This is a genomic window from Flavobacteriales bacterium, from assembly GCA_030584065.1.
GTDB lineage: Bacteria > Bacteroidota > Bacteroidia > Flavobacteriales_F > PHOS-HE28 > PHOS-HE28.
On sequence record CP129489.1, the window covers coordinates 3,675,985 to 3,733,655 of the forward strand.

Sequence of the window (57,671 nt, forward strand, 5' to 3'; positions counted from 1 at the left end):
TGGCCTGGCCCGGCTGCCCCGCCTGTCGCATGGGCTCAATGTGGCGTGGACCATCCTGCTCGTGCTCGTGGGCTGGGTCTTCTTCCGCGCCGCGGACATCGGCGATGCGATGCACATCGTGCAGGCGTCCTTCACCGGGCATGCGGCCTGGCTCGATCCCGCGCAGGCCAAGGCCATGGTGCAGGCGCTCGGGCTCGGTGCCACGGAGCTCGGCATCGCGTTCGCGGCCATCGTGTTCATGGAGGCCGTCCACCTGGTGCAGGCGCGCTGGGGCGCCGCGGCCTTCCTGGCCCGCATGCCGGCCCCTGCGCGGTGGGCGGTGTACGTGGGGCTCGTGGGGGCCATCATCTACTACGGCGCCTACCACGGCGGCGGCCAGTTCATCTACTTCCAGTTCTGAGCCATGCACCGCCTCCTCCGCTGGATCCTGCTTGTGGCGCTGCCCTTCGTGCTGCTGATGGGCGGCGTGGCGTGGATCGACCCGTTCAACTACTTCGACGGCCCGGGCCCCGTGCCGCTGGAGACGCGCCGCGCCAACCTGCGGCACAGCGGTGCCACCATGCCGCACTACACGCTCACGTGGAAGCTCATCGAGTACCGCCGCGCGCCGGTGGCCGACATCATCATCGGCGATTCGCGCCTCACGCGGTTCGATGCCGGGCTGGTATCGTCCATCACCGGCCGGCCGCTCTACAACTTCGGCGTGCCCGGCGGCAACACCCCCAGCATGCTCCGGACCTTCTGGTACGCGGACAGCCTGGCGAAGCTGGAGACGGTGTACCTGCAGACCGGCTTCCGCAACTGGAGCGCCGCGCAGGACTATGACATCTGGGAGGGCCCGGCATGGGCCGCGTCGAGCGCCGTGCGCTACCTCACGGACCGGGACGTGCTGGGGAAGGCCTGGCTGGACGCGCGGGCGCATTGGGGCGGCGTGCAGGCCGAGGGGATCGCCGATGACCAATGGGCCAAGGTGATCAGTAACGAACGGGCCGTGCTGGAGCAGTATGCCCCGGCGCCGCATTTCGCAACGGAGCTGCGCCGCGTGGCCGAACGGTGCAGGGAGCGCGGCATACGCCTGGTGATCATCGACCTGCCGGTGCACGACGAGGTGCATCGGATGGAGGAGGCGTTGGGCCTCGGCGCTGGGATAGCCGCGTACAAGGAGCTCATGCGCTCCACCGCGGCCTATTGCGACTTCGCCGGGCCAAGCGCGATCACCGCCGACCGCGCCCAGTACATCGATGCGCTGCACACCAGCAAGGCGCTGCTCGATGGCGTGATCCGCGAGATCTGGCAGGGGCCGGCGGTGAACGGCACGGTGAGCGATGGGCCCGTGGCCGGCCGCTGATCACACCAGCATGCCCACGATCGTGGCGCTCAGCAGCGAGGCGAGCGTCCCGCCCAGCAGCGCGCGCAGCCCGAACTCGCTGAGCCATTGCCGGCGGCTGGGAGCCAATGAGCCGATGCCGCCGATCTGGATGCCGATGCTGGCGAAGTTGGCGAAGCCGCACAGCATGTAGGTGGCCATGACGATGCTGCGCTGATGGGCGAAGGCGCCGCTCGCTTTCAGTGAGGCCAGGCTCTCGTAGCCCACGAATTCGCTGGCGATGATCTTCTCGCCCACGAGCCGGCCGGTGAGGGTGATGTCCTCCCCCGCCACGCCGATCAGCCACATGATGGGCGCGAAGAGGTAGCCCAGGATGAACTCCAGCGAGAGCTGGGAGAAATTGCCGCCGGAGACCTGCGCCACCCATGGGTTCAGCCCCGTCACCTGGCCGAGCTTCTGGAAGCCGTAGTTGGCCATGGCGATGAAGGCGAAGAAGACCAGGAGCATGGCGCCCACGTTGGCGGCGAGCTTCAGCCCTTCGGTGGTGCCGTTGCTCATGGCATCGAGCAGGTTGGTGCCCACGCGCTCCATGCTCACCTCCATGCGGCTCTCGATGGGCTCGGTCTGCGGGAAGAGCACCTTGGCCACCACCACCGCGCCCGGCGCGGCCATCACGCTGGCGGTGAGCAGGTGCTTGGCGAAGAAGAGCCGCTGCACGGGGTCATCGCCGCCCAGGAATCCCACATAGGCCGCCAGCACGCCGCCCGCCACGGTGGCCATGCCGGCCGTCATCACCAGGAAGATCTCCGAGCGGTTCATCTTGTCCAGGTAGGCTTTCACCATCAGCGGGGCCTCCGTCTGGCCCAGGAAGATGTTGCCGGCGGTGCTCAGGCTCTCGGCGCCGCTCAGGCGCATGGTGCGGTTCAGGGCCCAGGCCAGGGCATACACCACCTTCTGGATGATGCCGAGGTAGAAGAGCACGCTGGTGAGCGCGCTGAAGAAGATGATGGTGGGGAGGATCTGAAGGGCGAAGATGAAGCCGAAGCTCTTCACATCGAGGAGGCTGCGGAACAGGAACTCGCTGCCCGACTTGGTGAAGTCGAGCACCTTCACGAACATCTTGCCCACCACCTCGAACAGCCACTGCGCCGGCGGCACATAGAGGATGAGCAGTGCCATGGCCAGTTGGAAAGCGAGGCCGATGCCCACCACCCTCCAATCGACCTGCCTGCGCTTGGCGCTGAACAGCCAGGCGATGGCGGTGATCACCGCCATGCCCAGCAGCCCCCGCACGATGGAGAGCCCCGACGGACCGGTGAGCGGCGCCGGAGCGCCCTGCGCCATGGCCGGTGCGGCGATGTGGATGAGCGCGAGGAGCGCGAGCAAGCGGAGCGGCTTGGCCATGCGGTGGGGGTGTGGGTAGCGAAGATGCGGTTTCTCGCCGTTGCGGCGCGGCCCGCCGCCGCAGGCACCGTCGGCGCTAATTCGTCTGCTCGCGCCGCTTGATCTCGTCGCGCAGCTTGCTGGCGCGCTCATAATCCTCGTTCTCGAGGGCCTCCTCCAGCATGCCGCGGAGCTCATCGATGCTCGCGCTGGTCACCGTCTTCTTCTCGCGGCCCTTGCGCTCCTGGCCGCCCTCGCCCTCCTTCTCTTCCTCGCCTTCCTCCACCTTCAGGCCGGCAGCGCTGAGGATGGGCTCGAAGGTGTAGATGGGGCAGTCGAAGCGCAGGGCCAGAGCGATGGCATCGCTGCTGCGCGCGTCGATCTCCACCTCGCGCGCGTCCTGCTCCACCACCAGCTTGGCGTGGAAGATGCCCTCCACCAGGTCGCTGATGATCACCTCCTTCAGGTTGAAGCCGAGGGTGTCGGCCACGTTCTTGAACAGGTCGTGCGTGAGCGGCCGGGCCGGCTTGATGTTCTCCACCTGGATGGCGATGGCCTGGGCTTCCACGCCCCCGATGATGATGGGAAGGCGGCGCTCGCCGAGCACCTCGGAGAGGATGAGGGCATAGGCCCCCGCGTGCGTGTGGCTGTACGTGATGCGGAGGAACCGCAGCTCGACCTTGTCCATCCTCTTCCGTGCGGGCCGTGAAGGTAGCTGTTCGCGCCGTTGGTAGGGCCGGTCGGTCGCCGGTTGCCCGTCGCCGGCCGATCGCCCGGGGCGGCCTATCGTCAGCGTTCCGCGTTGAGCTTCTTCGCTGCCGCGATGAGCTTGGGCAGCACCTCGAAGGCATCGCCGACGATGCCGTAGTCCGCGGCCTTGAAGAAGGGGGCCTCGGGATCCTTGTTGACCACGCAGATCACCTTGCTCTGGTTCACGCCTGCCAGGTGCTGGATGGCGCCACTGATGCCGATGGCGATGTAGAGGTTGGGGCGGATGGCCACGCCGGTCTGCCCCACGTGCTCGTGGTGCGGGCGCCAGTGCATGTCGGCTACCGGGCGGCTGCACGCCGTGGCGGCGCCGAGCTCCCGGGCCAGCTCCTCCACGGGGGCCCAGTGCTCAGGGCCCTTCATGCCGCGGCCGGCGCTCACCACCAGCTCCGCTTCGGGCAGGGGGATGCCACTGCCGGCCTTGCGCAATTCCTTCACGGTGATGCGCGCCGGACCGAGGTCGCCGCTGTACTCCTCCACACTGGCGCTGCCGCCGTTGTTGGCGATGGCGATGCTGTTGGGCGACAGGCTCACCACCTTCATCGGGGTGCTCACCTCCACCTCGGCGCGGGCCTTGCCGCTGAACACGTTGCGCTTGAAGCGGCCGCCCTCGGGAAGCCCGGTGGCGCCGGCCACATGGCCAGCCTTCAGCCGCGCGGCCAGGCGCGGCGCCACCGCCTTGCCGGTGGCATCGTGCACGCATACGATGGTGGTGGCGCCTTCCTTGGCGGCCGCATCGGCCACCAGGCGGGTCAGCTGCTGGCTGTCCAGCGCGGTGATGCTCCGGGCCACGATCACCTTGCTCGCGCCGTTGGCGCCCAAGGCCTCCAGGCCGGTAGCGCCGCCGAAGGTGACGGCGGTGACGGGGCCCTCGGCGAGCCGGCTCGCATAGGTCACGGCCTCTTGGGCCGCCTTGGGCAGCTTGTCGCCGCGGGTATCGATGAATACGATGGTGCTCATGGAAAGGGAATTGGGGGGCGGGAAATCTCCCGCCCGTACGATGGGTTCGGTTCAGATCACCTTCGCTTCGGTGTGCAGCAGCTCGATCAGCTTCCCGGCCTCCTCGGCAGGGATCATCTTCACCGAGCCCTTGGCGGGGGGCAGCTCGAACCGCACGGTGCGGGCCGTCTCGCCCTCGGCCGCAGCAGGTACCACGGTGAGCGGCTTGGTGCGGGCGGCCATGATGCCGCGCATGTTGGGGATGCGCTGCTCGGCCATGCCTTTGGCGGCGCTCAGGGCCAGGGGCAGCTTCACCTCCAGCACCTCCACGCCCCCGGGGACATCGCGCTCCACTGTGGCCGTGTCGCCGTTCACCTCCAGCTTGCTGGCAAGCGGCACATAGGGCAGGTCAAGGAGCTCGGCCACCATGGCGCCTACCTGGCCGCCGTTATGGTCGATCGTCTCCTTGCCGGCAAGCACCAGGTCGAAGCCCTTGTCCTTGGCATAGCCCGCGATGAGCCCGGCCACCTGCAGGGCCTCGGTGGGCTGCGCATCGATGCGCACGGCCTCATCGGCCCCGATGGCGAGCCCCTTCCGGATCGTGGCCTCGGTATCGGCGCCGCCCACCGTCACGGTGGTGACGGTACCGCTGCCCTTGGCCTCCTTGATCTCGAGAGCGCGGACCAGGGCGTACCACTCGTCATAGGGATTCATGATGAAGGTGACGCCATTGGCATCGTATTGCGTGTCGCCGTTGGTGAAGGCGATGCGGGCGGTGGTGTCGGGGACGTGGCTGACGAGGACAAGGATCTTCATCGGCGGATGGCGTTGGACGGTTCGCTGTTGGGCTCAGCGCTCTTGAGCAGAGGGTGCTTGCGAGCGGGCCGCGAAGGTAACCACCGTAGGCCAGCCGGTGTTCTGCCGGCCGCCCCTTCCCATGCCCCGATGCCCGCTGGCCGAAACCGGCTCATCTTCGCGTCGTGCTTGACCGGTTGGCGGCCAAGGGCCGGAGAGGGTGGCGGTTCACGCGCATGCTCGTGAAGGCCTACATGGAGGACGACACCCTCGACCTGGGGGCGGCCCTGGCCTTCTACACCATCTTCTCCATCATGCCCATGCTGGTGGTGGTGATCGCCGTGGCGGGCCTGCTGGCGGGCCCGGCAGCGGCGGAGGGCCAGCTGTTCACGCACCTCACGCAGTTCGTCGGCGCTGATACCGCTATGGCGTTGCAAGGCCTGCTGGGCAACGCCTACGAAAGCGGCAGCGGGATCGTGGCCACGGTGGTGGGGCTGGGCACCCTCATCGTGGGCGCCACGGGCGTGTTCAATGCCCTCAAGGCCTCGCTCAACCGCATCTGGGAGATCCAGCCCAGGCCGCGGAACACGGTGCTCGGCCTGCTCATCAGCCGGCTGCTGTCGTTCTCCTTCGTGCTGGGCATGGGTTTCCTCATGGTGGTGAGCTTCCTCCTCAGCGCGCTGGTCACGGCCTTTGCCGCAAGGATCGCCGAACTCTTGCCAGGGGGTGCCGGAGTGGTGGTGATCGCCCTGTCCAATGGCGTCTCACTGGCTATGACGGTGGCCGTTTTCGCCGCCCTGTTCAAGTACCTCCCTGATGCCCGCGTGGCCTGGCGCGATGTGGTGCCCGGAGCGGTCCTCACCACGGCGCTCTTCATCGTGGGCAAGTATGCCCTCACCTTCTACTTCCAGTTCTCCAACCCCGCCTCGGCCTTCGGTGCCGCAGCCAGCCTCATGTCGCTGCTGCTCTGGGTCTACTACAGCTCGCAGATCTTCTTCCTGGGCGCTGAGTTCATCTACGTCTGGGCCCGGGAGCACGGCCGGCCCATCCGCCCCGGTACCGATGCCGTGCGGGTGGTGAAGCAGGAGGTGGTGATGGATGCGGGCCGGGTGGTGTCTACGCATACCAAGCACGATCGGCTGGACGAGGCCTGAGCCCGGTGCTACCGGACGTCGGCCCTACATTTGGCGCCCCGAACAGCAGCACCATGCGCACCGTCCAGTTCCGCGAGGCCCTCAACGAGGCGATGTCCGAAGAGATGCGCCGCGATCCCAGCGTATTCCTCATGGGCGAGGAGGTGGCCGAGTACGACGGCGCCTACAAGGTGAGCAAGGGCATGCTGGCGGAGTTCGGGCCGCAGCGCGTGATCGACACGCCCATCGCCGAGCTGGGCTTCACCGCCATCGGGGTGGGCGCAGCCATGAACGGCCTGCGCCCCATCGTGGAGTTCATGACCTGGAACTTCGCCATCCTGGCGGCCGATCAGATCATCAACCATGCGGCCAAGATGCTGCAGATGAGCGGCGGGCAGTTCCACGTGCCCATCGTGTTCCGCGGCGGCAACGGCAGTGCCGGCCAATTGGCCGCCACGCACAGCCAGAGCTTCGAGGCCATGTACGCCAACATCCCGGGCCTCAAGGTCATCAGCCCCAGCAACCCCTACGACGCCAAGGGCCTGCTGAAGGCCGCCATCCGCGACAACGACCCCGTGCTCTTCATGGAGAGCGAACGCATGTACGGCGACAAGGGCGAGATTCCCGAGGGCGAGTACCTGCTGCCCATCGGCGTGGCCGATGTGAAGCGCACGGGCAAGGACGTCACCATCGTCTCCTTCAACAAGATGATGAAGGTGGCCTTGGGCGCGGCCGAGGAACTCGCCAGTGAGGGCATCGAGGCCGAGGTGATCGACCTGCGCACGATCCGCCCGCTCGACCATGCCACGATCATCCGCAGCGTGCAGAAGACCAATCGCCTTGTGGTGGTCGATGAGAACTGGCCCTTCGCCAGCATCGCCAGTGAAGTGGCCTACCGCGTGCAGAAGGACGCCTTCGACCACCTGGATGCCCCGGTGCTGCGCGTGAACCAGGCGGACACGCCGCTGCCTTTCGCACCCAACCTTATCGATGCCTCCCTCCCCAGCGTGCCGAAGGTGGTGCGCGCTGTGAAGGAGGCGATGTACCTGGTGAAGTAAGGGGCGTTCTGCGCCCCGTTCAGCCCCGGTCGATCATACGGCCAGCTAGTTCCCAGCAACCTGAGGTGCTTGGGTTGAGCCTTATCGGTCAGTGCTTTACCAAGGAAAGCCTCCGCGCCCCCCGCTCATCCTCCATGTGAGCGATGTAGGCCCCCGGACGGAGCTCCCCGAGATCGATGGCCATCGGAAGGGAGCCTTGCCGTTCCGCCACCAAGCGACCGGATGCATCCAAGATGCGTCCATGTCCGACACCGGTTCCGGTGAATGTGATGCGGTCCATGAAGGGGTTCGGGTAGGCTGACATGGACGTACCTGTACGGATCGTAACAGCCGTATTGATGTCCGACCAGGAAAAGCGGGCCACGAAGCCGTCCGAACTGCCCGCGTTGCTCAGGTTCACCGCACTGCTGCTGGGGTTCACGTTGAAGGTGGTGGAGCGGTATTCACCACCGAGGAGGAACTGCCCCGCTCCGTTGGCGGCGATGGAGCGGCAGTTGTCGCTGCCGGTGGTTCCGCCGACGCGCACCGCACCCGCAAGGGCAAGGTCATCCCAGGCGTAACGTGCCAGACCGATGTCGAACACGCCCGAATTGGGCTGCAGGTTGGTCACGCCCGGTCCGATCTGCATGTCCAGGACACCGAAGGCGAGTTCCACTGCGATCACGAAGTGGCCATCGCCGGTGAGCGCCATGGAGCGCCGGTGGGTGTTGGCCGCTGCACCGCCCGCCGGTTGGATGAGCTGGTCGAACTGAGCGGCCGATGCGAGCTCCCCGCTGCTGGCCGAGAGCTTCACGAAGTAGGTGCCGGCCTGGTTGCTGATGGGGTTGAGCGTCTGCGTGTCCGGACCAGGGTCCGCATCCACGGACGTTTCATAGGCGCCCATCAGGAGCACCTGCCCATCGGCCACTTCCAGGCCGAACACACCATCGCTTGATCCCGGTGACAGCATGCGGGCGTGCCAGAGGTAGCTGCCATCGGCGCCGTACTTGGCCACGCAGGCATCGCGGCCACTGCTGGCCGGCGGAATGACGGCCTGGCCCGCTCCCGGGTCGAAGTCGGTGCCGCTGTTGAAGAATCCGCCCGCATACAATGCCCCGTCCGCATCGAAGCGGATATCGCTCGTCTGGTCGGTGAAGTTGCCGTTGCCTCCAAGGCCCAGGCCCCATGCGAAGCTCATGTCGGCGGCGTACCGCGCAATGAATGCATCGGCGCCGCCATTGGAGTTCACCACGGCCGTGCCGGTGCCGGGGTCCAGGTCGAGGTTGTCCCCGAACGAGCCGTGGATGGCGAAGCCGCCGTCAGGGGCGGCCTCCAGGCCCAGCGTGGAATGCACCGAGGAGAAGAACTGGCCCACCGGGCTTGTGATCACCAAGTGGCTGATGAGCGCGCCACTTGCCGCATCGAGCCGCTGCACGGCCGTGTGGTTCCCCTGGTTCGGGGTCAGCTGCTGACCCGGTCCGGGATCGACGTCGGCCGCACCATTGAACGACCACGCTACAAGCGCATCGCCGGCCGTATCGAATGCCACGCCTGCCGGAATGCCGGACTTGGCCAGGGCGAAGCCCCATGCAAAGCTGCCATCCGCCCCGAGCTTCACGGCGAAACAGTTGGCGGTTCCGGCCGGCGTCGCCGTGACGTTGACCTGGCCGGGTCCGGGGTCAAGGTCGATCGTGCCGTTGAAGGTGCCGCTCACCAGCATGGCGCCGTCCGGAGCCAGGGCGACGGCGGCCCCTTGGTCGATGCCGCTGCCACCCCAGCGGGCAGAGCGCTCGTGGATGAGCTGGCCTTGGGCGGTGCTGGCCAACAGCGCGAGGAGCGGCAGGAAGGGAACCAGGACGTGCTTCATGACAGGCGGCAGGTTTGTGCCGGGCCAAAAGTCACGGCCGGCGCGGGAAGGGTCAATAGAACCTTTGTTACCCCCCTTACCGGCAAGAAGCACCGGGCTGCTGCGCATAGAGCGCTCCTGACGAGCGGATGTTCGGCATGCGCCGGTGCCCGGGGCGGGACTCGAACCCGCACGGCCCTTGCGGACCAAGGGATTTTAAGTCCCTCGTGGCTGCCATTTCACCACCCGGGCGCGGATGGCCAGGCCGCAAAGCAACGATGCCTCCCGTGAAGGAGGCATCGGCTTGAGCGAGAAACGGGACTCGAACCCGCGACCCCGACCTTGGCAAGGTCGTGCTCTACCAACTGAGCTACTCTCGCGTAGGGGCCGCAAATATAGGCGACGGAACAATCACTGCAAATCCATGGTCCGCCGATCGAATCAGGCTTTCCGGAGCCTGGTGGTGCCGGCCCCGGCCATCCGCTTGATCTCGTTGAGCTTCAACAGCGCCTCCACCGGGGTGAGGGTGTTGATGTCCAGCTCGGTGAGCTGTTCCCGGATGCCCTCGAGCGCGGGGTCGTCGAGCTGGAAGAAGCTCAGCTGGGGCTCGGGGGCCATGCCCTTGAGGCTGGGGCTCGGCCGCCGTGCGGGTTCCGGTCCGCTTTCGCCCAGGTCGCCCGCATGGGTGCGCTCCAGATGGGCCAGCACTTTCCTGGCGCGCTCCACCACCGCCTTGGGCATGCCGGCCATCTGCGCCACATGGATGCCGAAGCTGCGGTCGCTCCCGCCCGGCACCAGCTTCCTCAGGAACAGCACGCGCCCATCCACTTCGCGCACCGCCACATTGGCGTTGCGGATGCGCGGGAAGGTGGCGGCCATCTCATTCAGTTCATGGTAGTGCGTGGCGAAGAGCGTCTTGGGCCGTGCGGCGTGCTCGTGGAGGTACTCGGCGATGGCCCAGGCGATGGAGATGCCGTCGTAGGTGCTGGTGCCGCGCCCGATCTCGTCGAGGAGCACCAGGCTGCGGTCGGTGAGGTTGTTGAGGATGCTCGCCGATTCGTTCATCTCCACCATGAAGGTGCTTTCGCCGGTGCTCAGGTTGTCGCTGGCGCCCACCCGCGTGAAGATGCGATCCACCAGGCCGATCCTCGCCGCGCGCGCCGGCACGAAGCTGCCCACCTGCGCCATCAGCACGATGAGGGCCGTCTGCCGCAGCAGCGCTGATTTCCCGCTCATGTTGGGGCCGGTGATCACCACCAGCTGGCGCTCATCGGGATCGAGCAGCACATCGTTGGCCACGTAGGCCTCTCCCGGCGGCAATTGCTGCTCGATCACGGGGTGGCGCCCGTCGCGGATGTCGAGCACCCGGCCTTCATCGATCACCGGACGGCAGTAGCCGAGCGCGGCAGCGCTCAGCGCGAAGGAGCGCAGCGCATCGAGGGCGGCCACGGCGTGCGCGCAGCCCTGCACGTCGCCGATCCGCTCCACCACGCGCTGCACCAGGGCGCTGTATAGCTCGCCCTCCAGCGCCAGGATGCGCTCCTCGGCGCCCAGGATCCGTTCCTCCAGCGATTTGAGCTCATCGGTGATGTAGCGCTCTGCACCCACCAGCGTCTGCTTGCGCACCCATTCCGATGGCACCTTCTCCTTGTGCGCATTGCGCACCTCCAGGTAGTACCCGAAGACGTTGTTGTAGCCGACCTTGAGGGAGCCGATCCCGGTGCGCTCCATCTCGCGGCGCTGCACCTCGAGCAGCAGCTCCTTGGCATGGGTGGTCACGTGCCGCAGCTCATCGAGCTCCGCGTGCACGCCCCCGCGGATGACGCCGCCCTTGGCCAGGGTGGCCGGTGTCTCCGGCTCGATGGCCGACCGGATGCCTGCAGCGAGCTCCAGCGGCGGGGTGATTCCCGCCGCCGCACGGACCAGGGCGTCACCGCCGCCGGCAAGGGCGTCGCGCGCCTCCTGCGCGGCCTCCAGCGCCTGCGCGAGCTGCAGCAGCTCACGCGGCGCGATGCGCGCCGCCGCCGCCTTTCCGGCGAGGCGCTCCAGGTCGCCGATGCGGGGGAGCGCGTGGGCCAACCGCTCCTCCACGGCAGGGGCGGCCATCAGGCCCTGCACGCGGTCCAGCCGCTCCTCGATGGCGCTCCGGTCCAGCAACGGCAGCAGCAGCCAACGCTTCAGCAGCCGCGAACCCATCGGCGTGGCGCACCGGTCCATGCTCTCCAGCAGGGTGCGGGCCCCATCGTTCACCGGCGACACGAGCTCCAGGTTACGGATGGTGAAGCGGTCCAGGCCCACATGGTCCGAGGGCCGCAGCCAGCGGATGGAGGAGATGTGCGCAAGGCGCTCGTGCCGGGTCTCGCCCAGGTAGTGCAGCACGGCGCCTGCGGCACGCTGGGCCAGCTTCAGGTGCTCGATGCCGAAGCCCTTGAGGGTGGCGGTGCCGAATTGCCCGAGCAGCCGCTCCCGGGCGAACTCCTCTGCGAAGGCCCAATCGTCAAGGCCGAAGCTGTGCAGCCGGCCCTGGCTCTCGAGGAGAAAGGGATCCTTCGCCCCCTTGGGCACCAGCAGCTCGCGGGGCGCATGGCCGGCCAGGAGCTTGCCCATCGGCTCGGCGGGCTCCTCCGCCACCAGGAACTCCCCTGTGGTGACATCCAGGAAGGCGAGGCCGTAGGCGCCCGGCCCGCCGCAGAGGGCGGCCAGCCAATGGTTGTCGCGCCGCTCCACCACTTGGTCGCTGAACGAGACGCCCGGCGTGGCCACTTCGGTCACGCCGCGCTTCACGATGGTCTTCGCTTGCTTCGGGTCCTCCAGCTGGTCGCACACCGCCACCCGCAACCCGGCGCGCACCAGCTTGGGCAGGTAGTTGTCCAGGGCATGGTGCGGGAAGCCGGCCAGCTCGTCCTGGCTGCCGCCGTTGTTCCGGCGCGTCAGCGTGATGCCCAGGACGCGCGCAGCGGTGATGGCATCGCTGCCGAAGGTCTCATAGAAGTCTCCGACGCGGAACAGCAGGATCGCGTCCGGGTACTTTCCCTTGATCGCCGCATATTGGCGCATCAAAGGGGTGTCTCCGGCGGCTTTGGCCATGGTTTCGGCGGCTTCGCTTGAAGCCGGCCTCCAAAGTACGGCCCTGCTCCCGGCGCCTGTCCACAACTTGCTGACAACACCGCCATGCCTGCCACGGACCGCAAGCTGACCATCGAAGAGCTCGGCCGCATCCCTGCGGAGGACTACCGGCACGGACCGCGCCAGCGCCTGGTCGTCGTGCTCGACGATGTGCGCAGCCGCCACAACGTCGGTTCCATCTTCCGGTCGGCCGATGCGTTCGGGGTGGAGCGCATCGTGCTCTGCGGCTTCACGCCATGCCCGCCGCACCGCGAGATCGAGAAGACGGCCTTGGGGGCCACGCAATCCGTGCCATGGGAGCATTGCGCCGATCCCAGGGTCGCCGTGGAGCGCCTGCAGGCGGAGGGCTACCGCGTGGTGGCCGTGGAGCAGACCTTGATGGCCGTGCCCCTCGAGCGGGCCAAGGGCATGGCCTCCGGGCCTTTGGCCCTGGTGCTCGGCAATGAGCTCCATGGGGTCTCCGACGAGGTGGTGCGGGCCTGTGATGCCTGCCTGGTCGTGCCCCAGCGCGGCAGCAAGCATTCCTTGAACGTCTCGGTCTGCGCGGGCGTGGTGCTCCATGCCCTCACCGCGGAGGGCCAGGACGGAGAGGCAACCATGGCGGGTTCAACCGGTCTATGAGGACGGAACCCTGAGGCGAACTGGCCCGTAAGGGCGCATCCCTCTATATTTGGCCGACTGCCGACCCGCCGCATGCAGCGAACCCTACTCCGTTACGTCCTCAGTTCCGTCACGGCCATCCTGTTGGCCGGTGCGGCGAGCGGGCAGTATTTCCGCCAATCCACCTATTGGAAGACGCATCGCCAGGAGGTCGAGTTCGGCTTCGGCATCGCCAATTTCCTCGGTGAGCTGGGCGGCCGCAACCAGATCGGGTCCCCCTTCGTGTGGGACCTGGAGATCTCCCAGACCCGCCCGGCGGCCAGCCTGGCCTATCGTTATTACCTGGCACGCCAGCAGGCGCTGCGCATGCGGTTCACCTATGGCGTGCTGGCGGGGAACGACAACCTCACCACGGAGCCGTTCCGCCAGAACCGGAACCTCAGCTTCAAGTCGGATGTATTCGAGCTCTCGCTCGTCTATGAGTTGCACCTCTACCGGGAGGAGCTGGGCCACATCTACGACCTCCGGGGGGTGAAGGGCACCAAGAGCAGCCGGGTGGGCCTCTACTTCTTCGCAGGGGTGGGCGGCTTCTACTTCGATCCGCGCGCCCAGTTCAACAATGCCTGGGTGCGCCTGAAGCCCTTGGGGACTGAAGGCCAGGGGCTGCCCAACGGTGCTGAGGAGTACAACAACTACCAGATCTGCATCCCCATGGGCGTCGGCATCCGCAGGGCCTTCACCAAGCAGTGGAGCGCCGGGCTTGAGCTGCAGTACACCAAGACGTTCACCGACTACATCGACGACGTCAGCACCAACTACTACGATAATGCGGCCATCCGCGAAGCACGCGGGGATGTGGCGGCGTACCTGGCGAATCCGGGGCTGAACACACCGTACATGCAGGAGCAGGGGATCAACCCCACGGCAACCGGTCAGCAGCGGGGCGATGAGAAGGACCTCGATGCCTACCTCTTCCTCAAGTTCACGGCCGACTGGAAGATGTACAAGTACAAGAGCGGCAGCAAGAAGTACCGGGCACGCATCCGCCGCGCCAAGATCGTCTTCTGACCGGAGCCGTTCCGACACGGTCCAATGCGCATCGCCATGGTCACGCCCATCCGTTCCTGGTTCGAGCAGCAAGCCTTCGGCGTATGCGCCTGGTGGGCCGGCAAGCTCAACGTGAAGACCGAGCAGGTGCGCCTGAGCTTCATCTACCTCAGCTTCATCACGGCGGGTGCTCACCTGGTGGTCTATCTCGTGATGGCGTTCGTGCTGCAGCACAAGGAGCGCATCAAGCAGCCGTTCCGTCGCCGCAGCACCGTGTGGGAGTTGGAGCCCTAGAGCGGGATCGCCCGCGACCTGGCCCCTTCCATCCGCATCCGGGGTGCGATGCATCGTGGATGCTTCCGGATGCCCGAGGGCCAATCCTGCGCGATGGCCGAATCGACTGAAAGTTGGACTCGGTCGGCGGTCCGATCATGGCCCGTTCCGGGTCCACCGTGATCCGGTTCAGGGTGGAGCCGGTGAGGCGAGCACCGGCAAAGCGTTGAAAAGCAGAAGCCCCCGTCGCAGGACGGGGGCTTCCGTGTCCGAGAGCTGCTGGATCAGAGGCCCAGCTGCCCTTTGAAATTGCGGAACTCGAGGTCCTTCATCGCCTTCTCGCGCATGCTGGCATCCTTCTGAACAGCCATGCCCAAATGGTTGCGTACCATGTCGCCATTGTTCTGGCGGGCGCCGATGATGGCCATGAGGTAGTGCCCGGTGGCGGTGTCCTTGTCCGGGGCGGCCTCCAGGATGCGCTGGGCGCCGGCGGCATCTCCGCCCAGCACCTTGGCCAGCGCGGCGTTCACGCTGTTGACGCCGCTCATGTTGCTGCTGGCGCTGCCGTAGTCGCCGTTCTGGATGTGGATGATGCCCATGTTGTACTTCACCTCGGGGCCGGCGGCCGTGGCCTTCTGGTAGAGGCTCATGGCCTTCTTGCGGTCACCCTTCAACCGGGCGCATACGCCGAGGTTGTTCGTGCTCACAGGGTTCTCCTGGATGCTGTTGGCCTTCTGGAACTCCGCTTCGGCCTCGGCCAGCTTGTTCTGCTGGAAGAGGACGTAGCCGGCATTATTCGGGCCGCGGTAGTCATTGGGATGGATGCGGCTCGCTTCGCGGTAGATGCGGAGCTGCTCATTGAGATCGCTGGTCAGGGTTGCGCTGAAGAGCAGCTCCTCCACGGTCAGCGAATCGGGCATGCTCTTGCTCATCGCGGTGAGCTGCTCGTCGGTCTTGCCGACACGGTCGAAGTTGAGGCGCATCTCGCTGCGGCGGAGCTGCGGCAGGATCTGCTCGGCGATCTCCTTGTAGGTGGCGGCCATGTTGCGGATCTCCTCTTCGCGCTTGGCCAGGTCGGGGTACATCTCCAGCACGCGAAGCACCAGTTCCTTATCGGGCACGGTGGTGCTGGCCTGCATGGCTCGCTTGAAGCCTTCCCAGTCCTCGCCGCGGGGGTTGAGCGCGAAGAAGCCCTCCGCCTTTGCGGCCTCCACCTTGCTGCGCAGCAACTCGCCCTTCGCCCAGGCCATGGCGCTGGTGGCACGGTCGGTGGCCAGGTTCTCATTCTTGCTCAGCTCGCCCTCGGGGCTGGCCCAGGCATCGATGGACATGCCCTTGATCTGGACGCTGGGGTCCTTCAGGCTCGCCTTGATGAACGCGGCCAGCGCCTTCACATCGGCATCGCTCACCTCGCCAGGGCGTACCACGCTGCTGTTCACGAGGTACTGGATGGTCGCGTCCTGGCTGTGGCTGGTGACGCGCTGGAAGGCGTCCTTGGCGTGCAGCACCTTGTCATCGCTGAGCATGAGATAGGGCGTCGTGATGACCCCGTCGGCCAGCTTGAACGGATCGAAGGGCATCTCTTTGCTGCCCTGCTTGCCCAGGATCTTCACCACCAGCTCGCTGGTGCTCATGGCCGGCGTGTAGGCCACCTTGCCGGTGTAGCTGAAGCTCTTGCCCGCCTCATAGGGGATGACCGTGTAGTTGCCCACGGCCTTGTCGCCCTGGAAGCCCACCATCTTATAGGGCGTCTCACCACCGGCGTAGGTGAGGGTGGGGGTCAGTTCCACCTGCGCCTTGCGGTAGAAGTACTTCCCCGGGAAGCTGCCGTTCACGCTGATGGCCACGGAATCGCCTTGTACGATGAGGGGATTCGGTTCAACCGTGTACTTGATGTTCTCGGCGTACTTCTTCATTTTTCCGAGTCCTCCGCAGCCGGTAATCACGAGCGTGCCGGCGGCGAGGATCGAAAGGCCTTTCAGGTGGCGCTTTTCCATAAGGAGGGCGTGTTGGGTGAATTCGGCGGCAAGTATAAACACCGTTATCCGGGGATTCCCGCTGGCACCCGATTGATTTCTTCACATAGCGCCGTGCGCTTCAGAGGGTTGCGATGCGGTAGCCGTACGGCGCCTCTTCCTCGATCAGGCCAAGGAGCCGGTCGAAGGCGGCCGCGTCGTGCAGCAGGTCCGACTGCCCGAGGTCCACGATGAGCGCTCGGGTGGAGGCCGCCTTCATCAGGTGGTCCATGTACCGCTCCTGCAGCCGCATGAGGTAGTCGGCGCCGATCGCTTGCTCGTAGCCGCGGCCCCGCTGCCGGATCCGCTCGCGCACGCGCTCGATGCCCAGGTGCAGGTATACGATGAGCTCCGGCTGCGGGAGGTCCGCGTACATGATCTGGTAGAGGTCGCGGAACAGCGCATGCTCGTCCGGGGGTAGGGTGGCGCTGGCGAAGACGAGCGATTTCCCGATGGAGTAGTCGGCGATGGTGACCGGACTGAACAGGTCCTGCTCTGTGACCCGTTTGAGCTGGTGGTAGCGCTGGGCCAGAAAGGAGAGCTCCACGCTGAACGCATAGCGTTCAGGTTCAGCGTAGAAGCGCGGCAGGAAGGGGTTGTCATCGAACTCCTCCAGCACCAGGCGCCCGCCCCTGAGGTCGGCGAGCCGCCGGGCCAGCGTGGTCTTGCCGGCCCCGATGAGCCCTTCGATGGCGATGTAGCCGTAGCGCATGGTGCGTCAACCGTGCCGCCGAATGTCGATCAGGAGCTGGAGCACCGTGCGGCCGAGTGCGGGATGCACCCAATCCGGTGCGATGTCCGCGGCGGGTGCCAAGGCGAAGGGCCGCTCGTGCAGGCGGGGGTGCGGCACGGTGAGCCCCGGTGCGTCGATCGTACGGCTGCCGATCAGCAGGATGTCGATGTCGATGGTGCGTGCCGCATAGCGCGTATCCGGCAGGCGGGTCCTGCCCAATTCGGCCTCAACGCCCAGCAGCTCCTTCATCAGTGCGGTAGGCGCGAGGGCGGTCTCTACCAACAGAGCCCGGTTCAGGAACAGGCGGTCGTCGTCGAATCCCCAGGGCAGGGTCCAGTGATCGCGGCTGCGGGCCAGGATGGAGCCCGTGCGCGCCGCGATGCCCGCCTCGGCGCGCTCCAGGTTCGCCATGGGGTCCCCAGCATTCCCCCCCAGCAGCAGCAAGGCCTCGGCCACTCCGCTCATGGCCCCAAAGCTATCCGGTCACCGCCCTCCCATCCATCCCGCGCCCCGTTCGTGTATCGGCCGGGGCCGGGCGATGTGCGCTCAGCCTAGTTTCGGGGCCGCAAATCCCCCCTGACCCCATGAGAGAGTTCTTCAAGTTCATGTTCGCATCCATGCTCGGCACCCTGGTGATCGGCGTGGTGCTGATGGTCCTCTTCTTCGGCATGATCGCCGCCATCGGCGCCGGCCTTGGCTCGAAGGGCAAGCCCGCCAAGGTGAAGGACGGCTCGGTGCTGCACCTAACGCTGGATCAGCGGCTGGTGGACCGTGGCGACGAGGAGCAGTTGGACATCGACCTCGGGCCCTTCTCGGCTGAGTCGAAGGTCGGCCTGAACCAGGTGCTCGCGGCATTGGAGCACGCCAAGAAGGACGACCACATCGAGGGCATCTTCCTCGACCTCACCCAGGTGAACGGCGGCTTCGCCACGCTGCGCGAGGTCCGCGAGAAGCTGGTCGAGTTCAAGAAGGAGAGCGGCAAGCCGGTGGTGGCCTGGGCGGAGTTCTACACCCAGGGCAGCTACTACATCGCCTCGGCGGCGGACCAGGTCTACCTGCAGCCCAAGGGCATGCTCGACTACCGCGGGCTGCAGAGCGAGTACATGTTCCTGAAGGGACTCTTCGAGAAGCTCGATGTGGAGATGCAATTCATCCGCGGAAGCAATAACCGCTTCAAGAGCTTCGGAGAGGTCTATACGGAGGACAGCATGAGTGCGGCCAATGAAGCGCAGGTGCGCGCCCTGCTCGATGGGCTGTGGACGGAGCATCGGGCCGCCGTGGCGGAGAAGACCGGAATCGCAGCAGGTGACCTGGACCGCATCGCCGACGGGCTGGAGGCCCGCAACGACACCACGGCGCGCGACCTCGGCCTGGTGGATGGCCTCAAGTACCGCGATGAGGTGCTGGCCGACATGAAGGAGCGGATGGCGCTCGACAGCAAGAAGGAGATCGCCTTCGTAGGCCTTGGCAAGTACCTGCGCTCATTCGATGCCGATGCCGACAAGGGCAAGGGGGATGCGAAGCTGGCGGTGATCTACGCGGAAGGCGGCATCTCCAGCGGGGAGAGCGGCGACGATGTCATCGGCAGCACCTCGCTCTCGGCCACCCTCCGCAAGGCTCGGGAGGACAGCGCCGTGAAGGCGATCGTGCTCCGCGTGAACTCCCCAGGCGGCAGCGGCCTGGCCAGCGAGGTGATCTGGCGCGAGGTGAAGCTGGCCGCGGAGGCCAAGCCGGTGGTGGTGAGCATGGGCGATGTGGCGGCGAGCGGCGGCTACTACATCAGCGCCCCGGCCGCCCGCATCTACGCGGAGCCCACCACCATCACGGGCTCCATCGGCGTCTTCGGCCTGGTGCCCAATACCGAGGGCTTCTTCAACAACAAGCTGGGCATCACCTTCGATGGGGTGAAGACCCACCAGCACGCCGACATGTACAACCTCAACCGCCCACTCACCGACCACGAGAAGCGCATGATGCAGCAATGGGTGGATGAGTTCTACGCAGGATTCGTGGAGCGCGTGGCAGAAGGGCGCAAGCTCACCCCCGCGCAGGTGGACAGCATCGGGCAAGGGCGCGTGTGGACGGGCACCGATGCCAAGGCGCGCGGCCTCGTGGATGAGCTGGGAGGTCTCGAGGACGCCATCGCGGCCGCTGCCGGGCTAGCCAGCCTTTCGGAGTACCGCCGCGTGGAGATGCCCGAGCAGGAGGATCTCCTGCACAAGCTGCTGAAGGACCTCAATGCGGACGCCCGGGCCTGGGTGGCCCGCCAGTACCTCGGCGACGATGCCCAGCTGCTGGAGCAGTTCCGCCTGGTGCGGGAGGCCCGCAGCCGGAGCGGCATCCAGGCCCGCATGCCCTTCGACCTCGTGGTGCGCTGAGCGCGCCCCGACCGACCGGAAAGCACGAACGGCCGCCATCCGGCGGCCGTTCGCTTGCCCTTGTGATCAGTTGCCTGATCCTAACCAAAACCCTGCCCTTGCAACGCGGGTTGCGCCCCGGGGGTTACACTCCCTCAGTTCAGCACCTCCACGTGGTGGCCTGATTGATTGCGGATGTTCAGCACCCGGCCATCCTCCCACATGAGGTACTGGCCCTTGATGCCGACCAGCACGCCGCCGATTTCGGGCTGCTTCTCGAAGGATACGCTGGCCACCTTCGGAGGGTAAGCGAGGACGGGGTACCGTATCGCCTGGGGCGCCTCGTCGTGCAGGAGGTGCTCCTGCAGGTCGTCGCGCAAGGCGCCGATGGCCTGCGCCCGTGCCGCAAGGAGCGCTTCGGCGGCGGGCTCCGCCTCCTTCAGCATCGCGCGCCAATTCGTCTTGTCCTTGAAGAGGCGCTTCAGGTCCACCTCGATGAGCCCGGCGAGCTGCCGGTAGGGGACGCGTGCGATGACCAGTGCCGCCGTCGCGCCTTGGTCGATCCAGCGCGTGGGCACCTGCGTGGCGCGCGTGACCCCCACCTTCACGTCGCCGGTGAAGCTCAGGTACACCGTGTGCTCGGTGGCGTGGTGCGTGCGCTCCCATTCCGGGTCACGGCCCTCGCCGAGGTGCGCCCGGCACAGCTCGGGATGCACGATGCACTCAGCGGCCTCCGGCGCGGACTGCAGGCAGGGGTAGCAGAAGCCCTGCTGGAACAGCTTCTTCACCCGCCGACCGCAGTTGACGCAGCTCAGCTTGCCCGTGAATGCCAGCGTGAAGGGCTTCCCGATGCGGTCGTTGAGCGGGAGCGGGGGGGAGAGGGGCAGCTCGTACCGCACGGCGCCGTCATCCCCCAGCGCGGCACGCATCTTCAACAGGGGCTGTCCGTCGTTCATCGCACACGATTACTTTCGGCGGAAGATAGGCGCACCGCCGCACCCATGCCCCTGAACGCCCTCTTCGGCTTCCTCATCAAGAAGCGCCTCCAGCAGATCGAGCTGTTCCGGGACAACCCCATCATGGCCCAGCTGGAGGTCTTCCACTCCTTGTTGCGCACCGCCCGCTACACCGAGTGGGGCAGGCAGCACGACTATGGCGCCATCACCACCCCGGATGAGTTCCGCCAGCGCGTACCGGTGCAGGACTACGCGGGCGTGAAGCCCTATGTGGCGCGCCTGCGCAAGGGCGAGCAGAACCTGCTCTGGCCCACGGATGTGAAGTGGTTCGCCAAGAGCAGCGGCACCACCAGCGACCGGAGCAAGTTCATCCCGGTCAGCCGCGAGGCGCTGGAGGACTGCCATTACAAAGGCGGGAAGGACCTCATCGCGCTGCACTACCAGCAGCGGCCCGACAGCAAGCTGTACCAGGGCATGAGCCTGGTGGTGGGCGGCAGCAGCAGCATCGAGCAGCTGCGCAGCGATGCCTACAGCGGCGACCTGAGCGCCATCATCATCCGCAACCTGCCGGTTTGGGTGGAGGTGAGGCGCACCCCGGTGATCGAGACCGCGCTCATGGAGAACTGGGAGGAGAAGATCGAGCGCATGGCGCGCGAGACCATGCGCGAGGATGTGCGGTGCATCGCCGGCGTGCCTAGCTGGACCTTGGTGCTCCTGCGCCGCATCCTCGAGCTCACCGGCAAGCGCGACATCGGCCAGGTGTGGCCTAATCTCGAGCTATTCATGCACGGTGGCGTCAGCTTCAGGCCCTATCGGGAGCAGTTCCGCGACCTGATCCCCTCGCCCCAGATGAACTACCTGGAGAGCTACAACGCCAGCGAGGGCTTCTTCGCCGTGCAGGACCGGCGGGGCGCGGATGACATGCTCCTCATGCTGGACTACGGGATCTTCTACGAGTTCATGCCGCTCTCGGAGCTCGGCACGGAGCGCCCCCGCACGCTGCTCCTCGACGAGGTGGAGCCCGGCACGGACTACGCCCTGGTCATCAGCACGAACGGCGGCCTTTGGCGCTACATGCCCGGTGATACGGTGCGCTTCACCAGCGTGAAGCCCTTCCGGGTGCAGGTGAGCGGCCGTACGCGGAGCTTCATCAACGCCTTCGGCGAGGAGCTGATCGTGGACAATGCCGATCGCGGCATCGAGGCCGCCTGCCGCGCCACAGGGGCCGTGGTGGCCGAGTACACCGCTGCGCCCATCTACATGCAGGGCGAGGCGCGCGGCGGCCATGAGTGGGCCATCGAGTTCGAGCGGCCGCCCGATGACATGGAACGCTTCGTGGACGAGCTCGATGCCGCCATGCGGGCGTTGAACTCGGATTACGATGCCAAGCGCCGGGGCGACATGGCGCTGCGGCGGCCGGTGGCCCATCGGCTCGAGCGCGGCACGTTCCATGCATGGATGCGGCGGCGCGGCAGGCTGGGCGGGCAGAACAAGGTGCCCCGGCTCTGCAACGACCGCGCGCTCATCGAGTCCATCCTCTCGCCTGCGCACGCCTGATGCACCGGTTCCTGGCCCTGTTACTGCCGCTGCTTCCCGCCCTGCTTCCAGCGCAGGACGGGCCCGAAGGGTTCGTGATAGAGGGCCGTTTCGACGCCTTCACCACGGACGAGCTGGGCTATGTGTACGCACTGGCCGGCGACGAGCTGCGGCTCTTCGACCCCAAGGGCCGCTCGTGGCTGCGCAACAGCGTGAAGACGCTCGGGCGGATCGCATGCATCGATGCCTTCTACTCCCTGAAGCCGATGGTCTTCGCTCCGGAGCAGGGCCAGCTGGCCGTGCTGGACAATACGCTCGCGGTGCAGGGGAGCGTCATCAACCTGCCGCGCAGCGGATTCCCGCAGGTGGTGCTGGCGTGCATGAGCGTGCAGAACGGCTTCTGGTTCTTCGACCAGCGCGAGATGGCGCTGGTCCGCGTGGATGCCCAGCTGAGGCCCCTGGCCAATACAGGCCGCCTCGACCAACTGCTGGGGCGGACCCTGGCGCCCACGCGGATGCTCGAGCACGAGAGCCGGCTCTACGTCCTCGATCCGCAGGCGGGCATCCATGTGTTCGATCTGTTCGGCACCTTCATGCGCACCATTCCGGTGATGGGCGCCGAGAGCTTCTCCGTGCGCGGCTTCCATCTCCATTGGTTCGCCGACGGCATGCTGCACGAGTACGACATGCGGTCGTTCGCCGTGCGCGACATCCCCGTGCAAGGCGGCCTCGAGGGCCCGGTGCGCGATGCGCGGAGCGAGCGCGGGCTGCTGTACCTGCTCACGGATGCGGGCATCACGGTGCGCACGGTGCCCGATCAGCGTTGATGCGGAGCGAGTTTTCCACAACACCGCCCGCCACGCGCGGTGCGGGTATCTTCGCCATCGCTCGTTCTCAGCGCAGCGATCCACAAGCGCTCAACCCTCAACATCAACCAGCGAGATGCACATCGCCATCGCGGGCAACATCGGCTCAGGCAAGACCACCCTCACCCAGCTCCTCGCCAAGCACTACAAATGGGAGCAGCTGCAGGAGGCGGTGGACAACAACCCGTACCTCTTCGACTTCTACAAGGACATGCAGCGCTGGAGCTTCAACCTCCAGATCTTCTTCCTCAACAGCCGCTTCGAGCAGTTGCTGGAGATCCGCCGCACTGGCCGCAACGTCATCCAGGACCGCACCATCTACGAGGACGCCTACATCTTCGCCCCCAACCTGCACGCGATGGGGCTGATGACCACGCGCGATTTCGAGAACTACCACCGCCTCTTCCTGAACATGGAGAGCGCCATTCAGCCGCCTGACCTGCTCATCTACCTGCAGGCCCCGGTGGAGAAGCTGGTGAGGCAGATCGCAGAACGCGGCCGCGACTACGAGGCCTCCATCAGCATCGACTACCTCAAGCGGCTGAATGAGCGCTACGACGCCTGGATCGAGAAGTACGACAAGGGCAAGCTGCTGGTGGTCGATGTGGAGGACAATGCCTTCCATGCCGACCCGGAGCACTTGGGCCAGATCATCTCGCGGATCGATGCGGAGATCCATGGCCTCTTCCCGATGGAGAAGCCCGTGCGCAAGGACGAGGCGAAGCCCGCCAAAGCCGCAGTGAAGGTGGCTGCCAAGGGAGCGCCCGGCAAGAATGGGGCAAAGGCCCTCGCGAAGAAGCGCTGATCCCATCCGTCCGAAACGGGAGCGCCCCGGCCATGGCCGGGGCGCTCCCGTTGAATACTGTTCCGCGCCTAGCGCTCGCTCACGCGAAGGGCAGGGCCCTGGGTGGAGGGCTTGTCGAGGTAGAGCGGCTTGCTGGCGAATGGAGCATCGGCTCCATAGCCATTGGCCACCAGGCGATCCGATGCGATGCCTTTGGCGATGATGGCATTACGGAGCGCTTCGGCCTTGGTTTGCGCATCGGCGCCACCGGCTCCCAACTCGAGCTTCAGGGTGGGGTAGGCCTTGAGGATCTCGGCCGTATTGGTCACCTGGGCATCGGAAGCGGGGGTGAGCGCGGTGCCGGCATAACCCACCTCGTTGAAGGCGATCCAGGTGGTCTTGTCGGCGGGGATGGCGCGCATGATGAAGGTCATCAGGTCGTTCTCCATTCCGCCACTGGCGCCCTTCACCTCGAAGCCGGTGATCAGCTTGGTGCTGTAATCGGTGGCCCGGGCCTCCATGTGCCCGAGGGCCTCCCGGTCGGCGTCGGCGGCCTCCTGGGTCGCGCCCTCGGCATGGGCTGCAGCATGGCCGGCGGCAGGCGCGGCCTCCATCGCGGGCACCGCAGCGCCAGCCGCGTGATGGCCGGCCTCATTGATGTGCGGGGCGATGATAAGCGCTACGATCGAGGTGAGCTTGATGAGGATGTTCATCGAAGGACCGCTGGTGTCCTTGAAGGGATCGCCTACGGTGTCGCCGGTCACGGCTGCCTGGTGCGGGGGCGAGGGCTTGTCGCTCTTGTGCTTGTAGTACATCTGCCCGTCGATCTCCACGCCCTTCTCGAAGCTCTTCTTGGCATTGTCCCACGCGCCGCCCGCATTGTTCTGGAAGATGCCCATGAGCACCCCGCTCACGGTGATGCCCGCCAGCAGGCCGCCGAGCGCCTCAGGACCGAAGGCGAAGCCCACGATCACGGGGCTCAACAGGGCGAGCGCACCGGGCAGGATCATCTCGCGGATGGAAGCCTGCGTGCTGATGGCCACGCACTTCTCGTACTCGGGCTTGCCCTTGCCCTCCATGATGCCGGGGATTTCCTTGAACTGGCGGCGTACCTCGCGCACCATGTCCATGGCGGCCTTGCCAACGGCGCTGATGGCCATGCTGCTGAAGAGGAAGGGGATCATGCCGCCCACGAAGAGCATGGCCAGCACGTCGGCCTTGTAGATGTCGATGGCAGTGATGCCCGCCAGGCCCACGTAGGCCGCGAAGAGCGCAAGGGCGGTGAGTGCGGCGCTGGCGATGGCGAAGCCCTTGCCCGTGGCGGCGGTGGTGTTGCCCGTGGCGTCGAGGATGTCTGTGCGCTCACGCACCTCCTTGGGCAGACCGCTCATCTCAGCGATGCCGCCCGCGTTGTCGGCGATGGGGCCGAAGGCGTCGATGGCGAGCTGCATGGCCGTGGTGGCCATCATGCCCGCCGCGGCGATGGCCACGCCGTAGAGGCCGGCCAGCTGGAAGGACCCGAAGATGCCCGCCGCCAGCACGATGACCGGGAGGAAGGTGCTCTCCATGCCCACGGCGAGGCCGCCGATCACGTTGGTGGCATGGCCGGTGCCGCTCTTCTTCACGATGCTCATCACGGGCTTGCGGCCCATGGCGGTGTAGTACTCGGTGATGTAGCTCATCAGGAAGCCCACCACCAGGCCGAGGATGATGGCCCAGAACACGTTCATGCGGGCGATTTCCAGCACCACATCACCGCGCTGGAACGACATCGTCTCGGGAAGCATCCACCCGATGACGAAATAACTGGCCACGGCCGTGAGCAGGATGCTGCCGATGTTGCCCTTGTTGAGTGCGGCCATCACGCTGTCGGTGTCCTTGCTGATGCGCACGAAGAAGGTGCCGATGATGCTGAAGAGGATGCCGAGGCCCGCGATCACCATGGGCAGCAGGATCGGGGAGAGGCCGCCGAAGCTGTCACCGGTGGCGATCACCTCGCGGCCGAGCACCATGGTGCTGAGGATGGTGGCGACATAGCTGCCGAAGAGGTCGGCGCCCATGCCGGCCACGTCGCCCACGTTGTCGCCCACGTTGTCGGCCACGGTGGCGGGGTTGCGCGGATCATCCTCCGGGATGCCGGCCTCCACCTTGCCCACGAGGTCGGCGCCCACGTCGGCTGCTTTCGTGTAGATGCCACCGCCCACACGGGCGAAGAGCGCGATGCTCTCGGCGCCCAGCGAGAATCCGGCGAGCACCTCCAAGGCCTTCATCATCTCCTCGCCGTTCGGTGAGGCGCCATTGACGTACATCCGGTAGAACACGATGAACAGCACGCTCAGGCCCAGCACGGCCAGGCCGCTCACGCCAAGGCCCATCACGGTGCCGCCATTGAAGCTCACCTGCAGGCCCTTGGCCAGGCTGGTGCGGGCGGCCTGCGTGGTGCGCACGTTGGCTTTGGTGGCGATGCTCATGCCGATCCAGCCGGCGAAGGCGCTGAAGAAGGCGCCGATCAGGAAGGCCACGGCGATCACCCAGTCGCTGTGCTCCACCAGCGTACCGCTCCAGGCCAGCAGCACGGCGGCCAGCACAGCGAAGATCCCGAGCACCTTCCATTCGGCCTTCAGGAAGGCGCTGGCACCGCTGGCGATGTAGCCAGCCAGTTCCTTCATGTTGGCGTCGCCGGCATCCTGCTTGTTCACCCAGAGCGCCTTGGCGATCATCACTATCAGGCCCACCACGCCCAGCGCGGGGATGTAGTACATCAGTTCACTTCCCATGTGTCTCGTCGATTGTCTTGTATGCGCTTGTCAGTCAAGGTATTCGCCCATTCCGGCGAACGAGGGCGCGAATGTAGCCAAGCGGCCCGATCCAGGAAGCCCTCCTTTCCAAGGCGACGGCAGCGCCGATCCGAGGGTATGGGCCCGTGCCAGGCAATCAGCGCCTAACATTGCCCCATGACCGCCGCAGCCTTCCGCTGGTCGCTGGCCGGCTTGGCCGCTGTGGCGCTCTCGGGCGCCGGCCTTGATGTGATGGAGGTGGATGCCGCCCAGTACGCGGCCATGTCGCGCGATATGCTGGCGCAGGATGACTGGCTCAAGCTCTACCACCGCGGGCGCGACTACCTAGACAAGCCGCCATTGCTCTTCTGGCTCTCAGCGCTCTCCTTCAAGCTCTTCGGCGTGCACAATTGGAGCTACAAGCTCCCCAGCATACTCTTCGCATTCCTCGGCGTATTCAGCACGTACCGCTTCGCGCAGCTCTTCCACGGCGCGGCCATCGCACGCCGCGCCGCGGTCATGTTCGGTGCGAGCGCGGCCTTCCTGCTCATGACCAATGACGTGCGGTGCGATACGCTCCTCACCGGCTCGGTGGTCACGGCCATCTGGGCGGGCGCTACCTGGATGCAGCAGCGTCGTTGGTGGCAGCTGTTGGCGGCGGCTGCCGCGGTGGCGGCCGGCATGCTCGCCAAGGGCCCCATGGGTGCTGTGGCCCCCGTGGCCGCCTTGGGGGCCCACCTGGCCTTGGGCGGTCACTGGCGGGCTCTGCGCGACCTCCGATGGCTGGCCGCTCCGTTGCTCGTGGCCCTCGCCCTCATCCCGATGTGCATCGGCCTCTATGAGCAGCACGGTGTGCACGGCATCCGCTTCTATTTCTGGGAGCAGAGCTTCGGGCGCATCACGGGCGAGAACCGTTGGAGGGATGATAGCACGGTGCTCTTCTTCACCCATGAGCTGCTCTGGCAGGTGCTGCCGTGGACGCTGTTCGTGGTCGTCGGTCTTGGGCAGCATGTCATCGCCGCCTTCCGGCGCCAGCCTATGCCGGAGCATGCCGCCATGGGCGGCAGCCTGCTGGTATTCGCTGCGCTATCGCTGTCACAGTTCAAGCTACCGCATTACCTCTATGTCATCATGCCCTTGCTCGCGGTGCTCGGTGCCATCGGCTGGGACCATGCTGCGGCCCGATGGGCACGGTACGGGCAGGCCGCCGTGGTCTCGTTCTTGGCCGTGGCGCTCATCGCATTGACGGCATGGTGCTTCCCCACGCGCTGGTGGCCCATCATCCCGCTTGCACTTGCGCCCGGCGGCGTTTTGCTCTGTCGTGGTCTGGCGGCTCAGCATCGTGATCAGCTCTTCACCGGTACGGTATGGGTCTGGCTGGTCGCAGGCCTGGGGCTGAACACGCTGATCTACCCTGAGGTGCTGGGCTACCAGGCCAATGCCCGGGCAGGGCGGTGGGCGAAAGCGCAGGGGCTGGATGCCAACCGATTCTTTGTGCTGAACGCTGGCGGCACGGCACTCGACTTCTATGCGGGGTTCACCCCGGGAGGATTGGCTTCAGCCGAACAGGCCGCAGAGGTGGTCAATCCCGGATTCGCCATCTATACCGACGCTCAGGGCCTGAAGGAGCTGTCGGCAAGTGGGCTCGTGACGGATAGGGTGCTGGAATTCGAGGACTACCGCGTACAGCTCCTCTCCCTGGACTTCATCCTCCCAGGGACGCGGGCTGAGGCGACGGACCGTCGTTATGTGGTGGTGTATTGAGGTCTTCGCCTCCACCTGCCGGCGTTCATGATTTTTCGTGTTTCCGTGAACAGTCTTGGGCGGGGCGTGTTCTCCCCGCACTAACCCATACCCCATGAACTGGTTACCTACCCCTCGTTCACGGTTCCGTGTCATGACACGGGCCGTGCTGGGCGGCCTCTGGGCCGCCGCTGCGCTGTCCATGGCGCAGCCTTCCCTGGCCCAATCGGGCGGTGCATGCAGTGCGCAAGCCGGCACGCTCCGTGGCTTCAAGGCCACCGATTGCCTCCAGGATGGCGGTACCTACATCGGCGGCATCTCCATGGGCGACCAGGTTGTCCCGCCGGGCTTTCAGTCCATTTTCGTCCTTACCAAAGGCCCGGGCCTGGTGATCCAGGCGGTTGCCAACCAGCCCATATTCAATGTCTCCAGCACCGGACTTTACACCATTCATCGCCTGGTGTACGATCCCGCCACGCTCGACCTCTCCATCGTCCAGTTCGGTATCACCACCGGCTTCGATGTCAACGGCCTGCTCATCCAAGGCGGAGGCAGCATCTGCGCCAGCTTGGATGTCAATGGCACGAGCGTGCTCGTGGACAATCCGGATGCCGGCAGCCTGTCGGCGCTGAATCCGGCGCCCTGCCTGGAGGGGGGTGTCGCCATGCTCGATGCAACGGTTGCGGATGCCCCGTACGTGCCCGAGGGCTACTCCGTGGCCTACGTGCTCACGCAAGGTCCGGGCCTGGTCATCATCGGCGCAGGCGGTGAGCCCTCATTCCAGGTGAACGCACCGGGCAGCTACACCATCCACACCCTTGTGTACGACCCCACCACGCTGGATCTCGGCATCGTGCAGCCCGGTGTCACCTCCGGCTTCGATGTCAACAGCCTGCTCATTCAAGGCGGCGGTGCGATCTGCGCGGCGCTGGATGTCCCTGGCGCCTCCTTCCAAGTGGCCGATTGCCCTGCGCCTTGCACTGCCTTTGCCGGAACGCTTTCGGGCTTCAAGCCCACGGATTGCCTGCAGGAGGGCGGGACTGTCATTGGGGGCATCTCCAATGGAGACCACATCGTGCCTCCCGGCTATCAGTCGCTCTTCGTGCTTACCAAGGGGCCTGGCCTGGTGGTCCAGGCCGTTTCGGACCAGCCCGTTTTCACCGTCTCCAGCACCGGTCTCTATACCATCCACCGGCTGGTATACAATCCCGTCACGCTCGACCTTTCCATCGTTCAGTTCGGCGTCACCACCGGGTTCGATGTCAACGGTCTGCTCATCCAGGGCGGCGGCAGCATCTGTGCCAGCCTGGACGTCACCGGAACGAGCGTGCTGGTGGACAATCCGGATGCCGGTAGCCTCTCGGCTGTCAATGGCTCGGTTTGCTTGGAGGACGGCTCTGCCGTGCTCGCCGCCTCCGTGGAGAATGCGCCCGTTGCGCCTGCTGGCTATGCGGTGGCCTATGTCCTTACGCAGGGCACGGATCTGGTGATCGCGAATGCCGGCGCCGAGCCCTCGTTCGAGGTGACCGCTCCTGGGACCTATACGATTCACACGCTGGTCTACGATCCCGCGACGCTCGATCTGGGCATCGTCCAACCGGGCCTCACCACCGGGTTCGACGTCAACAGCCTGCTCATCCAGGGCGGAGGCACCATCTGCGCTGCCCTCGATGTGCCCGGTGCTGTTTTCGAAGTGAGCGCGTGTGAAGAGCCGTGCACGGCGGATGCCGGCACCCTTTCCGCCAACACCCTCGAGGACCTTTGCCTGGTGGAAGGAAGTGCGACCTTGAGCGCGACGCCCAATGGCGATATCGCGGTGCCTGCGGGCTACAGCGTGGTGTACGTGCTGACGAGCGGCGCCGAGCTGACGATCGTGGGCGCGGGCGCTTCGCCGGAGTTCACGGTGGATGCCGAGGGCCTCTACACGATCCACACGCTGGTGTACGACCCGGCGACGCTGGACCTGGGCATCGTTGAGCTGGGCGTGACCACGGGCGTGGATGTGCTGAATGCGGTGGTGGCCAACGGACTGTGCGCGAGCCTCGATGTGGCGGGCGCGGCCTTCAACGTGGTGGCCTGCGCGGAGCCTTGCACGGCGGATGCGGGCACGCTGACGGCGAACAAGTCGGCCTGCCTCGATGGCACCCTGACCTTGAGCGCGACGCCCAATGGCGACATCGCGGTGCCTGCGGGCTACAGCGTGGTGTACGTGCTGACGAGCGGCGCCGAGCTGACGATCGTGGGCGCGGGCGCTTCGCCGGAGTTCACGGTGGATGCCGAGGGCCTCTACACGATCCACACGCTGGTATACGACCCGGCGACGCTGGACCTGGGCATCGTTGAGCTGGGCGTGACCACGGGCGTGGATGTGCTGAATGCGGTGGTGGCCAACGGACTGTGCGCGAGCCTCGATGTGGCAGGCGCGGCCTTCAACGTGGTGGCCTGCGCGGAGCCTTGCACGGCGGATGCGGGCACGCTGACGGCGAACAAGTCGGCCTGCCTCGATGGCACCCTGACCTTGAGCGCGACGCCCAATGGCGACATCGCGGTGCCTGCGGGCTACAGCGTGGTGTACGTGCTGACGAGCGGCGCCGAGCTGACGATCGTGGGCGCGGGCGCTTCGCCGGAGTTCACGGTGGATGCCGAGGGCCTCTACACGATCCACACGCTGGTGTACGACCCGGCGACGCTGGACCTGGGCATCGTTGAGGTGGGCGTGACCACGGGCGTGGATGTGCTGAACGCGGTGGTGGCCAACGGACTGTGCGCGAGCCTGGATGTGGCGGGCGCGGCCTTCAACGTGGTGGCCTGCGCGGAGCCTTGCACGGCGGATGCGGGCACGCTGACGGCGAACAAGGCGGGCTGCCTCGATGGCACCCTGACCTTGAGCGCGACGCCCAATGGCGACATCGCGGTGCCTGCGGGCTACAGCGTGGTGTACGTGCTGACGAGCGGCGCCGAGCTGACGATCGTGGGCGCGGGCGCTTCGCCGGAGTTCACGGTGGATGCCGAGGGCCTCTACACGATCCACACGCTGGTGTACGACCCGGCGACGCTGGACCTGGGCATCGTTGAGGTGGGCGTGACCACGGGCGTGGATGTGCTGAATGCGGTGGTGGCCAACGGACTGTGCGCGAGCCTGGATGTGGCGGGCGCGGCCTTCAACGTGGTGGCCTGCGCTGGTCAGAATGAAGGCTTCTCGCTGACAGCGTGGCCGAGCCCTGCCAACGACATCGTGCGGGTGACCGTCAGGAATCCCATGGTCCGCGCCGAGATGGGCATCTACACCCTTCAGGGGGAACTGGTGATCCCGGTCCGCGCGCTTGCCAAGGGTGAGCAGACCATCGCGGTCGACGTCCAGGAGTTGCCGGTAGGCACCTATGTGGTGCGCGTCATCGGAGGCGATCAGGTTGCCACGCAGCGCATCATGCGCATGGAGTAACGGGGGTAGGGCCCCGATAGGCCGGGTCCGGGGGCGAAGACGAGCGATCGTCGGGTCCTCCGGATCCGTGCTTTTCCAGAGGTGCTGTGCCGGGGCGAAGTCCTCCTCGCATTCCGGCGATCGGTGCCGTTTGCGGCATCCCGTGGCCATCGGTTCATCCGCCTGGCGCTGAAGGCCGCCGCGATTGGCAGGCTTCACCCGGACGCAGCCCGGAAGGAACGGTCCGTTCTGATTACCGTGATCGGGGTATTGCCCACCAGCTCGCCGGCAGGGTGCTTTGCGGCCGAAATGAAGGGTCGCATGGAACGCGTGAGCGGATGGCGGAGCGCTTTGATGCTGGTGTCAGCCTTATGGGTCAGCGGTGGGCTTCGGGGTCAGGAAGGCGATAGCGTGAAGGTGGTCGGCCTCCGCTCCGTGGAGGTGGTCGGCGATCGGCACGGGCATGCTGCAGCGCGGCTTCCCGAATTCCACGAGACCCTGATCATGGCTGGCAAGAAGAACGAAGTGCTCCGCTTGCGCGCCCGTGAAGCAGACCTCTCCACCAACCTGGCGCGCCAGGTATTCGCCAAGGCTCCGGGCATCACCGTGTGGGAAAGCGAAGGCTCGGGCATCCAGACTTCCATCGCGGCGCGCGGCCTCAGCCCGAACAGGTCCTGGGAGTTCAATGTGCGGCAGAGCGGATACGACATCTGCGCCGAGGCATTCGGCTATCCTGAGGCGTACTACAGCCCGCCCTTGGAGGCGGTGGAGCGGATCGAGGTGATACGGGGCGCCGCTTCGCTGCAGTTCGGCCCCCAGTTCGGCGGGCTGGTCAATTACCGCATGAAGCGCGGAGCCCCGGACAGGCTGGCCGCGGTGGAGCTGCGGCAGACCACCGGCTCCTACGGGCTCAGCAATACATACGCATCCGTGGATGGCACCTGGCGTCGCCTGTCCTATCATGTCTTCCATCAGCGGCGCAGCGCCGATGGATGGCGGTCGAACAGCCGGTACACGACATCCGCCTCCGGCGCATCGGTGGCCTGGGCGGCCTCCGGCCGCTTGGAGCTGGGGCTCGAGTACACGCGCATGGATTATGTGTCCCAGCAGCCCGGTGGACTCACGGACCATGACTTACAAGTGGGTCCGAGGTCGAGTCAGCGGGCCCGCAATTGGTTCAGCGCGCCGTGGAACGTGGCCGCCATCACGGCTGACCTCCGGCTCAACCCGCGCTCTCGGGCCAGCCTCAAGGTGTTCGGCACGCTCGCCGAGCGCAACAGCGTCGGATTCCTCCGCCCGATCCAGGAGCCGGACACCTTCATCACCGCCCTCGGGTCATTCGCTCCCCGACAGGTCGATCGCGATGCATACGCCAATACGGGAGCCGAACTGCGCATCCTGCAGGGATTCAGCGCCGGGCGCGTCAAGGGCAACCTCTCCGCAGGCCTGCGGCTCTACCGGGGGCGCACGGACCGGCGTCAGCAGGGCAGGGGCACGGCGGGGAGCGATTTCGACCTTGCACTGACCGATGCTTTTGCCAGGGACCTGGCGCTAACGACGGAGAATGCCGCGGTATTCGCCGAGAGCCAGTTCAAGTTGGGCGAGCGCCTGAGCATCGTGCCCGGTGCCCGCATCGAACTGATCCGATCCGCCGTGCAGGGCCGGGTCGCCGCTCTGCCACGTGGGGAGCTTCCGCGTGATGCGCGCGAACGGCGCGTGGTGCTCTACGGCGTCGGTGCCGAGTATCGCGTCACCGCCACGGCTTCGCTCTATGCCAACTACAGCACGGCCTACCGGCCGGTGCTCTTCTCCGAGCTCACGCCGGCGGCCACCACCGACATCGTCGACCCTGCGTTGCGCGATGCCAGCGGCGCCAACGCGGACCTGGGCTACAGGGGCAATATCGGCCGCTTCATCGCCTTCGATGCCGGCGTGTACCGCCTCGTGTACCGCGATCGCATCGGAACGGTGCAGCGCGACGGCGGCGTGTTCCGCACGAACATCGGCGACTCGGAGAGCCGGGGCGCGGAGGCCTATGCGGAGGCGGATGCCCTTGGCCTGCTGGCGCCGCACGGCCGCTGGGGAGCGCTCCGGGTCTTCGCATCGGTCGCCGTCATGAGCACGCGCTACACCCGTTGGAGCAACCCGGCGCTGGCGGGCGATCCGGTGCGCGGCATCGAGGGCAAGCGCGTGGAGTATGCGCCCGAGCGCGTGGAGCGCTATGGGCTCACATATGCGCGCAAGCGGGTGTCGGTGACGGCGCTGGTCAACCGGGTCGGCGATGTATACACGGATGCTGCGAATTCGGAGGCCCCCAACGGCGCCGCTACGGTGGGTCGCATCGATGCCTATCAGCTGCTCGACCTCTCGGGGTCCTGGCTCCTGCGTGAGGGCGTCGAGGTCATCATCGGCGTCCGCAATGCCGGCGATGCGGTCTATGCCACGCGGCGTGCGGGCGGCTATCCAGGCCCGGGACTGCTTCCGGGCGAGGGCCGCACGTTCTACCTGACGCTATCGGCCCGGCTCTGAGCGCGATGCCTGGATGCAGGCCGCAGCACGGAGGTGCGTCACTTGGTGCTGCGGGTGGTGCCGCAAGGTCAGGCGAGCAGCCGGAAAGAGTCCCCGTCGAAGAGCCCCAGGTCGCTCAGCTTCAGGTGAGGGATGACCAGCAGCGCCATGAAGGAGAGCGTCATGTAGGGAGCGGAGAGCGACGATCCGAGGGCCTTGGCCTCACGGTCCAGCGCGGCATACGCATCGGCCACGATGTAGGCGTCGGCATCGCTCATGATGCCGGCCACCGGGAGCGGCAGCACCCGGCGATGCGCTCCGTCCGCCAGGCTGATGCCTCCGCGATGCTCGATGACGAGATTGATGGCGGCGCAGAGGTCCTCGTCGTTGGTGCCTACGGCCACGATGTTGTGGCTGTCGTGCGCCACGCTACCGGCGATGGCTCCGCGCTTCAGACCCGTGCCGGTGATCCAGGCCTTCGCGGGAGGAGCGTCGGCATACCGGTTCACGACGGCGATCTTCAGCAGATCCTTCTCCGTATCGGCAACCAGCGCGCCTTCGCGCACCGTGGGCGGCATCCAGCGCTTGCGGGTGATCAGCTGGCCATCGATGGCTTCGATGGCCAGCACATCGCCGGCAGTGGCCGGCATGCGGAAGTCGGCGGGGCGCTTCGGTGCGCAGGCGAAGCGGTTGGGTGCCGTGCAGGGCACGCGATCGATGAGGCTCCGGCCATCCGCGGCCACGAGGCGGCCGCTGATCCAGGTGCGCTTCACCCTGAAGCGCTCAAGGTCCTCCACCAGGATGAAATCCGCCGGATCGCCCACCCGCAGGCGACCGATGGATAGGCCGTAATGGAGGATCGGATTCAGGCACGCGGCCCGGAGCACCTTGAAGACGTCGATGCCGCGGGCCACCGCCCGTGCGCAGAGGTCGTTCACATGGCCTTCCACCAGGCTGTCGGGATGCTTGTCGTCGCTGCACAGCATCATGCGGTCGCTCCAGTCGTGAAGGAGGTCGATCAGGGCTTCGAAGTTCTTCGCCGCGCTGCCCTCGCGCACCTGCACGCGCATGCCCTGCTCCAGCTTGAAGCGCGCCTCCTCAGCGGTGAAGCACTCGTGGTCGGTGCTGATGCCTGCGCCGATGTACCGCGTTGCCGCATCGCCGTGCAGCCCTGGCGCATGCCCGTCGATCGGCTTGCCGAGGAGCTTGGCGTGGGCGATCTTCCGCATCACCTCGGCCTCCCCACTGAGCACGCCGGGGAAGTCCATCACCTCGCTCAGGTACAGCACTTCCTTCCGCGCAAGGAGGCGCGCCACCCCATCGCTGTCGATGCGGGCGCCCGCCGTCTCGAAAGCGGTGGCGGGCACGCAGCTCGGCGCGCCGAAGAAGAAGTGGAAAGGCACCTGGCGGCCATTGGCGATCATGTACTCCACACCGGCCTCGCCCAGCACGTTGGCGATCTCATGCGGGTCGCTGATCGTGCCCACCGTGCCATGCGTCACCGCCAGGCGGGCGAATTCGCTGGGCACGAGCATGGAGCTCTCAACATGGACATGCGCGTCGATGAAGCCGGGGAGCAGGTAGCCTTCCGTGAAGCCCTTGGCCTCCGTGATGGAGGCGATGCGGCCATCGGCCACGCTCACCTCGGCGGGGAGGATGCACCGGCCCTCGATGTCCACGAGGCGGGCACGGATGGTGAATGCCCCGCTCTCCATTCTGATCACCGCCGCTTACGGATGAAGAGGAACCAGATGCCGATCAGCAGCAGGAGGAGCCCGAGGAATGCCCCGATCGCCACCTTCACCGCAAGGCCGATCACCTCCTTCACGCGTTCGCGCGTCTTGCCATCGATCAGGCCGTCCAGGCCCTGGTCGGCAACGGCATCCGTGGCAGGGTCGAATTGCTCATACCGGTGGCCATCGTTGAACCGGGCCATGCCCAGGATCAAGGGCAGCTCGGCCTGCACCATCTCCAGATGGTCCATGCCTGACACGGCGTTGATCACCAGCACGCCATGGCGCCCAAGGATGCGGATGTTGTAGTTGAGCACGTTGCGGTCGCTGCTCTCGCTCACCATTTCCTTGGCCCAGTGCAGCGCTTTACGCTCCTTGTCATAGTACGGCGGCGCTGCCCAGCCCACCAGGAGGAGCGAACCGTAGCCGTCGGCGCGCCGCTGTTCGTTGGCGATGCTGTCCTCGCGCAGCATCTCCTTGAGCTTCGCATCGTAGTCGATGCCATCGGCATCCTCATCGCGCACATAGCCGATGCGCTCGTAGTAGAGGATGTAGGACGGAACGTCGTCGTACACGCCGGCGTCGGCCGGCATCACCACGCCGAGCAGGTCCTCTGCGATGCCCGGCGGGTTCTCCCACACCTCCACCACGAGCTGCTCCGCCTGCTCTGCTCCCAGGAATTTGTAGCCCGGCGGCACGGTGAGGGTGGCGGCTCCCTCCGCCAGCTTAGCCTCACCCTCGACGAAGGCGAACGCGCCGATCAGCGAATCGATATAGGCTTCATGGTCGCGCTCGCCGTCATCGCTGTAGAGGGCGGTGCTGTCCTGCGCAAGCAGGCAGGCCGGCACCAGGGCGATCAGGAGCAGCGGCAGGATTCGGGGGTGGGTCTTCATGGCTCTTGCGGCGAAGGAAGGCAATGATCAGCGGATGGCCGCGCCGGCCCTTTCCCGGCAATCCAGGTGGCGGTTACGCGCCCCCGGTGGGCGGGGCTGCGGCGCTCTGGCCGCTGTCCGGCAGAACGGGTCGCCTTGGTGGTGGAACAGGAGCGCATCGCGGCTGCTGATGGTGAACAGTGGGCGACCGTCACCGGCAGCGGGATGGCCCGCATGAGGACATCGCACCGATGGCCACCAACAGAGGGTGCGCTTAACCCGGTGCACGGGTTGAAGGCGGCGGCCGGCCGATCAGTGCCCGAACATCTCCTTCACCCGCTCGAAGAAGCCCTTGTCCTTGGCGGTGGGCCGCGGCTGGAATCCCGGGCTGTGGCGCAGCTTCTCCAAGGTCGCACGCTCCTCCTTGCTCAGGTCGCTCGGCGTCCACACCGCCACATGCACGAAGAGGTCGCCTTGGCCGTGGTGCTGCACGCTCGGGAGCCCCTTGCCCTTCAAGCGGAGGACATGGTTGCTCTGCGTGCCGGGATCGATCTTCACCTTGGCCTTGCCGCTCACCAACGGCACCTCGATATGGGTGCCGAGCGCCGCATCCACCATGCTGATGAAGGCCTCGTGGTGCAGATTCATGCCGTCACGTTTCAGGTCGGGGTGCGCTTCCTCCTCGATCACCACGAGCAGGTCGCCCGGAACGCCCCCGGCGGGGGCCTCGTTGCCCATGCCGCTGATGTTCAGCTGCATGCCCTCCTCCACGCCGGCGGGTATCTTGATCGGCACCACCACCTCTTCGCGCACCAGCCCGTGCTCATCGCTGCCCGGTGCACGCTTGCTCACGGTCTGCCCGATGCCGCCGCAGGCCGGGCAGGTGCTCACCGTCTGCATCTGTCCGATGAAGGTGCTCTGCACGCGCCGCACCTGGCCGCTGCCGCCGCACGTGCCGCAGGTGCCGTATTCGCTGCCCTTGGCGCGCACCAGCTTGGTCACCTTGATCTTCTTCTCCGCGCCGTGCGCGATCTCCTCCAAGGTGAGCTTGATGCGCACGCGGAGGTTGCTGCCCTTGACGGTGCGGCCGCGTGACCGCCCGCCGAAGCCTCCGAAGGCGCCTCCCCCGAAGGCATCGCCGAAGATGTCGCCGAACTGGGAGAAGATATCCTCCATGTTCATGCCGGCCCCGCCTTGGAAGCCCCCGCCGCCCATCTGCGGACCGGCATGGCCGAAGCGGTCGTACTTCGCCTTCTTTTCGGGGTCGCTCAGGATCTCATAGGCCGAGGCCGCTTCCTTGAAGCGCTCTTCGGCAGCCTTGTCCCCGGGGTTCTTGTCCGGGTGGTATTTGATGGCCAGCTTCCGGTAGGCCTTCTTGATGTCGTCCGCGCTCGCGCTGCGGTCGACGCCGAGGACTTCGTAGGGATCGCGCTTGCTCATTTCTGTTGTGCTTCCGGCTCGTGCCGGGCCATGGTGTCCCGCATTTACTCGCCCACTACCACCTTGGCGTAGCGAATCACCTTGTCGTGCAGCGTGTAGCCGTTCTCCACCACGTCGATCACCTTGCCGCGGAGCTCATCGCTCGGTGCGGCCGCCTTAGTGATGGCCTCGTGGCGGTCCGTGTCGAAAGGCTGGCCCTTGGCATCGGGCATCGGCTTCACGCCCTGGCTGCCGAGGATGTGGAGCAGCTTGCTCTGGATGAGGTGGAAGCCCTCCCGCACCACGGCGATGTCATCGGTCTTCCCGTTGCTGGCGATGGCACGCTCCATATCGTCCAGCACCGGCAGCAGGTTCTTGATGACGTTCTCGCCGGCGAACTGGATCAGGTCGATCCGCTCCTTCGCGGTGCGCTTGCGGAAGTTGTCGAACTCGGCGCTGAGGCGGATCCATTTGTCCTTCAGCTCCGCTGCATCCGCCCTCGCTGCGGCGAGCTCCGCGGTCAGCTCCGCGATGTCTTCGCGGCCATCCGCGGCGGAATCGTGCATCACATGCTCCGCAGCGGCTTCACTGGCCGCGCTGAGCGGGTCCCTTTCCGCTTCGTTCTGGGCATCTGAGGGCAGGGCATGATGAGCCGCTTTGTCAGCAGCGGCATCGGCGGGACTGACATCCGGTCGTTCCGACATGGTCTTTCGGCGCTTTTTGAAGATCATGAGCACAGGGTCAATCACGGTGCCAAGGGGCGCTCCGTTCAATGCGGCGCGAAGGTCGGGGACTTTTTGGCAGCGTGGCGATAGCGAGGAGGGCCGCTCCATGGGGCGGCCCTCCTCGGTTGGTGCTGTTGGCGGGGCTTACCGCTCGATGAGGAAGCGCTGCTGATGCACCTGCTCGCCTTCCATGATCCGCAGCACATACATGCCGCTCCGCAGGTCGGTGAGGGGCAGGCCGAAGGTGGACAGGCCCTCCGGCATTCCTTGCTGCAGGGTCATCACCTCGCGCCCCATCGCATCGATCACCGTCAGCTGCAGGGCGGTCTCTGTCTGGGCCAGGTAGTCGACGTTCAGCTTGTCGGCCGCCGGATTGGGGTAGAGGTTCACCGGGCCGCTCGAGACCTGCTCCGCCACCACCGCTTCATGATCGCCGGCGAATTCTCCCTCACGGAAGTTGGTGCCGCTTATGCTGGCCCTCAGCGTGTAGCACTGGCTGGCATTGAAGGCGCCGTTGTAGCCGTACACGCGGATGTAGTAGGTGGCCACCGTGGAGGTGTTGAGGATGATGGCTTCATTGGCGGTGCCGCCGTTCTGGCTGATGCCCACCTGCGTGCTGGTGCCCCGGTAGAGGCGCACATCGTAGTCGGCGGGCAGGTTGGTGAGGTCGATGCGGATGCGCCGTTGCGAGCTGGTGTTGCTGAACCTGAACCAGTCCGCATCGGTGCTGGTGCCGATGGCGGCCTGGATGTTCGTGTTCACGGAGATCAGCTTGGCGGCACTCGCCGAGTTGTTGCTTTCCCACGTGTCGCAGCTGGTGGCCACCGGCGTGGCGCTGGCATTGAGCGCGTAGCACTGCGTGGCGCTGAAAGCGCCGTTGTAGCCGAACACATGGATGAAGTAGGTGCCGGCCGGAGCGTTGCTGTAGGAGATGCTCTCGCTGGTGGTGCCGCCGTTCGCGCTGCTCGCGAGCTGGGTGCCCGCGCTGTTCAGCAGGCGCAGGTCGTAGTCGCCGGCCAGGTTGCCCAGCGTGATACCGAGGTTGTTGGTGCCGGTGGTGGTGAACCGGTAGTAGTCGGCGTCGGTGCTGCTGGCGATCAGCGCGTTCAACGCGAGCGGCAGGCTGACTGATGCTGGCGCCGATGTGCTGTTGTTGGGCTCCAGCGCATCGGGGCATCCGCCGGTGCTCTGCGTGGTGAAGCTGCCAGCAGCGCTGTAGGCGCTGCTTCCGCTGCTGCAGTTGGCGCGCGCCTGATAGTTGTAGGTGGTGGCGCTTGCCAGGCCGCTCAGGCCGAAGGAGGTGGCCGTGGTATTCACCGTGGTCCAGGTGCTGGACGCTGCGGTCTTGTACTGCAGGTCATAGCTGGCCGCCCCGCTCACCGCGCCCCAGCTCACGGTGGCGCTGCTTGCGGTGATATTGGATGCGGCCAGCCCGCCGGGAACCGCGCAGGTGCCGCCACCGCTGGGAGGCACGCAGCCCAGGGAATTCAGCAGCGCCGCACGCGAGCCGCCGGTGCCGAAGAGCGCCTGCATGCGTGTCTTCTGGCCCAGCGTGAAGATGTTCATGCAGCCGTCGTTGCTGTAGTCCATGTAGTTCATGCTCATCTCCACGGGCGTCCCGGTGCAGGTGCTGTAGTGCGGATAGGCGGGGCAGCCGCTGTTGGCCGCGTTATGCACCGGCGTGTCGCTCACCTGGTCGTTGCCGCAGGTGGCATCGCCCCAGATGTGGCGCAGGTTCAGCCAGTGGCCCACCTCATGCGTAAGCGTGCGGCCCAGGTTGAAGGGCGAGGCCGTGCCGGGGCTGGCGATGCTGCCCACTGAGCTGAAGAGCACCACCACGCCATCCGTAGCGGCTGTGCCGCCCGGGAACTGCGCGTAGCCGAGCAGCCCGCCGCCCAGGTTGCAGGTCCAGATGTTCAGGTAGCTGTCGCGCGGCCAGGCGTTGCTGCCGCCGTTGGCCGTGTACTTCACCGCGTCGTTGCTGCTGAAGCTGGTCACCGTGGTCTGGCGGCGCACGATGCCCGTGGTGGGGTTGCCGCTGGGGTCGCGCTGCGCCAGGCAGAACTGCACCTCGGTGTTGGCGGCCACGCCGGTGAAGATGCTGGGCGTCTGGTTGGCATCGCTGTTCAGGCGCGCGAAGTCGGCATTGAGCTGATTGAGCTGGGCCTGGATCTGGGCGTCGCTCAGGTTCTCGGCGGTGGTGCGCCACACCACATGGAACACCACCGGGATGGTGACCACCGCGCGCTCCTCCTCGCCGTGGGCCGCGGCCCAGTCGTGGGCGTGCTGGTCGATGGATTGCAGGAACTCGCCGCGATCGGGGTCGGCCAGGATCTGCTGCTGCAGGTACTCCATGCTGCCGCAGTTGCGCTGGGCGCTGAGCGGTACTGTGAGCATGGCAATGAGGAGGAGCAGGATCACGCGCAAGGGAGAGGTACGGTGGCTCATGGGCAAGCGGCTTTGGTGTGTGGTCGTTCGGTCACCACAACGTTAATCCAACGGTTCGTCCCTTCCAAGAGGCCGGGAAGTGGCTCCCGTGCAGAATCGCCGGTCGGTAGGAATGCAGAAGCCCCCGGGATTTCCGGGGGCTTCCGCGCAGAGGAGCGGCTCCCCTTACAGGCTCTTCACGTGCTTGTCCAACTCCTGGTGCAGTGCCATGCCGCGCAGGTTCTTGGCGATGATGATGCCGTTCGGGTCCACCAGGAAGCTCATGGGGATGGAGCTCACGCCGTAGAGCTGGGCGCCCTGCGATTGCCAGAACTTGAGGTCGCTCACGTGGTACTTCCAGGCCAGGTTGTCCTGGGCAATGGCCTGCTTCCACTGCTCGCGGCTGCGGTCCAGGCTCACGCTGTACACCTCGAAGCCCTTGGCATCGGCGAACTTGGCCTTGCTGTACTTCTGGTAGGCGGCCACCACGTTGGGGTTCTCCATGCGGCAGGGGCGGCACCAGCTGGCCCAGAAGTCGATGAGCACGTACTTGCCCTTCAGCTCGGAGAGCTTCAGCACCTTGGTGCTGTCGGGATTGAGGAAGGCCAGCTCGGGCGCCTTGTCGCCGATGCTGGTGCCCACTTTGGCCTTGCCCGATTGCGGGGCTTCGGAGGCCTGGTTCCGGGCGGTGAAGCCATAGACGGCCAGCAGGGCCACAGCGGCAATGGTGAGGATGCGCATCTTGGACATGAGCGTACGGGGATTCATGCGGCGAAGGTAGGCGGATGGTTGGGCCGGCTCTTCAGCCAAAGTCGTGCCGGAGGAGGGAAGGCCATTACCCGGGCTGCGACCCTGCAGCCGGGGGGCCGGGCCGCCGGCTCCGTGCTCACACCACCTCGATCTTGGCGCCGATGGCGTTCAGCCGGCCCTCGATGTCCTGGTAGCCGCGGCGGATCTGCTCGATGTTGTCGATGGTGCTGGTGCCTTCGGCGCTGAGCGCGGCGATGAGCAGCGAGACCCCGGCCCGGATGTCGGGACTGGTCATGCGGATGGCGCGCAACGGGATCTGGAAATCGTGGCCGATGACCAGCGCGCGGTGCGGGTCGCACAGCGTGATCTGGGCCCCCATCTCGATGAGCTTGTCCGTGAAGAACAGGCGGCTCTCGAACATCTTCTGGTGGATGAGCACGCTTCCCTTGGCCTGGGTGGCGGTGACGAGCACGATGCTGAGCAGGTCGGGGGTGAAGCCCGGCCACGGCGCATCGGCGATGATCATGTTGCTGCCGTCGATGAAGCGGGTGATGGTGTAGTGCTCCTGGGCCGGGATGTAGATATCGTCGCCCTTGCGCACCACCACGATGCCCAGGCGGCGGAAGACATCGGGGATGATGCCCAGGTGGTCGTACCCGGTGTCCTTGATGGTGATCTCGCTCCGTGTCATGGCCGCGAGCCCGATGAAGGAGCCGATCTCGATCATGTCCGGCAGCATGCGGTGCTCGGTGCCGCCCAGTTCCCGCACGCCATCGATGCGCAGCAGGTTGCTGCCGATGCCCTCGATGCGGGCGCCCATGCGGACGAGCATATGGCACAGTTGCTGGATGTAGGGCTCGCAGGCGGCGTTGAAGATGGTGGTGCGCCCCTGGGCGAGCACGGCGGCCATGATGATGTTGGCCGTGCCGGTCACGCTGGCCTCATCGAGCAGCATGTAGCAGCCTTTGAGCTGCTTGGCCTCGGCGCGGTAGAAGCCCTCCTTCGCATCGTACCGGATCTCGGCGCCCAGCCGCTCGAAGCCCGTGAAGTGCGTATCCATCCGGCGCCGCCCGATCTTGTCGCCGCCCGGGCTGGGGATGTAGCCGCGTCCGAAGCGCGCCAAGGCCGGACCGGCCACCATCACGCTGCCGCGCAGGCTGCCCCCCATGCGCTTGTACTCCGGATCGAGGAAGAACTCCAGGTTCACCGACTTCGCCTGGAACCGGTAGCTGCCCGGAGCGAGCTTCTCCACGGATACGCCCATGGCGCGCAGCAGCTCGATGAGCTTGTTCACATCCACGATGTCGGGGATGTTGTGGATGGTCATGGGCTCGCTGGTGAGGAGCACCGCGCAGAGGATCTGCAGGGCTTCGTTCTTGGCGCCCTGCGGCACCAGTTCGCCCTTCAGCCGTCGGCCGCCCTCGATTCGGAAGCTGTGCATGGTGATGCGTGTTGCCGCGAAGCAACAACGCCTGCCCGGGGCTCCGCGGTGCGCTGCTGCCGCGGTACTAACAGCACGGTGTGGCTCCCCGCCGTTGCAGGCGGCCGGCCGTGCGCTTCAGCGCAACCCGCCCCGGCCTCAGAAACGGTTCTTCCGGCGGTTGCGGTGCCGCTTCTTGCCGCCCTGACGCTTGCGCGTATCCACCTCGTTGCGCGGACCGCTCTGCTGTGCGCGGAGCAGGTCGGCGGTCTGGGCCAGCTGGGCGTCCGGGGCAGGGCGCACCTTCCCCGCGCTCAGGTCGCTCAGGTCCTTCAGGATAACGCCATCGGGCACCGTGTCACGGTTCCAGGCCAGGAACTGCCGCTTCATCAGGTTGGCGATCAGCAGCGCATAGGCATCGCGCTTCTCGCCGGGCTCCATGGCCGCGCATTGCGCTGCCATGCGCTGCACCATCTTGCCGTAGTGCCCGAATTTGATCTCCGACTGCGGGTAGGGCACGCGCTCGGGCTTGCTGTCGAGCTCCTCGGGCGTGGGCTTGGGGTACGGGGCGTCCACATCCAGCTTGAACTCGCTCATGATGTGGAGGTGGTCCCACAGCGTTCGCTCGAAGGTGTCGCTGTTGCGCAGCTGCGGGTTCAGCCGGGCGATGACCTGGATGATGGCTTTGGCCGCGCGCGTGCGCTGCTCGCGGTCCTCCAGGTCCATGCAATGCTGCACCATGCGCTGCACGTTGCGGCCGTACTCGGGGATGATCAGCCGCGGGCGCTGCGTGTTGTAGTCGAACGGGATGCTGCTCATCGGGGAGCGGTTCAGGGATCGGGAGCGGGCGCCACGGCAGCAAGCCGGCGGCAGCCGAGGGGCGAAAGTAGGAAAGCCGCCGCAGCGGCTGCCGCCCGGCCCCGGCTACTTTTGGCCGCCATGCGGCCCCAGGTCTTCATCAACACCCGCTTCAACATCGTGCTGAAGGAGGCCATCGAGCGGGTGGACAAGGCCGGCGCGCCCACTGGCACCGAGGCCTGGCTGCAGCGCCGGTTCGACCTCTTCGAGAGCACCTGCCTGCCCAGCCTGATGGCGCAGACCGACCCGGACTTCACCTGGCTCGTGTTCTTCAGCCACCGTACGCCACAGCCCTTCCTGACGCGCATCGCGGAGATCCAGCGCCGCTTCCCGGCCTTCACGCCGTGCTTCCTGCAGGATGGCGAACTGCAGGTGCGGCGCTACCGCCAGGAGGTCCGCCAGCGGCTAGGCCCCTCCGACACCCACGTCATCACCGGCCGCATCGACAACGACGACGCCTTCCACCGCACCTATGTAGAGCGCCTGCGTTCGGAGTTCCATGGACAGGAGGATGAGATCATCAACTTCCTCAACGGTATCCAGTACGACATGGACCGCGGCGTGGCCGTCGACCTGCGCAAGCCGAGCAATCCGTTCATCGCGCGGATCGAGCGGGTGAAGGAGGGGGCGCTGAAGACCGTGCTCGATGTGATGCACCATCAGGCCCAGGATACGGGCCTGCTCCGCGATGTGGAGAACAGGGAGCCGCTCTGGCTTCAGCTGATCCACGGCGGCAATGTGCTCAATCGCCTGGCCAGCGGGCGTGTGCGCTTCGGCATCGACCTGAACCTGGAATTCGGGCTCGTCGGGGCGCTGCGCTTCAATCGCATGGCGGCGGTGCGCGTGGCCGCGGAGCACCTCATCGGCCGCCCGCTGTCCCGCGCCCGGTCCCTCTGGCGCAGGGCCATCGGCCGCTGACCGCCTCAGCCTTCCACCACCGTCAGCTTCGCGAAGCGCAGCAGCAGTTGCTTCTGCCCGGCGCTGGGGAAGAAGACCGTGGCCTTGAGGTCGGGCGGGGTGCCTTCCACCTTCAGCACCTTGCCCTTGCCGAAGCGCTCGTGCTCCACGGTCTGGCCCTCGGCGATCTCGGTGGCCATGGCGCCCAGGGTGCTGGTGGCCTGCAGGGGCGTGCCGCTGGCGCTGATGCGCTTCAGGTTCTTGCGTTCCGGTTCGGTGGAGGTTGGTGTGCGCGCGGGCGGCGTTGGCTTGGCATAGGGGGCCGCCTTCGCGATGCCGGGTGCGCTGCGTTCGCGGCCATACACCGGTTTGGATGAATGCTCGTCGCTGGCGCGGTCGCTCCCTGCCGCCTTGCGTGCCCATGGAGGTGTATTGCGGTCGAAGCCGCCGAAGAGCGCGGGCCGTTCGGCCTGCCGCGGCATCTCCAGGTACTTCGGGTCGATCTCGTCGATGAAGCGGCTGGGCTCGCTGGCGGTGAGGTTGCCCCATTTGTAGCGGCTCATGGCGTAGCTCAGCGTGCAGCGCTTCTCGGCACGCGTCAAGGCCACATAGAACAGGCGGCGCTCCTCTTCCAGGTCGGCGCGGCTCTGCACGCTCATCATGTTCGGGAAGAGCTCTTCTTCGAGGCCCACCACGTGCACGTAGGGGAACTCCAGGCCCTTCGCCGCGTGTATGGTCATCAGGCTCACGCGGTCGTTGTCGTTGGGGTCGTCATTGTCGGCGTCCGTGAGCAGCGCCACGTCGATGAGGAAGTCGCTCAGCGTGCGCGGCACGTCGATGCCCTCGGCCTGTGCATCGCTGAACTCCTTCATGCCGGCGAGCAGCTCCTGGATGTTCTCGTAGCGGCTCACGCCCTCGGGCGTCTTGTCGGCGAAGAGCTCCTTCAGGATGCCCGTGCGCCGCGCGATCTCCTCGCCCAGCACCGCAGCGCTGTGCGTGGCCAGCTGAGACTGGAAGGCCTGGATCATCAGCACGAAATCGGCCAGGGCCTTGCGCGTGCCGCCGTGGAAGTCGAGTTCCTGCAGGTGGTTCAGGATCACGTCCCAGACGGGCATCTGCCGCTCGGCCGAGGCCACCAGCAGCTTATCCACCGTGGTCTGACCGATGCCGCGCGTCGGGTAGTTGATCACGCGCTTCAGGGCCTCCTCATCGCGCGGGTTGCACACCAGGCGGAAGTAGCTGATCAGGTCCTTGATCTCCTTGCGCTGGTAGAAGCTGAGGCCGCCGTAGATGCGGTAGGGGATGTTGAGCTTGCGCAGCGCCTCCTCCATGCTGCGGCTCTGCGCGTTGGTGCGGTACAGGATGGCGAAGCCCTTGTTCGGCACCTGGTTCTGCATCTTGGTCTCGAAGATGCTGTGGGCCACGAAGGCGCCCTCCTCATTGTCGCTGAGGGCGCGGTGCACGCGGATCTTCTCGCCCTCGCTGTTGTCGGTCCAGATGGTCTTCTTGATCTGGTCCTTGTTCTTCTCGATGAGCGAATTGGCCGCGCCCACGATGGTCTTCGTGCTGCGGTAGTTCTGCTCGAGCTTGAAGAGCTTGTGGTCGGCGTAATCGCTGCGGAAGTTGAGGATGTTCTGGATGTTGGCGCCGCGGAAGGCGTAGATGCTCTGGCTGTCGTCGCCCACCACGGTGAGGTTCTCGTGGCGCGCGGCCAGCGTCTTCACGATCTGGTACTGCACCAGGTTCGTGTCCTGGTACTCGTCCACCAGGATGTACTGGAAGCGGCTCTGGTACTTCACCATCGCGTCCGGGTGGTCGCGGAACAGCAGGGCGGTGTTGTAGAGCAGGTCATCGAAGTCCATGGCGCCCGCACGGAAGCACTTCTCCGCATAGGCCTTGTAGATCTCGCCGATCTTCTCGCGGCCCACGGCGGCATCGCCGGCCATCAGCTCGCCGTTGGCCAGGTACTCCAACGGCCCGATGAGGTTGTTCTTCGCGATGCTGATGCGCGCATGCACCTGATTGGGCTTGTACAGCTTGTCATCGAGCTGCCACTCCTTCAGGATCGACTTGATCACGCTGCGGCTGTCGTCGGTGTCGTAGATCGTGAAGTCCTTCGGGTAGCCCAGCTTGTCGGCTTCGGCGCGGAGTATGCGGCTGAACACGCTGTGGAAAGTGCCCATCCACAGGTTGCGCGCCTCGGTGCTGCCCTGTGCGCCCAGGATCTTCGCGATCCGCTCCTTCATCTCGCGCGCCGCCTTGTTGGTGAAGGTGAGGGCGAGGATGCGGAAGGGGTCCACGCCCTTGGCCGCCATCAGGTGGGCGATGCGCACGGTGAGCACGCGCGTCTTGCCGCTGCCCGCGCCGGCGATCACCATCATGGGGCCTTCGGTGGCCTCCACGGCGGCGCGCTGCGCGGGGTTCAGGCCGTCGAGGTAATTCATCGGGCCGAAGGTAGGATCGCGCGGGAGGCCCCGGCCGGCCGTTTTCTCCACAGCGCTCACCTCCGCTCGGGCAGCGCCATCAGGTGCGCATAGAGCCCCTTCAGCACCGGGTGCAGCACCAGCGCGTAAAGCGCCACGCCTCCCCAGAGGGCCGCCATCATCGTGCGGTGGATGCGCTGCTGCAGTGCGGTGAGCGCGGCGTTGAGCGCAGGCAGCCGGGGGTCGTCCGGGTCGGACAGGGCGATCTCGCTGATGGCAGCGCTCAGTCGATCCCTGCCGAAGACGTCGAATCCCTCATGCAGCAGCAGCAGCGTGAAGAGGGCGAAGAAGGGGAGCACGGCGCTCGCCAGTACGGTCATCACCGCGCGGCGCGTGCTGTAGGCACGCAGCCGCCGCACGGTGGCGAGCTGCGCGATCATCGCGGCCATCAGCAGCCAGTGGCCGTACGCCATGATGTCGTCATCGCTCCACGGGAGCACATCGCGCTCCACGATGAGCGCGAAGACCAGGAGCAGCACGGGGGTGAGCGCCCCTGTGATCACGGCGATGAGGAAGGGCTGCCAGTAGAGGCTCTTGAATGCCGTGAGCAGGATCGCCAGGGCCAGCGAAAGCAGCGCGATGGCATGGAAGAAGCCCTCCTCGTCCCAGAAGAAATAGCGCATCTCCTTGGCGCGGGCGATCCGCTCGAGCTGCAGCCGCGCCAGCCGCAGCTGGGCGGAGCTGCGCACACGGCGGTCGAATTCGCGCTGCACCCCTTCGGCGCCGATGAGCCGGACGCCGCCGTGGTACTTGCGCGCTATGGCCAGTGCCCGGGTCACGGCCGCGGTATCCATGGGCGCTCCGGCGGCCGTGCGCTGCAGGTAGCGCTGCTCCAGCACGCTGTCGGCCAGGTAGGGCAGCGTGCTGCCAGCCGGCGTGTACCAGCCGTGATGGATATAGAGCAGCGGGCGGCTGCGCTCGATGGAATCGGCCTTGGCCAGATAGAGCCGTGCGGTATCCGGCGCATAGCCGTTTCGGTCGATACTGTCCATGGCGTAGGCGGCCCGGCTCAGGTAGCCCTCGTAGATGTCATGCAGCTCGGGCACCTCGGAGGTTCGGGCGCGTTCGGCGGCATCGTGGCGCAGCCCGTACTCCTGCAGGCTCCTGAAGAAGCGGTGCGAACCCGCGCCCTGGGGTGCCCTGGTGCGGCTGCCGCCTGCGGCAGCCGCCTCCGCGGCGTGCACCTCCGCGAGTTCAGGCTCCTCCCAATACTCATCGTGGCCGTAGAACCACGGTGCCTGCTCGTTCAGCAGGTCCACTTCGGCGGTGAACTGCGCATCGGGGGTGAGGTGCGCGGCGCGCTGGGCCACGGTGAACGCCAGGGTGAAGGGGAGGCTGAGGATCAGCAGCAGGCTGGCCCATAGGATGAGGAGTTCCGCCGCATCGCTGATGGCGCTGTGCCTCCCGAAGCGCTTCTCGGCATTGAATCGGGCAGCCCTGTAAACCCAGAAGGCGGCGTAGGCGGCGGCGGGGACCAGCATGTAGGCGAAGAGCCCCTCCGGGTTGGGGAAGCGGTGGTGATCCACGCGGATCAGCAGTCCAACGGCGACCGCCGCAGCATTCAGCAGCAGCAGGAACCAGGCGTGCAGGTGGAAGCGCGTGGCCCACAGCCGCGGATGGTCCTGCAGGAGCCGCAGGTCCCATGACCAGAGCAGGTCGGGCACGAGCTTGCGCAGGGCGTTCATGGATCCTGGTGGAAGAGCTTGCGGGTGCTGGTGCTGATGTCACGGAAGTAGCTCACCTCGGCCTCGGCGGCCGTGAGGGCCCTGAGCACCTCGCGCGGGCCGATGGCGCGTGGGGTGATGAGGCGCCAAACGAGACCCGTGTCATCGAGCGCCAGCGCGTTGCCCTCGCCCAGGGCTGCCAGGAGACGGCTGCGGTCCACCGCGCCCTTCAGCTCGAAGACGTTGCTGCTGCGGTCCTGGTCGAAGGCCGCGGTGGACCCGCTGTACATGGGCCGTCCGTTCCTCAGGAAGATGATGCGGTCGGCGATGGACTCGATCTCGTGCAATTGCTGCGAGCTGAGGATGATGGCCACCGGGTCGCGGGCGGCGGACGCCAGGTGGCACAGGTCCTGCAGGAAGAGCTGCTGGGCCTGCAGGTCGAGGTTGGCGATGGGCTCATCCAGTACGAGCAGGCGCGGTCGCCACACCACCATGCGCGCCAGCTCGAAGCGCAGCTTGTAGCCGCTGCTCAGCTCGTTCCAGCTGAGGTGAGCGAATCGGGTGAGTCCCAGCCGGTGGAGCGTGTACCGCACCCGGTCCTCGTTGGCATCGCCTGCGATTCCGTGGATGGCGGCGGTGAAGCGCAGGTTCTGCAGCAGGGTGCCGTACCAGCGCGCGCTGCGCTGCGGGATCCAGGCGATGGTGGCCCGTCTTGCATAGGGGTCGGCGGGCGCCAGCGGCCACTGCTGCGTGCCACCGTCATGGTCAAGCATTCCGGCCACCTGGCGCAGGAGCGTTGTCTTGCCGTTACCGTTCTCGCCCACCACGCCGGTGATCTCGCCCGTGCGCAGCTCCAGGTCGATGGGCCCGAGGGTGAAGCGATGGCCGCCGCTGCTGAAGTGCTTGGTGAGCGCGGCGCTCCGATAGGCCGTTTCCGCAGCGGTTGCCGCAGGCCCATTGGCGCTTCCGGGGCGCGCCGCGATCGCGCTCAGGAGCTCCGACACCCGGGTCCGGATGGCCTGGGCCCTGTCGCCGTTCATTTCCCCGGCGCCCAGGTCACGGCCCAGGTTGTACTCGGCGCGCAGCTGCATGGCCGGTTGACGCAGGTCGTGCAGGGTCTCGTAGTCATCGCAGAGGTCCATGAGCCGCCGGGTGGCGAGGCTCAGGTCCGTGCCCTTCAGGAGCGCGCGGAGCTCCTCGATGCGGTGATGCGCGCTCATGGTCCGGTCGTGCTGCTTGATAACTGCCGCGCGCCAAGGATAGTATGCAGCGCGCGGTCGGTTGTGCCGGAATGCCCCGAGCGGTCGCCCGGTCGGCCCGGAGCCGGTGCGGCGCATGCAGAGAGGCCTATGCCAAGCGGTACTGCATGCTGCGTCCGCCGCCGCTGGGCACGAGCTGGGCGGCCGCCACGGCCCCCTTCAGGTCCCGCGTAGCCGTTGCCGTGCTCAGCCAGGGGTGGAAGTCCATGTAGTCGCGCCGGCGGAAGGGCTGCTCGATCTGGCCGGCGCGCCGGCGGTGCTGCAGGAAGGCGGCGATGCGCTCCGGAGATGTGCGGATGGGGTCGGGGGAGGCCAGCAGTTCAGCGAGCGCTTCGTCCGTCCGCTCGAGCATGTAGACGATGAAGCCGCCGCAGTCGCCGCGGCGATCGGCGAACTCCAAGGCGGCGTGGTAGGCGGGCTCCGCGCGGTGGATGAAGGCTTCCACGGGCAGGTAGGCGAATACGGGCCAGTGCCGCATGAGCAGGGCGCGCTGCCAGAGCCGCGCAAGCCGGCCATTGCCGGCGCTGAAGGGCCGCAGGTAGATGAGGCCGAAGTGGAGCACGCAAGCGGTGATCAGCGGCGGGAAGTCATCCTCTTCGGCATAGCGCAGCAGCTCCTGCACGGCCACGGGGAGCCCCTTGGCGGGCGATGTGCGCAGGGGCTGCGGGTCGCCGTAGAAGACCTCGATGGGCCCGGTGCGGTAGTGACCGGCATCCACGGCCAGCCCGTGCATGAGCACACCGTGGGCGTGGCGAAGGTCCTGGTCGGAGAAAGGGTCGAGGCCGTTGAGCAGGTCGTACGTGCGATGGGTGTTCAGCGCCTCAAGGGCGGCCGGCCCCTGGCTGCTGGCGGTGTGGTCCTCGGCCAAGGCGGCTACGGGCAGCGGGTCGAGCTGGCCGCCCTCGATGGCCAGGGTGGCGCTAACGATGCTGGCGCGGTAGGCCTTGGCCAACTCGGCGGCCGGCTGATGGAAATGGCGGGCATGGGCGGCGCCCAAGCGCTCATGCACACGGCCCAGCAGGTGGAGGATCCGGGGGCTGATGGAATAGTAGGTGATGCTCCCGATGTCCATAATACAAATCAAATGATTCGAACAAAGATAGCGTTCACCAATCGCGTTGTTACTCGCTGAAGGCTTCGGTCCCTGACCAGCGGAGTTCTTCCATGGGCATGGCAAGAACATTCGTAATGCACTACTAGACAGGTTGATATGACTAATCTTTCCGTTGCGCCCAAGGGTTCAATGCTGGTGGAGCGGAGGGGCGTCGGCGGATTTTTCCTTCAACAGGCGGTTGTTGGAAGCGCATTTCAGCTACTTTCGCAGCCCGTTTTCCGGAAGAAAAAGTCGAAAACGCCTGAAAGTCAAGCCGAAAGGACCTCATGCCAACGATTCAGCAGCTCATCCGCAAGGGCCGGGAGAACCCGGTCTACAAGAGCAAGTCGGTCGCTTTGACCCGCTGCCCGCAGCGCCGTGGCGTCTGCACCAAGGTGTACACCACCACCCCGAAGAAGCCGAACTCGGCGCTCCGCAAGGTGGCCAAGGTGCGCCTGGTGAACGGCTATGAAGTGATCGCCTACATCGGCGGCGAAGGCCACAACCTGCAGGAGCACAGCATCGTGCTGGTGCGCGGCGGCAGGGTGAAGGACCTGCCCGGCGTGAAGTACCACATCGTGCGGGGCGTGCTCGACACCAGCGGGGTGGAGGGCCGCAACCAGCGCCGCAGCAAGTACGGCACCAAGAAGCCGAAGCCCGGCCAGGCGCCCGCCAAGAAGAAGTAACCGTTCACGCAGAGCCTAGAGTACCATGCGCAAGAAAGCGGTCAAGCACACCACGCTGCCCGATCCCAAGTTCGGCGACGAGCAGGTGACCAAGTTCGTGAACAACCTGATGTACGACGGCAAGAAGAGCAAGTCGTTCGACATCTTCTACAATGCCCTCGACATCGTAGCCGAGAAGAGCGGGGAGGACGGGCTGGAGATCTTTCGCAAAGCCCTCCAGAATGTGACCCCCCAAGTGGAGGTGCGCACGCGTCGCGTGGGCGGTGCCAACTTCCAGATCCCCCAGCAAGTGCGCGACGAGCGGAAGAAGAGCCTCGCCATGAAATGGCTGATCGGCTATGCCCGCACGCGCAATGAGCGCAGCATGGCCCAGAAGCTCGCCAACGAGATCCTGGCCGCTTCCAAGGAGGAGGGCGCTGCCTTCAAGAAGAAAGAAGAAGTCCACAAAATGGCCGAAGCGAACAAGGCCTTCAGCCACTTCCGCTTCTAAGCCAACGAGCACAGCCACATGGCACGCGACCTCAAATACACGCGCAACATCGGCATCATGGCGCACATCGATGCCGGCAAGACCACCACGTCCGAGCGCATCCTGTACTATACCGGGTTGACCCACAAGATCGGTGAGGTGCACGATGGTGCCGCCACCATGGATTGGATGGAGCAGGAGCAGGAGCGCGGCATCACCATCACCAGCGCCGCCACCACCACCAGCTGGAAGTACCGGGGCAATGAGTACAAGATCAACCTGATCGACACCCCGGGCCACGTGGACTTCACCGTGGAGGTGGAGCGCAGCCTGCGCGTGCTCGACGGGGCCGTGGCGCTGTTCTGCGCCGTGGGCGGCGTGGAGCCCCAGAGCGAGACCGTTTGGCGCCAGGCCAACAAGTACAAGGTGCCCCGCATCGGCTTCGTGAACAAGATGGACCGCAGCGGTGCCGACTTCTTCAATGTGGTCAAGCAGATCAAGGAGCGCCTTGGCGCCAACCCCATTCCCCTGCAGGTGCCCATCGGCGCCGAGGCCGACTTCAAGGGCGTGGTGGACCTGGTCAACAACCGCGGCATGGTGTGGAACGAGCACGACCAGGGCATGACCTGGACCGAAGTGCCGATCCCTGCCGACCTGCAGGAGACCGTGGAAGAGTGGCGTGGCAAGCTCATCGAGGCCGTTGCCGAGAGCGATGACACCCTCATGGAGAAGTATTTCGCTGATGCGAACAGCCTGACGGAGGCGGAGATCATGAACGCCATCCGGAAGAGCACCATCAGCATGAGCATCACGCCCATCCTGTGCGGCAGTTCCTTCAAGAACAAGGGCGTGCAGACCATGCTCGATGCCGTGATGGCCTATCTGCCCAGCCCCGTGGACATCGAGGCGGTGACCGGCACCAATCCGGATACCGGTGAGGAGGTGACGCGCCGTCCCGATGCGAAAGAGCCCATGGCGAGCCTGGCCTTCAAGATCGCCACGGACCCCTATGTGGGCCGCCTGGCCTTCTTCCGCTGCTACAGCGGTGCGGTGCCCGCCGGCAGCTACGTGAGGAACATGCGCTCGGGCAACAAGGAGCGGATCAGCCGCATCTTCCAGATGCACGCCAACAAGCAGAATCCCGTCGAGGTCATCGAGGCCGGCGACATCGGCGCTGCTGTGGGCTTCAAGGATATCCGCACGGGCGATACGCTGTGCGATGAGAACAACCCGATCGTGCTGGAGAGCATGAGCTTCCCCGAGCCGGTGATCGGCGTCGCGGTGGAGCCCAAGACCCAGGCCGACCTGGACAAGCTGGGTGCTTCCCTCGCCAAGCTGGCCGAGGAGGATCCCACCTTCAAGGTCCACACCGATGAGGACACCGGCCAGACCGTGATCAGCGGCATGGGCGAACTGCACCTGGAGATCATCGTGGACCGCCTGAAGCGCGAGTTCAAGGTGGAGTGCAACCAGGGCGCCCCCCAGGTGAAGTACAAGGAGGCCATCACGGGCACCGTGGAGCACCGTGAGCTGTACAAGAAGCAGACCGGCGGCCGAGGCAAGTTCGCCGACATCCATGTGCGCATCGAGCCGCAGACCGATCCCGAGAAGACCGGCCTGGAGTTCGTCGACGAGATCAAGGGCGGCGTCATCCCGAAGGAATTCATCCAGCCGGTGGCCAAGGGCTTCGAGGCCTCGCTGAAGAACGGCGTGCTCGCCGGCTTCCCGATGGAGAGCCTGAAGGTGACCCTTTACGACGGCAGCTACCACAATGTGGACTCCGACGCGCTGAGCTTCGAGATCTGCGCGAAGAGCGCCTTCCGCACCGCGGTGCCGAAGTGCAAGCCGGTGCTGCTGGAGCCCATCATGAAGATCGAGGTGGTGACGCCCGAGGAGAACATGGGCGACATCGTGGGCGACCTGAACCGCCGTCGGGGCACCATCCAGGGCATGGAGGACCGTGCCGGTGCCAAGGCCATCAAAGGCCAGGTGCCCCTGAGCGAGATGTTCGGCTACGTGACGAGCCTCCGCACCATGAGCTCCGGCCGTGCCAGCAGCACCATGGAATTCAGCCATTACGAGCAAGCCCCCAACAACGTCACCGAGGCCGTGCTGGCCAAGGTGCGCGGCAAAGTGTCAGCCTAATCCGCGAACCGAGATGACCCAGAAGATCCGGATCAAGCTCAAGTCGTATGACCACAACCTGGTCGACAAGAGCGCCGAGAAGATCGTGAAGACGGTGAAGACCACCGGCGCCGTGGTGAGCGGTCCCATCCCCCTGCCCACCCACAAGCGCATGTTCACCGTGCTGCGGAGCCCGCACGTCAACAAGAAGGCGCGCGAGCAGTTCCAGCTGTGCAGCTACAAGCGCATGATGGACATCTACAGCAGCAGCAGCAAGACCATCGATGCGCTGATGAAGCTGGAGCTCCCCAGCGGCGTGGAGGTGGAGATCAAAGTCTGACCGATAGCACCACAGAGCCATGAGCGGATTGATCGGCAAGAAGATCGGGATGACCAGCCTGTACGACACGGACGGCAGCCTTGTGGCATGCACCGTGATCGAGGCGGCCCCCAACGTGGTCAGCCACGTGAAGACCCTGGAGAAGGACGGTTACCAGGCCGTGCAGCTCTCCGCGGGCGAGCGCCGTGCGAAGAGCACGCCCGCTGCGGCCATGGGCCACTACAAGAAGGCCAGCACCACCCCCAAGGTGATGGCCCACGAGTTCAAGGAGTTCGAGAGCGAGCTGAAGCTGGGCGACACCATCGGCGTTGACCTCTTCGAGGAGGGCAGCTTCGTGACGGTGACCGGCAACAGCAAGGGCAAGGGCTTCCAGGGCGTGGTGAAGCGCCACGGCTTCAGCGGCGTGGGCGAAGCCACCCACGGCCAGCATGACCGCAGCCGTGCTCCCGGTTCGCTGGGCGGCAGCTCGTATCCCAGCCGCGTGTTCAAAGGCATGCGCATGGCGGGCCGCACCGGCGGGAACAAGGTGACCACCGAGAACCTGAAGGTGGTGAAAGTGGACGCATCCAAGAACCTGTTGCTGCTGCGCGGTACCGTCCCCGGTCCTAAGGGCAGCTTCGTGATCATCTGGAAGTAAGATGGAACTCGAAATCTACGGCAAGGACGGCAAGTCCACCGGCAAGAAAGCCAAGCTGAGCGACGCGGTGTTCGCGATCGAGCAGCCCAACGACCACGCCATCTGGCTGGACGTGAAGCAGCATCTCGCCAACAAGCGCCAAGGCACCGCCAAGACGCTGGAGAAGAGCGAGGTGAGCGGCAGCACCAAGAAGCTGCACCGGCAGAAGGGCACGGGCGGCAGCCGCAAGGGCTCCATCAAGAGCCCGCTCTTCCCCGGCGGAGCACGCGTGTTCGGCCCCCAGCCGCGCGACTACCACTTCAAGCTGAACAAGAAGGTGAAGGACCTGGCCCGCCGCAGCGCCCTCACCTACAAGGCCAAGGACGGTGCCATCAAGGTGCTGGACAGCGCTGCCATGGGCGCCCCGAAGACCAAGGAACTGGCTGCGATGCTCAAGGCCTTCGAGCTCGGCACGCGCAAGGCCGTGGTGGTGGTGCCCGCCAAGGATGATAACCTGCTGCTCAGCAGCCGCAACCTCCAGCGCGCCCGCGTGGTGGTGGCCAGCGAGCTCAGCACCTACGACATCATGAACGCCAACGGCCTGCTCATCGCCAAGGACGCGATCGCACCGCTGGAGGCCATCCTCACCAAGTAAGCCATGAGCCAGATCATCATCCGACCGATCGTCACCGAGAAGATGACGGCCCAGGGCGAGAAGGAGAACCGCTACGGCTTCGTCGTCGCCCGCACCAGCAACAAGGTGCAGATCAAGCAGGCCGTCGAGAAGGAGTACAACGTCACCGTCACCGGCGTGCGCACCATGATCTCGCACGGCAAGCGCCGCACGCGCTACACGAAGAGCCTCATCCTTCGCGGCCGCACCCCGGCCACGAAGAAGGCCATCGTCACCGTGAAGGCCGGAGACACCATCGACCTCTACAGCAGCATCTAAGCCATGGGTATCCGCAAGCTCAATCCCGTCACCGCCGGCACCCGCCACCGGGTGATCACCGACTTCGAGGGCGTGACGACCAACGTGCCGGAGAAGTCCCTGACCAGCGGTCGCAACAAGTCCGGCGGCCGCAACAATCAGGGCAAGATGACCATGCGCTACATCGGCGGCGGTCATAAGCAGCGCTACCGCGTGGTCGACCTGAAGCGCGACAAGCACGGCATCCCTGCGGTGGTGAAGACCATCGAGTACGACCCGAACCGCAGCGCGCGCATCGCCCTGTTGAGCTACGCCGATGGCGAGAAGCGCTACATCCTGGCGCCGAACGGCCTGCAGGTGGGCCAGACGCTGGTGAGCGGCCGCAGCGGCGTGGCGCCCGAGGTGGGCAACACGCTCCCGCTGAGCGAGATCCCGCTGGGCACGGTGGTGCACAACATCGAGCTCCAGCCCGGCAAGGGCGGCGCCATCGCCCGCAGCGCGGGCACCTTCGCCCAGCTGAGCGCCCGGGAGGGCAAGTATGCCACGCTGAAGATGCCCAGCGGCGAGCTGCGCATGGTGCTGGTGGCCTGCCTGGCCACGGTGGGCACCGTGGGCAATGCCGAGCACATGCTGCAGAAGAGCGGCAAGGCCGGCCGCAGCCGCTGGCAGGGCCGCCGCCCACGCACCCGTGCGGTGGCCATGAACCCGGTGGACCATCCCATGGGCGGCGGCGAAGGCCGCGCCTCCGGCGGCCACCCGCGCAGCCGGAAGGGCCTGTTGGCGAAGGGCAAGAAGACCCGCGCGCCGAAGAACCGCAGCAACCGCTTCATCCTCGAACGCATCAACGCCAAGAAGGGCGCCTGATCCCCCCGATAGCCAATGAGCCGTTCACTCAAGAAACCGCCGTTCGTCCACTACAAGCTGAGCAAGCGCGT

At 66.2% G+C, this 57,671-nt stretch carries 46 protein-coding genes, 2 tRNA genes and 1 pseudogene (2 of these 49 only partly in view); 24 read left to right on the forward strand and 25 right to left on the reverse strand.

Translation table 11 applies throughout. The features are described from left to right. Together QY325_15300 and QY325_15305 are read left to right on the forward strand one after the other, a co-directional pair. Positions 1–400 carry the final stretch of an MBOAT family O-acyltransferase gene (locus QY325_15300; protein ID WKZ66120.1) on the forward strand. Its footprint begins 1,070 nt before the window's first position, so only the last 400 of its 1,470 coding nucleotides appear in the window; its start codon lies off the left edge, out of view; its stop codon occupies positions 398–400. Positions 401–403: 3 nt separating this feature from the next. Further along, positions 404–1,348, forward strand: coding sequence for a hypothetical protein (locus QY325_15305; GenBank protein WKZ66121.1), 945 nt, complete (start codon positions 404–406; stop codon positions 1,346–1,348). On the opposite strand, the gene QY325_15310 is transcribed toward QY325_15305, so the two are convergent. The 4 genes from QY325_15310 to QY325_15325 form a co-directional block, all read right to left on the reverse strand. Beyond that, positions 1,349–2,671, reverse strand: a complete 1,323-nt coding sequence (locus QY325_15310; protein ID WKZ67996.1) for a nucleoside transporter C-terminal domain-containing protein — start codon at positions 2,669–2,671, stop codon at positions 1,349–1,351. Positions 2,672–2,807: 136 nt separating this feature from the next. Beyond that, positions 2,808–3,398, reverse strand: a complete 591-nt coding sequence (locus QY325_15315) for a bifunctional nuclease family protein (GenBank protein ID WKZ66122.1) — start codon at positions 3,396–3,398, stop codon at positions 2,808–2,810. A gap of 101 nt (positions 3,399–3,499) precedes the next feature. After that, positions 3,500–4,438: an electron transfer flavoprotein subunit alpha/FixB family protein gene (locus tag QY325_15320; protein ID WKZ66123.1), complete on the reverse strand. Its 939-nt coding sequence runs from the start codon at positions 4,436–4,438 to the stop codon at positions 3,500–3,502. Between the two features lie 51 nt (positions 4,439–4,489). Beyond that, positions 4,490–5,233: an electron transfer flavoprotein subunit beta/FixA family protein gene (locus QY325_15325; protein ID WKZ66124.1), complete on the reverse strand. Its 744-nt coding sequence runs from the start codon at positions 5,231–5,233 to the stop codon at positions 4,490–4,492. A 164-nt stretch (positions 5,234–5,397) separates the two neighbouring features. Here QY325_15325 and QY325_15330 point away from each other — a divergent pair, with 164 nt between their 5' ends. Next, positions 5,398–6,366 carry a YihY/virulence factor BrkB family protein gene (locus QY325_15330; GenBank protein WKZ66125.1) on the forward strand — a complete coding sequence of 323 codons (969 nt, stop codon included), beginning with the start codon at positions 5,398–5,400 and terminating at the stop codon, positions 6,364–6,366. A 5-nt stretch (positions 6,367–6,371) separates the two neighbouring features. Continuing rightward, the gene (locus QY325_15335; GenBank protein ID WKZ66126.1) at positions 6,372–7,403 is read left to right on the forward strand and encodes a pyruvate dehydrogenase complex E1 component subunit beta; all 1,032 of its coding nucleotides are present in this window, start codon (positions 6,372–6,374) and stop codon (positions 7,401–7,403) included. Positions 7,404–7,491: 88 nt separating this feature from the next. Here the strand turns inward: QY325_15335 and QY325_15340 are convergent, their stop codons facing one another. The 4 genes from QY325_15340 to mutS all read right to left on the reverse strand — a co-directional run bounded on the left by QY325_15340 (position 7,492) and on the right by mutS (position 12,315). Continuing rightward, positions 7,492–9,249: a T9SS type A sorting domain-containing protein gene (locus QY325_15340; protein WKZ66127.1), complete on the reverse strand. Its 1,758-nt coding sequence runs from the start codon at positions 9,247–9,249 to the stop codon at positions 7,492–7,494. 146 nt (positions 9,250–9,395) lie between these two features. After that, positions 9,396–9,480 (reverse strand) — tRNA-Leu (locus tag QY325_15345). 55 nt (positions 9,481–9,535) lie between these two features. Next, positions 9,536–9,608 (reverse strand) — tRNA-Gly (locus QY325_15350). A gap of 61 nt (positions 9,609–9,669) precedes the next feature. Continuing rightward, the gene (gene mutS, locus QY325_15355) at positions 9,670–12,315 is read right to left on the reverse strand and encodes a DNA mismatch repair protein MutS (GenBank protein WKZ66128.1); all 2,646 of its coding nucleotides are present in this window, start codon (positions 12,313–12,315) and stop codon (positions 9,670–9,672) included. A gap of 84 nt (positions 12,316–12,399) precedes the next feature. On the opposite strand from mutS, the gene QY325_15360 reads away from it, so the two are divergent. From QY325_15360 to QY325_15370, 3 genes are all read left to right on the forward strand, one after another. Next, positions 12,400–12,975 carry an RNA methyltransferase gene (locus tag QY325_15360; protein ID WKZ66129.1) on the forward strand — a complete coding sequence of 192 codons (576 nt, stop codon included), beginning with the start codon at positions 12,400–12,402 and terminating at the stop codon, positions 12,973–12,975. A gap of 72 nt (positions 12,976–13,047) precedes the next feature. After that, positions 13,048–14,022 (forward strand): DUF6089 family protein, encoded by a 975-nt coding sequence (locus QY325_15365; protein WKZ66130.1) that lies wholly within the window; start codon positions 13,048–13,050, stop codon positions 14,020–14,022. A gap of 24 nt (positions 14,023–14,046) precedes the next feature. After that, complete coding sequence (locus QY325_15370; protein ID WKZ66131.1) at positions 14,047–14,295, forward strand: PspC domain-containing protein; 249 nt, start codon at positions 14,047–14,049, stop codon at positions 14,293–14,295. A gap of 263 nt (positions 14,296–14,558) precedes the next feature. Here QY325_15370 and QY325_15375 read toward each other — a convergent pair whose 3' ends face one another. The 3 genes from QY325_15375 to folK form a co-directional block, all read right to left on the reverse strand. Further along, positions 14,559–16,271 (reverse strand): hypothetical protein, encoded by a 1,713-nt coding sequence (locus QY325_15375; GenBank protein WKZ66132.1) that lies wholly within the window; start codon positions 16,269–16,271, stop codon positions 14,559–14,561. Positions 16,272–16,371: 100 nt separating this feature from the next. Further along, positions 16,372–17,001, reverse strand: coding sequence for a deoxynucleoside kinase (locus QY325_15380; protein ID WKZ66133.1), 630 nt, complete (start codon positions 16,999–17,001; stop codon positions 16,372–16,374). A gap of 6 nt (positions 17,002–17,007) precedes the next feature. Next, positions 17,008–17,487 (reverse strand): 2-amino-4-hydroxy-6-hydroxymethyldihydropteridine diphosphokinase, encoded by a 480-nt coding sequence (gene folK / locus QY325_15385; GenBank protein WKZ66134.1) that lies wholly within the window; start codon positions 17,485–17,487, stop codon positions 17,008–17,010. Positions 17,488–17,606: 119 nt separating this feature from the next. On the opposite strand from folK, the gene sppA reads away from it, so the two are divergent. Beyond that, positions 17,607–19,400, forward strand: coding sequence for a signal peptide peptidase SppA (gene sppA / locus QY325_15390; protein WKZ66135.1), 1,794 nt, complete (start codon positions 17,607–17,609; stop codon positions 19,398–19,400). A gap of 134 nt (positions 19,401–19,534) precedes the next feature. On the opposite strand, the gene QY325_15395 is transcribed toward sppA, so the two are convergent. Then, a complete protein-coding gene (locus QY325_15395; GenBank protein WKZ66136.1) occupies positions 19,535–20,335 on the reverse strand; it encodes a DUF2797 domain-containing protein in 801 nt (266 codons plus the stop codon). A 45-nt stretch (positions 20,336–20,380) separates the two neighbouring features. On the opposite strand from QY325_15395, the gene QY325_15400 reads away from it, so the two are divergent. The 3 genes and pseudogenes from QY325_15400 (at position 20,381) to QY325_15410 (ending at position 23,425) form a co-directional block, all read left to right on the forward strand. Then, positions 20,381–21,892: a GH3 auxin-responsive promoter family protein gene (locus tag QY325_15400; GenBank protein WKZ66137.1), complete on the forward strand. Its 1,512-nt coding sequence runs from the start codon at positions 20,381–20,383 to the stop codon at positions 21,890–21,892. After that, entirely contained in the window at positions 21,892–22,698 is an 807-nt protein-coding gene (locus tag QY325_15405) for a hypothetical protein (protein WKZ66138.1), read from the forward strand. Before QY325_15400 ends, QY325_15405 begins: the two co-directional genes overlap by 1 nt. 115 nt (positions 22,699–22,813) lie before the next feature. Continuing rightward, positions 22,814–23,425, forward strand: a pseudogene (locus QY325_15410) (deoxynucleoside kinase). Positions 23,426–23,610: 185 nt separating this feature from the next. Here the strand turns inward: QY325_15410 and QY325_15415 are convergent. Next, the gene (locus tag QY325_15415; GenBank protein ID WKZ66139.1) at positions 23,611–26,298 is read right to left on the reverse strand and encodes a sodium-translocating pyrophosphatase; all 2,688 of its coding nucleotides are present in this window, start codon (positions 26,296–26,298) and stop codon (positions 23,611–23,613) included. 177 nt (positions 26,299–26,475) lie between these two features. Here QY325_15415 and QY325_15420 point away from each other — a divergent pair, with 177 nt between their 5' ends. The 3 genes from QY325_15420 to QY325_15430 all read left to right on the forward strand — a co-directional run bounded on the left by QY325_15420 (position 26,476) and on the right by QY325_15430 (position 33,991). After that, a complete protein-coding gene (locus tag QY325_15420) occupies positions 26,476–28,062 on the forward strand; it encodes a glycosyltransferase family 39 protein (GenBank protein ID WKZ66140.1) in 1,587 nt (528 codons plus the stop codon). Between the two features lie 133 nt (positions 28,063–28,195). Then, on the forward strand, positions 28,196–31,483 hold the full coding sequence (locus QY325_15425) for a T9SS type A sorting domain-containing protein (protein ID WKZ66141.1): 3,288 nt from the start codon (positions 28,196–28,198) through the stop codon (positions 31,481–31,483). Between the two features lie 288 nt (positions 31,484–31,771). After that, positions 31,772–33,991: a TonB-dependent receptor gene (locus QY325_15430; GenBank protein WKZ66142.1), complete on the forward strand. Its 2,220-nt coding sequence runs from the start codon at positions 31,772–31,774 to the stop codon at positions 33,989–33,991. A 68-nt stretch (positions 33,992–34,059) separates the two neighbouring features. Here QY325_15430 and ade read toward each other — a convergent pair whose 3' ends face one another. The 8 genes from ade to QY325_15470 form a co-directional block, all read right to left on the reverse strand. Next, the gene (ade, locus tag QY325_15435; GenBank protein WKZ67997.1) at positions 34,060–35,685 is read right to left on the reverse strand and encodes an adenine deaminase; all 1,626 of its coding nucleotides are present in this window, start codon (positions 35,683–35,685) and stop codon (positions 34,060–34,062) included. A gap of 5 nt (positions 35,686–35,690) precedes the next feature. Then, positions 35,691–36,596, reverse strand: coding sequence for a DUF2167 domain-containing protein (locus QY325_15440; GenBank protein ID WKZ66143.1), 906 nt, complete (start codon positions 36,594–36,596; stop codon positions 35,691–35,693). A gap of 291 nt (positions 36,597–36,887) precedes the next feature. Beyond that, the gene (dnaJ, locus tag QY325_15445; GenBank protein ID WKZ66144.1) at positions 36,888–38,015 is read right to left on the reverse strand and encodes a molecular chaperone DnaJ; all 1,128 of its coding nucleotides are present in this window, start codon (positions 38,013–38,015) and stop codon (positions 36,888–36,890) included. Between the two features lie 44 nt (positions 38,016–38,059). Then, positions 38,060–38,698, reverse strand: a complete 639-nt coding sequence (locus QY325_15450; protein ID WKZ66145.1) for a nucleotide exchange factor GrpE — start codon at positions 38,696–38,698, stop codon at positions 38,060–38,062. Between the two features lie 165 nt (positions 38,699–38,863). Continuing rightward, positions 38,864–41,167: a M43 family zinc metalloprotease gene (locus QY325_15455; protein ID WKZ66146.1), complete on the reverse strand. Its 2,304-nt coding sequence runs from the start codon at positions 41,165–41,167 to the stop codon at positions 38,864–38,866. A 165-nt stretch (positions 41,168–41,332) separates the two neighbouring features. Beyond that, complete coding sequence (locus QY325_15460; protein ID WKZ66147.1) at positions 41,333–41,914, reverse strand: TlpA disulfide reductase family protein; 582 nt, start codon at positions 41,912–41,914, stop codon at positions 41,333–41,335. A gap of 118 nt (positions 41,915–42,032) precedes the next feature. Next, positions 42,033–43,337, reverse strand: coding sequence for a UDP-N-acetylglucosamine 1-carboxyvinyltransferase (gene murA, locus QY325_15465; GenBank protein WKZ66148.1), 1,305 nt, complete (start codon positions 43,335–43,337; stop codon positions 42,033–42,035). Positions 43,338–43,475: 138 nt separating this feature from the next. Next, positions 43,476–44,135, reverse strand: coding sequence for a DUF4290 domain-containing protein (locus QY325_15470; protein WKZ66149.1), 660 nt, complete (start codon positions 44,133–44,135; stop codon positions 43,476–43,478). 120 nt (positions 44,136–44,255) lie between these two features. On the opposite strand from QY325_15470, the gene QY325_15475 reads away from it, so the two are divergent. Continuing rightward, a complete protein-coding gene (locus tag QY325_15475; GenBank protein WKZ66150.1) occupies positions 44,256–45,092 on the forward strand; it encodes a glycosyltransferase in 837 nt (278 codons plus the stop codon). A 5-nt stretch (positions 45,093–45,097) separates the two neighbouring features. Here the strand turns inward: QY325_15475 and QY325_15480 are convergent, their stop codons facing one another. The 4 genes from QY325_15480 to QY325_15495 all read right to left on the reverse strand — a co-directional run bounded on the left by QY325_15480 (position 45,098) and on the right by QY325_15495 (position 51,549). Continuing rightward, positions 45,098–47,515 (reverse strand): UvrD-helicase domain-containing protein, encoded by a 2,418-nt coding sequence (locus QY325_15480; protein WKZ66151.1) that lies wholly within the window; start codon positions 47,513–47,515, stop codon positions 45,098–45,100. Between the two features lie 56 nt (positions 47,516–47,571). Continuing rightward, positions 47,572–49,239: a hypothetical protein gene (locus QY325_15485; protein ID WKZ66152.1), complete on the reverse strand. Its 1,668-nt coding sequence runs from the start codon at positions 49,237–49,239 to the stop codon at positions 47,572–47,574. Beyond that, positions 49,236–50,438, reverse strand: a complete 1,203-nt coding sequence (locus QY325_15490; GenBank protein ID WKZ66153.1) for an ABC transporter ATP-binding protein — start codon at positions 50,436–50,438, stop codon at positions 49,236–49,238. Before QY325_15490 ends, QY325_15485 begins: the two co-directional genes overlap by 4 nt. Before the next feature lie 127 nt (positions 50,439–50,565). Further along, positions 50,566–51,549, reverse strand: coding sequence for a Fic family protein (locus QY325_15495; protein WKZ66154.1), 984 nt, complete (start codon positions 51,547–51,549; stop codon positions 50,566–50,568). A gap of 308 nt (positions 51,550–51,857) precedes the next feature. Here QY325_15495 and rpsL point away from each other — a divergent pair, with 308 nt between their 5' ends. The 9 genes in view from rpsL to rpsS are tightly spaced (at most 25 nt apart) and all read left to right on the forward strand, a layout consistent with a single transcriptional unit that may run on beyond the window. After that, on the forward strand, positions 51,858–52,256 hold the full coding sequence (rpsL, locus tag QY325_15500; GenBank protein ID WKZ66155.1) for a 30S ribosomal protein S12: 399 nt from the start codon (positions 51,858–51,860) through the stop codon (positions 52,254–52,256). Between the two features lie 25 nt (positions 52,257–52,281). Next, positions 52,282–52,746, forward strand: coding sequence for a 30S ribosomal protein S7 (gene rpsG, locus QY325_15505; GenBank protein WKZ66156.1), 465 nt, complete (start codon positions 52,282–52,284; stop codon positions 52,744–52,746). Between the two features lie 18 nt (positions 52,747–52,764). Continuing rightward, positions 52,765–54,870 carry an elongation factor G gene (gene fusA / locus QY325_15510; protein WKZ66157.1) on the forward strand — a complete coding sequence of 702 codons (2,106 nt, stop codon included), beginning with the start codon at positions 52,765–52,767 and terminating at the stop codon, positions 54,868–54,870. Between the two features lie 13 nt (positions 54,871–54,883). Continuing rightward, the gene (gene rpsJ, locus QY325_15515) at positions 54,884–55,189 is read left to right on the forward strand and encodes a 30S ribosomal protein S10 (protein ID WKZ66158.1); all 306 of its coding nucleotides are present in this window, start codon (positions 54,884–54,886) and stop codon (positions 55,187–55,189) included. A 19-nt stretch (positions 55,190–55,208) separates the two neighbouring features. Continuing rightward, positions 55,209–55,826: a 50S ribosomal protein L3 gene (rplC, locus tag QY325_15520; protein ID WKZ66159.1), complete on the forward strand. Its 618-nt coding sequence runs from the start codon at positions 55,209–55,211 to the stop codon at positions 55,824–55,826. A 1-nt stretch (position 55,827) separates the two neighbouring features. Beyond that, complete coding sequence (rplD, locus tag QY325_15525) at positions 55,828–56,460, forward strand: 50S ribosomal protein L4 (protein ID WKZ66160.1); 633 nt, start codon at positions 55,828–55,830, stop codon at positions 56,458–56,460. A 3-nt stretch (positions 56,461–56,463) separates the two neighbouring features. Next, positions 56,464–56,757, forward strand: coding sequence for a 50S ribosomal protein L23 (gene rplW / locus QY325_15530; GenBank protein ID WKZ66161.1), 294 nt, complete (start codon positions 56,464–56,466; stop codon positions 56,755–56,757). Positions 56,758–56,760: 3 nt separating this feature from the next. After that, positions 56,761–57,600 (forward strand): 50S ribosomal protein L2, encoded by an 840-nt coding sequence (rplB, locus tag QY325_15535; protein WKZ66162.1) that lies wholly within the window; start codon positions 56,761–56,763, stop codon positions 57,598–57,600. A 15-nt stretch (positions 57,601–57,615) separates the two neighbouring features. Further along, a protein-coding gene (gene rpsS, locus QY325_15540; protein WKZ66163.1) for a 30S ribosomal protein S19 crosses the window boundary here: on the forward strand, positions 57,616–57,671 show its 5' end (the start). Its footprint extends 214 nt past the window's final position; only the first 56 of its 270 coding nucleotides appear in the window; the start codon lies at positions 57,616–57,618; its stop codon lies beyond the right edge, outside the window.

Excerpts from the sequence above, each read along its gene's own strand:
- QY325_15305 (WKZ66121.1), top strand. The coding sequence starts at position 404 with ATGCACCGCCTCCTCCGCTGGATCCTGCTTGTGGCGCTGCCCTTCGTG.
- QY325_15310 (WKZ67996.1), bottom strand. The coding sequence starts at position 2,671 with ATGGCGCAGGGCGCTCCGGCGCCGCTCACCGGTCCGTCGGGGCTCTCC.
- QY325_15315 (WKZ66122.1), bottom strand. The coding sequence starts at position 3,398 with ATGGACAAGGTCGAGCTGCGGTTCCTCCGCATCACGTACAGCCACACG.
- QY325_15320 (WKZ66123.1), bottom strand. The coding sequence starts at position 4,438 with ATGAGCACCATCGTATTCATCGATACCCGCGGCGACAAGCTGCCCAAG.
- QY325_15325 (WKZ66124.1), bottom strand. The coding sequence starts at position 5,233 with ATGAAGATCCTTGTCCTCGTCAGCCACGTCCCCGACACCACCGCCCGC.
- QY325_15340 (WKZ66127.1), bottom strand. The coding sequence starts at position 9,249 with ATGAAGCACGTCCTGGTTCCCTTCCTGCCGCTCCTCGCGCTGTTGGCC.
- mutS (WKZ66128.1), bottom strand. The coding sequence starts at position 12,315 with ATGGCCAAAGCCGCCGGAGACACCCCTTTGATGCGCCAATATGCGGCG.
- QY325_15360 (WKZ66129.1), top strand. The coding sequence starts at position 12,400 with ATGCCTGCCACGGACCGCAAGCTGACCATCGAAGAGCTCGGCCGCATC.
- QY325_15365 (WKZ66130.1), top strand. The coding sequence starts at position 13,048 with ATGCAGCGAACCCTACTCCGTTACGTCCTCAGTTCCGTCACGGCCATC.
- QY325_15370 (WKZ66131.1), top strand. The coding sequence starts at position 14,047 with ATGCGCATCGCCATGGTCACGCCCATCCGTTCCTGGTTCGAGCAGCAA.
- QY325_15375 (WKZ66132.1), bottom strand. The coding sequence starts at position 16,271 with ATGGAAAAGCGCCACCTGAAAGGCCTTTCGATCCTCGCCGCCGGCACG.
- QY325_15380 (WKZ66133.1), bottom strand. The coding sequence starts at position 17,001 with ATGCGCTACGGCTACATCGCCATCGAAGGGCTCATCGGGGCCGGCAAG.
- folK (WKZ66134.1), bottom strand. The coding sequence starts at position 17,487 with ATGAGCGGAGTGGCCGAGGCCTTGCTGCTGCTGGGGGGGAATGCTGGG.
- sppA (WKZ66135.1), top strand. The coding sequence starts at position 17,607 with ATGAGAGAGTTCTTCAAGTTCATGTTCGCATCCATGCTCGGCACCCTG.
- QY325_15395 (WKZ66136.1), bottom strand. The coding sequence starts at position 20,335 with ATGAACGACGGACAGCCCCTGTTGAAGATGCGTGCCGCGCTGGGGGAT.
- QY325_15400 (WKZ66137.1), top strand. The coding sequence starts at position 20,381 with ATGCCCCTGAACGCCCTCTTCGGCTTCCTCATCAAGAAGCGCCTCCAG.
- QY325_15405 (WKZ66138.1), top strand. The coding sequence starts at position 21,892 with ATGCACCGGTTCCTGGCCCTGTTACTGCCGCTGCTTCCCGCCCTGCTT.
- QY325_15415 (WKZ66139.1), bottom strand. The coding sequence starts at position 26,298 with ATGGGAAGTGAACTGATGTACTACATCCCCGCGCTGGGCGTGGTGGGC.
- QY325_15420 (WKZ66140.1), top strand. The coding sequence starts at position 26,476 with ATGACCGCCGCAGCCTTCCGCTGGTCGCTGGCCGGCTTGGCCGCTGTG.
- QY325_15425 (WKZ66141.1), top strand. The coding sequence starts at position 28,196 with ATGACACGGGCCGTGCTGGGCGGCCTCTGGGCCGCCGCTGCGCTGTCC.
- QY325_15430 (WKZ66142.1), top strand. The coding sequence starts at position 31,772 with ATGAAGGGTCGCATGGAACGCGTGAGCGGATGGCGGAGCGCTTTGATG.
- ade (WKZ67997.1), bottom strand. The coding sequence starts at position 35,685 with ATGGAGAGCGGGGCATTCACCATCCGTGCCCGCCTCGTGGACATCGAG.
- QY325_15440 (WKZ66143.1), bottom strand. The coding sequence starts at position 36,596 with ATGAAGACCCACCCCCGAATCCTGCCGCTGCTCCTGATCGCCCTGGTG.
- dnaJ (WKZ66144.1), bottom strand. The coding sequence starts at position 38,015 with ATGAGCAAGCGCGATCCCTACGAAGTCCTCGGCGTCGACCGCAGCGCG.
- QY325_15450 (WKZ66145.1), bottom strand. The coding sequence starts at position 38,698 with ATGTCGGAACGACCGGATGTCAGTCCCGCCGATGCCGCTGCTGACAAA.
- QY325_15455 (WKZ66146.1), bottom strand. The coding sequence starts at position 41,167 with ATGAGCCACCGTACCTCTCCCTTGCGCGTGATCCTGCTCCTCCTCATT.
- QY325_15460 (WKZ66147.1), bottom strand. The coding sequence starts at position 41,914 with ATGAATCCCCGTACGCTCATGTCCAAGATGCGCATCCTCACCATTGCC.
- murA (WKZ66148.1), bottom strand. The coding sequence starts at position 43,337 with ATGCACAGCTTCCGAATCGAGGGCGGCCGACGGCTGAAGGGCGAACTG.
- QY325_15470 (WKZ66149.1), bottom strand. The coding sequence starts at position 44,135 with ATGAGCAGCATCCCGTTCGACTACAACACGCAGCGCCCGCGGCTGATC.
- QY325_15475 (WKZ66150.1), top strand. The coding sequence starts at position 44,256 with ATGCGGCCCCAGGTCTTCATCAACACCCGCTTCAACATCGTGCTGAAG.
- QY325_15480 (WKZ66151.1), bottom strand. The coding sequence starts at position 47,515 with ATGAATTACCTCGACGGCCTGAACCCCGCGCAGCGCGCCGCCGTGGAG.
- QY325_15485 (WKZ66152.1), bottom strand. The coding sequence starts at position 49,239 with ATGAACGCCCTGCGCAAGCTCGTGCCCGACCTGCTCTGGTCATGGGAC.
- QY325_15490 (WKZ66153.1), bottom strand. The coding sequence starts at position 50,438 with ATGAGCGCGCATCACCGCATCGAGGAGCTCCGCGCGCTCCTGAAGGGC.
- QY325_15495 (WKZ66154.1), bottom strand. The coding sequence starts at position 51,549 with ATGGACATCGGGAGCATCACCTACTATTCCATCAGCCCCCGGATCCTC.
- rpsL (WKZ66155.1), top strand. The coding sequence starts at position 51,858 with ATGCCAACGATTCAGCAGCTCATCCGCAAGGGCCGGGAGAACCCGGTC.
- rpsG (WKZ66156.1), top strand. The coding sequence starts at position 52,282 with ATGCGCAAGAAAGCGGTCAAGCACACCACGCTGCCCGATCCCAAGTTC.
- fusA (WKZ66157.1), top strand. The coding sequence starts at position 52,765 with ATGGCACGCGACCTCAAATACACGCGCAACATCGGCATCATGGCGCAC.
- rpsJ (WKZ66158.1), top strand. The coding sequence starts at position 54,884 with ATGACCCAGAAGATCCGGATCAAGCTCAAGTCGTATGACCACAACCTG.
- rplC (WKZ66159.1), top strand. The coding sequence starts at position 55,209 with ATGAGCGGATTGATCGGCAAGAAGATCGGGATGACCAGCCTGTACGAC.
- rplD (WKZ66160.1), top strand. The coding sequence starts at position 55,828 with ATGGAACTCGAAATCTACGGCAAGGACGGCAAGTCCACCGGCAAGAAA.
- rplW (WKZ66161.1), top strand. The coding sequence starts at position 56,464 with ATGAGCCAGATCATCATCCGACCGATCGTCACCGAGAAGATGACGGCC.
- rplB (WKZ66162.1), top strand. The coding sequence starts at position 56,761 with ATGGGTATCCGCAAGCTCAATCCCGTCACCGCCGGCACCCGCCACCGG.